The sequence below is a fragment of the Halomonas sp. ABH4_019 genome (assembly GCF_056159885.1).
In genome coordinates this window covers 337498-392507 of the sequence record NZ_JBSWWC010000003.1, presented here as the reverse complement: position 1 = coordinate 392507, position 55010 = coordinate 337498, and the positions used below count along the sequence as shown (strand labels likewise).

At 69.7% G+C, this 55010-nt stretch carries 52 protein-coding genes and 1 other RNA gene (2 of these 53 only partly in view); 10 read left to right on the top strand and 43 right to left on the bottom strand.

Features of this window, described 5'->3' with window-relative positions:
* Together ACXAFN_RS14160 and ACXAFN_RS14155 are read right to left on the bottom strand one after the other, a co-directional pair.
* Positions 1-324: the 5' end (the start) of an HAD family hydrolase gene (locus tag ACXAFN_RS14160; RefSeq protein WP_474989552.1), read on the bottom strand. 327 nt of this gene lie to the left of the window's left edge; 324 of the gene's 651 nt are visible here — the first part of the coding sequence; it begins with the start codon at positions 322-324; its stop codon lies off the left edge, out of view.
* Positions 325-336: 12 nt separating this feature from the next.
* Positions 337-1284, bottom strand: a complete 948-nt coding sequence (locus ACXAFN_RS14155) for an RluA family pseudouridine synthase (RefSeq protein ID WP_474989550.1) — start codon at positions 1282-1284, stop codon at positions 337-339.
* Positions 1285-1847: 563 nt separating this feature from the next.
* On the opposite strand from ACXAFN_RS14155, the gene rne reads away from it, so the two are divergent.
* Positions 1848-5162, top strand: coding sequence for a ribonuclease E (gene rne / locus ACXAFN_RS14150; RefSeq protein WP_474989548.1), 3315 nt, complete (start codon positions 1848-1850; stop codon positions 5160-5162).
* An 83-nt stretch (positions 5163-5245) separates the two neighbouring features.
* On the opposite strand, the gene murB is transcribed toward rne, so the two are convergent.
* The 9 genes from murB to ACXAFN_RS14105 are packed head-to-tail and all read right to left on the bottom strand — an operon-like array spanning position 5246 to position 13970.
* Positions 5246-6256 (bottom strand): UDP-N-acetylmuramate dehydrogenase, encoded by a 1011-nt coding sequence (gene murB / locus ACXAFN_RS14145; RefSeq protein ID WP_474990162.1) that lies wholly within the window; start codon positions 6254-6256, stop codon positions 5246-5248.
* Between the two features lie 2 nt (positions 6257-6258).
* Complete coding sequence (locus ACXAFN_RS14140) at positions 6259-6735, bottom strand: low molecular weight protein-tyrosine-phosphatase (protein WP_474990160.1); 477 nt, start codon at positions 6733-6735, stop codon at positions 6259-6261.
* Entirely contained in the window at positions 6735-7508 is a 774-nt protein-coding gene (gene kdsB, locus ACXAFN_RS14135) for a 3-deoxy-manno-octulosonate cytidylyltransferase (RefSeq protein ID WP_474989546.1), read from the bottom strand. The genes ACXAFN_RS14140 and kdsB overlap by 1 nt, the downstream gene beginning before the upstream one ends.
* Before the next feature lie 9 nt (positions 7509-7517).
* A complete protein-coding gene (locus ACXAFN_RS14130) occupies positions 7518-7721 on the bottom strand; it encodes a Trm112 family protein (protein ID WP_474989544.1) in 204 nt (67 codons plus the stop codon).
* 57 nt (positions 7722-7778) lie between these two features.
* A complete protein-coding gene (lpxK, locus tag ACXAFN_RS14125; RefSeq protein WP_474989542.1) occupies positions 7779-8777 on the bottom strand; it encodes a tetraacyldisaccharide 4'-kinase in 999 nt (332 codons plus the stop codon).
* The gene (msbA, locus tag ACXAFN_RS14120) at positions 8774-10519 is read right to left on the bottom strand and encodes a lipid A export permease/ATP-binding protein MsbA (RefSeq protein ID WP_474989540.1); all 1746 of its coding nucleotides are present in this window, start codon (positions 10517-10519) and stop codon (positions 8774-8776) included. The genes lpxK and msbA overlap by 4 nt, the downstream gene beginning before the upstream one ends.
* On the bottom strand, positions 10516-10938 hold the full coding sequence (locus tag ACXAFN_RS14115) for an ExbD/TolR family protein (RefSeq protein WP_474989538.1): 423 nt from the start codon (positions 10936-10938) through the stop codon (positions 10516-10518). The genes msbA and ACXAFN_RS14115 overlap by 4 nt, the downstream gene beginning before the upstream one ends.
* Positions 10935-11636, bottom strand: a complete 702-nt coding sequence (locus ACXAFN_RS14110) for a MotA/TolQ/ExbB proton channel family protein (RefSeq protein ID WP_474989536.1) — start codon at positions 11634-11636, stop codon at positions 10935-10937. Before ACXAFN_RS14110 ends, ACXAFN_RS14115 begins: the two co-directional genes overlap by 4 nt.
* 21 nt (positions 11637-11657) lie before the next feature.
* A complete protein-coding gene (locus ACXAFN_RS14105) occupies positions 11658-13970 on the bottom strand; it encodes a DNA internalization-related competence protein ComEC/Rec2 (protein ID WP_474989534.1) in 2313 nt (770 codons plus the stop codon).
* A gap of 176 nt (positions 13971-14146) precedes the next feature.
* Here ACXAFN_RS14105 and ACXAFN_RS14100 point away from each other — a divergent pair, with 176 nt between their 5' ends.
* A complete protein-coding gene (locus tag ACXAFN_RS14100; protein WP_474989532.1) occupies positions 14147-14683 on the top strand; it encodes a DUF2062 domain-containing protein in 537 nt (178 codons plus the stop codon).
* Positions 14684-14702: 19 nt separating this feature from the next.
* Here ACXAFN_RS14100 and ACXAFN_RS14095 read toward each other — a convergent pair whose 3' ends face one another.
* The 3 genes from ACXAFN_RS14095 to ACXAFN_RS14085 all read right to left on the bottom strand — a co-directional run bounded on the left by ACXAFN_RS14095 (position 14703) and on the right by ACXAFN_RS14085 (position 17024).
* Positions 14703-15443: an ABC transporter ATP-binding protein gene (locus tag ACXAFN_RS14095; protein ID WP_474989530.1), complete on the bottom strand. Its 741-nt coding sequence runs from the start codon at positions 15441-15443 to the stop codon at positions 14703-14705.
* Complete coding sequence (locus ACXAFN_RS14090; RefSeq protein ID WP_474989528.1) at positions 15436-16677, bottom strand: lipoprotein-releasing ABC transporter permease subunit; 1242 nt, start codon at positions 16675-16677, stop codon at positions 15436-15438. Before ACXAFN_RS14090 ends, ACXAFN_RS14095 begins: the two co-directional genes overlap by 8 nt.
* Positions 16678-16781: 104 nt before the next feature.
* Positions 16782-17024: a hypothetical protein gene (locus tag ACXAFN_RS14085; protein WP_474989526.1), complete on the bottom strand. Its 243-nt coding sequence runs from the start codon at positions 17022-17024 to the stop codon at positions 16782-16784.
* 180 nt (positions 17025-17204) lie between these two features.
* Between ACXAFN_RS14085 and ACXAFN_RS14080 the strand changes: the two genes are divergently transcribed.
* Complete coding sequence (locus tag ACXAFN_RS14080) at positions 17205-18269, top strand: agmatine deiminase family protein (RefSeq protein ID WP_474989524.1); 1065 nt, start codon at positions 17205-17207, stop codon at positions 18267-18269.
* Positions 18266-19168 carry a carbon-nitrogen hydrolase gene (locus tag ACXAFN_RS14075; RefSeq protein ID WP_474989522.1) on the top strand — a complete coding sequence of 301 codons (903 nt, stop codon included), beginning with the start codon at positions 18266-18268 and terminating at the stop codon, positions 19166-19168. The genes ACXAFN_RS14080 and ACXAFN_RS14075 overlap by 4 nt, the downstream gene beginning before the upstream one ends.
* A gap of 189 nt (positions 19169-19357) precedes the next feature.
* Here the strand turns inward: ACXAFN_RS14075 and ACXAFN_RS14070 are convergent, their stop codons facing one another.
* The 4 genes from ACXAFN_RS14070 to ACXAFN_RS14055 all read right to left on the bottom strand — a co-directional run bounded on the left by ACXAFN_RS14070 (position 19358) and on the right by ACXAFN_RS14055 (position 24960).
* Entirely contained in the window at positions 19358-20305 is a 948-nt protein-coding gene (locus ACXAFN_RS14070) for a Nudix family hydrolase (protein ID WP_474990158.1), read from the bottom strand.
* Positions 20306-20391: 86 nt separating this feature from the next.
* Positions 20392-21621, bottom strand: a complete 1230-nt coding sequence (gene argJ, locus ACXAFN_RS14065) for a bifunctional glutamate N-acetyltransferase/amino-acid acetyltransferase ArgJ (protein ID WP_474989520.1) — start codon at positions 21619-21621, stop codon at positions 20392-20394.
* A 144-nt stretch (positions 21622-21765) separates the two neighbouring features.
* Entirely contained in the window at positions 21766-24495 is a 2730-nt protein-coding gene (gene secA, locus ACXAFN_RS14060; RefSeq protein WP_474989518.1) for a preprotein translocase subunit SecA, read from the bottom strand.
* A gap of 54 nt (positions 24496-24549) precedes the next feature.
* The gene (locus tag ACXAFN_RS14055) at positions 24550-24960 is read right to left on the bottom strand and encodes a hypothetical protein (protein ID WP_474989516.1); all 411 of its coding nucleotides are present in this window, start codon (positions 24958-24960) and stop codon (positions 24550-24552) included.
* Between the two features lie 140 nt (positions 24961-25100).
* On the opposite strand from ACXAFN_RS14055, the gene ACXAFN_RS14050 reads away from it, so the two are divergent.
* Positions 25101-25526: a DUF721 domain-containing protein gene (locus ACXAFN_RS14050; RefSeq protein WP_474989514.1), complete on the top strand. Its 426-nt coding sequence runs from the start codon at positions 25101-25103 to the stop codon at positions 25524-25526.
* 168 nt (positions 25527-25694) lie between these two features.
* Here the strand turns inward: ACXAFN_RS14050 and lpxC are convergent, their stop codons facing one another.
* The 17 genes from lpxC to rsmI all read right to left on the bottom strand — a co-directional run bounded on the left by lpxC (position 25695) and on the right by rsmI (position 44565).
* The gene (lpxC, locus tag ACXAFN_RS14045) at positions 25695-26606 is read right to left on the bottom strand and encodes a UDP-3-O-acyl-N-acetylglucosamine deacetylase (RefSeq protein WP_474989512.1); all 912 of its coding nucleotides are present in this window, start codon (positions 26604-26606) and stop codon (positions 25695-25697) included.
* A 112-nt stretch (positions 26607-26718) separates the two neighbouring features.
* Positions 26719-27921 carry a cell division protein FtsZ gene (gene ftsZ, locus ACXAFN_RS14040; protein WP_474989510.1) on the bottom strand — a complete coding sequence of 401 codons (1203 nt, stop codon included), beginning with the start codon at positions 27919-27921 and terminating at the stop codon, positions 26719-26721.
* A 34-nt stretch (positions 27922-27955) separates the two neighbouring features.
* Positions 27956-29248, bottom strand: a complete 1293-nt coding sequence (gene ftsA / locus ACXAFN_RS14035; protein ID WP_474989508.1) for a cell division protein FtsA — start codon at positions 29246-29248, stop codon at positions 27956-27958.
* Between the two features lie 198 nt (positions 29249-29446).
* On the bottom strand, positions 29447-30172 hold the full coding sequence (locus ACXAFN_RS14030) for a cell division protein FtsQ/DivIB (protein WP_474989506.1): 726 nt from the start codon (positions 30170-30172) through the stop codon (positions 29447-29449).
* Positions 30173-30176: 4 nt separating this feature from the next.
* The gene (locus ACXAFN_RS14025; RefSeq protein ID WP_474989504.1) at positions 30177-31103 is read right to left on the bottom strand and encodes a D-alanine--D-alanine ligase; all 927 of its coding nucleotides are present in this window, start codon (positions 31101-31103) and stop codon (positions 30177-30179) included.
* Positions 31100-32512, bottom strand: a complete 1413-nt coding sequence (gene murC / locus ACXAFN_RS14020; protein WP_474990156.1) for a UDP-N-acetylmuramate--L-alanine ligase — start codon at positions 32510-32512, stop codon at positions 31100-31102. The genes ACXAFN_RS14025 and murC overlap by 4 nt, the downstream gene beginning before the upstream one ends.
* A gap of 61 nt (positions 32513-32573) precedes the next feature.
* Positions 32574-33659 (bottom strand): undecaprenyldiphospho-muramoylpentapeptide beta-N-acetylglucosaminyltransferase, encoded by a 1086-nt coding sequence (gene murG, locus ACXAFN_RS14015; protein ID WP_474989502.1) that lies wholly within the window; start codon positions 33657-33659, stop codon positions 32574-32576.
* A complete protein-coding gene (gene ftsW / locus ACXAFN_RS14010; protein ID WP_474989500.1) occupies positions 33656-34864 on the bottom strand; it encodes a putative lipid II flippase FtsW in 1209 nt (402 codons plus the stop codon). Before ftsW ends, murG begins: the two co-directional genes overlap by 4 nt.
* Positions 34861-36255, bottom strand: coding sequence for a UDP-N-acetylmuramoyl-L-alanine--D-glutamate ligase (gene murD, locus ACXAFN_RS14005; protein WP_474989498.1), 1395 nt, complete (start codon positions 36253-36255; stop codon positions 34861-34863). The genes ftsW and murD overlap by 4 nt, the downstream gene beginning before the upstream one ends.
* A 10-nt stretch (positions 36256-36265) precedes the next feature.
* The gene (gene mraY / locus ACXAFN_RS14000) at positions 36266-37348 is read right to left on the bottom strand and encodes a phospho-N-acetylmuramoyl-pentapeptide-transferase (RefSeq protein WP_474989496.1); all 1083 of its coding nucleotides are present in this window, start codon (positions 37346-37348) and stop codon (positions 36266-36268) included.
* Positions 37349-37356: 8 nt separating this feature from the next.
* Positions 37357-38724, bottom strand: a complete 1368-nt coding sequence (locus ACXAFN_RS13995; protein ID WP_474989494.1) for a UDP-N-acetylmuramoyl-tripeptide--D-alanyl-D-alanine ligase — start codon at positions 38722-38724, stop codon at positions 37357-37359.
* Complete coding sequence (locus tag ACXAFN_RS13990; RefSeq protein ID WP_474989492.1) at positions 38721-40229, bottom strand: UDP-N-acetylmuramoyl-L-alanyl-D-glutamate--2,6-diaminopimelate ligase; 1509 nt, start codon at positions 40227-40229, stop codon at positions 38721-38723. The genes ACXAFN_RS13995 and ACXAFN_RS13990 overlap by 4 nt, the downstream gene beginning before the upstream one ends.
* Positions 40230-40259: 30 nt before the next feature.
* Positions 40260-41981, bottom strand: coding sequence for a peptidoglycan D,D-transpeptidase FtsI family protein (locus ACXAFN_RS13985; protein ID WP_474989490.1), 1722 nt, complete (start codon positions 41979-41981; stop codon positions 40260-40262).
* On the bottom strand, positions 41978-42304 hold the full coding sequence (gene ftsL, locus ACXAFN_RS13980) for a cell division protein FtsL (protein WP_474989488.1): 327 nt from the start codon (positions 42302-42304) through the stop codon (positions 41978-41980). The genes ACXAFN_RS13985 and ftsL overlap by 4 nt, the downstream gene beginning before the upstream one ends.
* 7 nt (positions 42305-42311) lie before the next feature.
* Positions 42312-43268 carry a 16S rRNA (cytosine(1402)-N(4))-methyltransferase RsmH gene (gene rsmH / locus ACXAFN_RS13975; protein ID WP_474989486.1) on the bottom strand — a complete coding sequence of 319 codons (957 nt, stop codon included), beginning with the start codon at positions 43266-43268 and terminating at the stop codon, positions 42312-42314.
* 51 nt (positions 43269-43319) lie between these two features.
* An RNA gene (gene rnpB, locus ACXAFN_RS13970) (RNase P RNA component class A) lies at positions 43320-43672 on the bottom strand.
* 32 nt (positions 43673-43704) lie between these two features.
* Positions 43705-44565, bottom strand: coding sequence for a 16S rRNA (cytidine(1402)-2'-O)-methyltransferase (rsmI, locus tag ACXAFN_RS13965; protein ID WP_474989484.1), 861 nt, complete (start codon positions 44563-44565; stop codon positions 43705-43707).
* A 46-nt stretch (positions 44566-44611) separates the two neighbouring features.
* Between rsmI and ACXAFN_RS13960 the strand changes: the two genes are divergently transcribed.
* Genes ACXAFN_RS13960 through ACXAFN_RS13945 form a run of 4 tightly spaced genes read left to right on the top strand, consistent with a single transcriptional unit; the run spans position 44612 to position 47929 of the window.
* Entirely contained in the window at positions 44612-46375 is a 1764-nt protein-coding gene (locus ACXAFN_RS13960) for a penicillin-binding protein activator (protein ID WP_474989482.1), read from the top strand.
* Positions 46359-46727, top strand: coding sequence for a YraN family protein (locus tag ACXAFN_RS13955; RefSeq protein WP_474989480.1), 369 nt, complete (start codon positions 46359-46361; stop codon positions 46725-46727). The genes ACXAFN_RS13960 and ACXAFN_RS13955 overlap by 17 nt, the downstream gene beginning before the upstream one ends.
* A gap of 24 nt (positions 46728-46751) precedes the next feature.
* Positions 46752-47345, top strand: a complete 594-nt coding sequence (locus ACXAFN_RS13950; RefSeq protein ID WP_097788660.1) for a phosphoheptose isomerase — start codon at positions 46752-46754, stop codon at positions 47343-47345.
* A 5-nt stretch (positions 47346-47350) separates the two neighbouring features.
* Positions 47351-47929 carry a BON domain-containing protein gene (locus ACXAFN_RS13945; RefSeq protein ID WP_474989478.1) on the top strand — a complete coding sequence of 193 codons (579 nt, stop codon included), beginning with the start codon at positions 47351-47353 and terminating at the stop codon, positions 47927-47929.
* 95 nt (positions 47930-48024) lie between these two features.
* On the opposite strand, the gene ACXAFN_RS13940 is transcribed toward ACXAFN_RS13945, so the two are convergent.
* The 8 genes from ACXAFN_RS13940 to zapE all read right to left on the bottom strand — a co-directional run bounded on the left by ACXAFN_RS13940 (position 48025) and on the right by zapE (position 54442).
* Positions 48025-48504, bottom strand: coding sequence for a ClpXP protease specificity-enhancing factor (locus tag ACXAFN_RS13940; protein WP_474989476.1), 480 nt, complete (start codon positions 48502-48504; stop codon positions 48025-48027).
* 55 nt (positions 48505-48559) lie between these two features.
* Complete coding sequence (sspA, locus tag ACXAFN_RS13935) at positions 48560-49186, bottom strand: stringent starvation protein SspA (protein ID WP_474989474.1); 627 nt, start codon at positions 49184-49186, stop codon at positions 48560-48562.
* 148 nt (positions 49187-49334) lie between these two features.
* The gene (locus tag ACXAFN_RS13930) at positions 49335-50105 is read right to left on the bottom strand and encodes a cytochrome c1 (RefSeq protein ID WP_474989472.1); all 771 of its coding nucleotides are present in this window, start codon (positions 50103-50105) and stop codon (positions 49335-49337) included.
* The gene (locus tag ACXAFN_RS13925) at positions 50105-51364 is read right to left on the bottom strand and encodes a cytochrome b (protein ID WP_474989470.1); all 1260 of its coding nucleotides are present in this window, start codon (positions 51362-51364) and stop codon (positions 50105-50107) included. Before ACXAFN_RS13925 ends, ACXAFN_RS13930 begins: the two co-directional genes overlap by 1 nt.
* Positions 51364-51963: a ubiquinol-cytochrome c reductase iron-sulfur subunit gene (gene petA, locus ACXAFN_RS13920; protein ID WP_474989468.1), complete on the bottom strand. Its 600-nt coding sequence runs from the start codon at positions 51961-51963 to the stop codon at positions 51364-51366. The genes ACXAFN_RS13925 and petA overlap by 1 nt, the downstream gene beginning before the upstream one ends.
* Before the next feature lie 217 nt (positions 51964-52180).
* Positions 52181-52570 (bottom strand): 30S ribosomal protein S9, encoded by a 390-nt coding sequence (gene rpsI, locus ACXAFN_RS13915; protein ID WP_474989466.1) that lies wholly within the window; start codon positions 52568-52570, stop codon positions 52181-52183.
* Positions 52571-52583: 13 nt separating this feature from the next.
* Positions 52584-53012: a 50S ribosomal protein L13 gene (rplM, locus tag ACXAFN_RS13910; protein ID WP_474989464.1), complete on the bottom strand. Its 429-nt coding sequence runs from the start codon at positions 53010-53012 to the stop codon at positions 52584-52586.
* Between the two features lie 263 nt (positions 53013-53275).
* Positions 53276-54442, bottom strand: coding sequence for a cell division protein ZapE (zapE, locus tag ACXAFN_RS13905; RefSeq protein WP_474989462.1), 1167 nt, complete (start codon positions 54440-54442; stop codon positions 53276-53278).
* 205 nt (positions 54443-54647) lie between these two features.
* On the opposite strand from zapE, the gene ACXAFN_RS13900 reads away from it, so the two are divergent.
* Positions 54648-55010 carry the 5' portion of a Z-ring associated ZapG family protein gene (locus tag ACXAFN_RS13900; RefSeq protein ID WP_474989460.1) on the top strand. 57 nt of this gene lie beyond the right edge of the window, so 363 of the gene's 420 nt are visible here — the first part of the coding sequence; it begins with the start codon at positions 54648-54650; its stop codon lies off the right edge, out of view.

Genomic DNA, 55010 nt, shown 5'->3' with positions numbered 1-55010 from the left:
CACCGCCAGGCGGCTGCCGTCATCGGCGCGCAGCCGCGCCAGCCCCTCGACCACGCCGGGATAGAAAGGCATCGGCGTGACGTCGCCTTCCACGAAGTGATAGGCGTAGCGTTGACGCAGGGTCTCGGCGCGCTCGGGGTCGATGCCCGGGCATAGCCTGGCGATGGCCTCGGGCAACCCCAGGCCGATGATGTCGCGCACGCGCTCGTCGGGCAGCTCGCCCCAGCCGATGTCACGCCCGGCGGCCTGCATGCAGGCGACGATGCGCGCCACCGAATCCATCAGGGTGCCATCCCAGTCGAAGATCATCAGACGATAACGCATGAAAGCTCCGTGTCAGCGGGCATCGCGGGCGCGGGCCAGCACGCCGTCCAGGGTCTCGCCCAGCGGCGCGCGGATCTTGACCGGCTTGCCGCTGGTGGGCTCGGGGAAGGTCAGCGCGGCCGCATGCAGGAACAGACGCGACAGCCCCAGCTGCGCGGCGATGCGCCCGCCCTCGCGCGTGCCGTACTTGTCATCGCCGAGCAGCGGATGCCCGGCATGGGCGGCGTGCACGCGGATCTGGTGAGTCCGGCCGGTGACCGGCTCGGCCTCGACCAGGGTGGCGCGGGCGAAGGCCTCGCGCACCGCGAAACGGGTGCGCGCCACCTTGCCGGCGCTGTCGACCCGCACCCGGCGCTCGCCGTTGCCGGCATCGAAGCGATCCAGCCGGGCGCTGACGAAATCGCGCCGGGTCGGCCAGCGCCCGGCCACCAGGGCCAGGTACTGCTTGGTCATCTGGTGGCGCTTGAGGGCGTCGTTGAGGGTCAGCAGCGCCGGCCGCGACTTGGCCAGCAGCAGGCACCCCGAGGTGTCGCGGTCCAGGCGATGCACCAGCTCGAGGAAGTCCAGGTCCTCGCGCACCTGGCGCAGGGCCTCGATCAGGCCGATCTTGACGCCGCTGCCGCCGTGCACGGCAAGCCCCGACGGCTTGTTGAGCACCAGCCAGTCGCGCCCTTCCAGCAGCACGCTGCCGGCCAGCAGGTTGCGCAGGCCATCGCTGACCTCGCGCACCGCCTCGCGGGGGGCCAGCTTGAGCGGCGGAATCCGCACCACGTCGCCCGGCGCCAGGCGGGTATCGGCCTTGACGCGTTTCTTGTTCACTCGCACCTCGCCCTTGCGCACGATGCGATAGATCAACGCCCGGGGCGCTCCCTTGATGCGCGTCATCAGGAAGTTGTCGACCCGCTGGCCCGCCTGACCCTCGGTCACTTCCACCCATTGCACCTCGCGGCCCTCGGCCATGCGACACTCCACTTGCTACTGGCGTAAAAGGCGCATTCTACCGCAGTGCGGGCCATCCTGCCGCCAATTGCTGGGCTCCCCCTTTACTGTTATATTGCGTATTCGTTCCAGTGGACAGAACCGTCCATTCGAGCGCCTGCACGGCAGACACGCAGGCCGGAGCGACGAAATCAGGCCGCGACGACCCTCCCACACGAGGTCCCGCCGCCGACAAGCAAGCGATACAACGCCACGCCCGACCCGCCTCGCTCTCGAAGAGCGAGCGGCCATCACGGGATACGTACAACATCGTGCCGGAGGCCGGCGTTGGCGAATCGATGAATGCCAGGTGTTGGCGGTGACCGCAGGGCCGGATGGGCGCAGACCCACCGAGACACGTCCTGCCTCCGCCCCGTACTCAACATGATCATGCCGTGCCGGCCCGCCGCCGTTATCAGGCCCCGACACGGACGGGCGCAGTTCCGCTTCCGCGACATGCGCTGAGCACAAGCACGCAGCACCCAGCGGTTCGCCTTCGTCGTTGCCCATGGGCGCCCACCGGCGCGTCCATTTTGCGAGACGACATGAAACGGATGCTCATCAACGCGACCCAGCCCGAAGAGCTGCGCGTCGCCCTGGTCGATGGACAACGCCTCTACGACCTGGACATCGAGTCCGGTGCCCGGGAACAGAAGAAAGCCAACATCTATCGCGGCAAGATCACCCGCGTGGAACCCTCCCTCGAAGCCGCCTTCGTCGATTTCGGCGCCGAACGCCACGGCTTCCTGCCGCTCAAGGAAGTCTCCCGCGAGTACTTCGTCAAGGAGCCCTCGGGCCGCCCCAGCATCAAGGAAGTGCTCAAGGAAGGCCAGGAAGTCATCGTCCAGGTCGACAAGGAGGAGCGCGGCAACAAGGGCGCGGCGCTGACCACCTTCATCAGCCTGGCCGGCCGCTTCCTGGTACTGATGCCCAACAACCCCCGCGCCGGCGGCATCTCGCGACGCATCGAGGGGGAGGAGCGCGCCCAGCTCAAGGAGGCCATGGGCCAGCTGACGGTGCCCGACAAGATGGGCCTGATCGTGCGCACCGCCGGCATCGGCCGCTCGCCCGAGGAGCTCCAGTGGGACCTCGACTACCTCGTCCAGGTCTGGGAGTCGATCACCGAGGAGGCCGGCAAGCGCTCCGCGCCCTTCCTGATCTACCGTGAGTCCAACGTCATCATCCGCGCCATGCGCGACTACCTGCGCCAGGACATCGGCGAGGTGCTGATCGACAGCGAGCAGGTCCACCAGGAGGCGTTGGGCTTCATCCGCCAGGTGATGCCCTCCTACCAGCAGAAGATCAAGCGCTACGCCGACGAGGTGCCGCTGTTCTCGCGCTTCCAGATCGAGTCCCAGATCGAGACCGCCTACGAACGTGAGGTCAAGCTGCCCTCCGGCGGCTCGATCGTCATCGACCACACCGAGGCCCTGGTGTCCATCGACATCAACTCGGCGCGCGCCACCCGCGGCAGCGACATCGAGGAGACGGCGCTGCAGACCAACCTGGAGGCCGCCGACGAGATCGCCCGCCAGCTGCGCCTGCGCGACATCGGCGGCCTGGTGGTCATCGACTTCATCGACATGTCGCCGGCACGCAACCAGCGCGAGGTCGAGAACCGGGTGCGCGATGCCTTGAAGCTCGACCGTGCCCGGGTGCAGATCGGCCGCATCTCCCGCTTCGGCCTGATGGAGATGTCACGCCAGCGCCTGCGCCCGTCGCTGGGCGAGACCAGCGGCGTGGTCTGCCCGCGCTGCGACGGCCAGGGCACCATCCGCGACGTGCGCTCCATCTCGCTGTCGATCATGCGCCTGATCGAGGAAGAGGCGATGAAGGAGCGCAGCGCCCAGATCCGCGCCATCCTGCCGGTGCCAGTGGCCACCTACCTGCTCAACGAAAAGCGCGCCGTGCTGGCCGACATCGAGCGTCGCCAGGACGTGCGGGTGGTACTGCTGCCGAATCCCGACATGGACACGCCCCACTACGACGTGCAGCGCCTGCGTGACGATCACGTCGACGAGGAAGGCTCGTCGCAGAAGTCCAGCTACGAGCTGCCCATGGAGACCGAGGTCGGCAAGGAGCCCGAGGCCGCCTTCGGCAAGCCGGTCAAGCGCGACGAGGCCGCGGTGAAGACCGTGGTGCATCACGAGCCGGCCCCCGCCTCGCTGCGCGAGGAAGCACCGGCCAAGCCTGCCGAACAGCCGGCTACGGCGGCCAAGCCCGCCGCCGCCAAGCCCGCCGCGGCGACGCCTCCGACCGCCAGAGAGGGCGTGCTGGGCCGCCTGGTCAAGGGCTTTTCTCGCCTGCTGAGCGGTGAAGAGACGTCCGGACAGGCGCCTGCCGAATCCCCCGACAGCGGCGAGCAGGCCAAGCGCCAGCCATCCGCCTCTCGCTCGACCGGCGGCCGCGACACCCAACGCGGCGAGACCAAGTCCGGCGGCGGCAACCAGCGCCAGCGCAACCGTCGCGGCGGCCAGCGTCAGGATCAGCGCCAGGAGCGTAACGAGGGACGCGACGACACCCGCGCCGCCAAGCCGCAACGTCAGGGCGAGGAAAAGTCCCGCGCCGACAGGAGCGGCGGCCAGAGCCGAGGCGGCCGTGGCCGCGGCCAGCGCCAGGACGACGCTCGTCCGCAGGAGGGCCGCAAGCCTCAGGACAGTAAGGGCTCGGACGGCAAGGCCCAGGGAGGGCGCAAGCCCCAGGAGGCCAAGCCGCAGGGTGGCAAGGCTCAGGACGCCAAGGACGCACCGGCCAAGTCCGAGCGCCCCAAGAGCGAGAGCCCGGCCGCGCCTGCAGAAGCGGACGCCAAGCCCAAGCGAACCCGCAACAACCCTCGCCAGCGGCGCCGCCAGCATGCCCTGAACCCGGAGTCGGTGACCGAACAGCAGCGCCTGCAGGCCGAGGCCGCCAAGGCCGAGGCACAGCCGGAACCGGCCGAAGCCGAGGAGCCGAAGGCTGCCCTCGAGGCCGAGGCGAAAGCCAAGCCCGAGGCCCAGAGCAAGCCGTCCAAGGTGGAGGACACCTCCGGACCGAAGCGCGAAACCAAGGCTGACGCGCCCAAGGCGGAGGCCGCGGCCGAGCCGAAGAGCGAGACCAAGGCCGAAGCGCCCAAGGCCGAGGCGACCCCGGCCCCGAAGACCGAGGCCCCCAAGGCGGACGCCACGGCCGAGCCGAAGAGCGAGGCCAAGGCCGAAGCGTCCAAGGCCGAGGCGACCCCGGCCCCGCAGCCCGAGGCCCCCAAGGCAGACGCCACGGCCGAGCCGAACACCGAGGCCAAGGCCGAAGCGCCCAAGGCCCAGGCGACCCCGGCGCCGAAGACCGAGGCCCCCAAGGCGGACGCCACGGCCGAGCCAAAGAGCGAGGCCAAGGCCGAAACGCCCAAGGCCGAGGCGACCCCGGCCCCGAAGCCCGAAGCCCCCAAGGCGGACGCCACGGCCGAGCCGAAGACCGAGGCCAAGGCCGAAGCGTCCAAGGCCGAGGCGACCCCGGCCCCGAAGCCCGAGGCCCCCAAGGCGGACGCCACGGCCGAGCCGAAGAGCGAAGCCAAGGCCGAAACGCCCAAGGCCGAGGCAACGCCGACCCAGAAGACCGAGGCTCCCAAGGCAGACGCCACGGCCGAGCCGCAGACCGAAGCCAAGGCCGAAGCGCCGACGACTGAGGCAAAGCCGGCCCCGAAGACCGAGGCTCCCAAGGCGGACGCCACGGCCGAGCCGCAGAGCGAAGCCAAGGTCGAAGCGCCGAAGGCCGAGGAAGCCAAGGCAGAGGCACCGCGTCGTCGCCGCCGTCGGGCCCATAACGACCCGCGGGAGATTCGCCGCCGGGAGCAGGAAGCCAAGCGTCAGGAAGGCCAGAAAGGCTGATCCCATCGACGCACTAACGACAACGCCCGTGGCCTAGGCCACGGGCGTTGTCGTTTCAGGGAATGATCAGAGCGGCGGCGCGCTTATTCGGTCGCGAGCCTCGGCTCGCGTTCCAGCACGACCCCGAAGCGCCGTTCCACCGTCTCCGCGATCCTCGCGGCGAAGGCCAGCAGTCCCGCGGCGCTGCCGCCCCCGTGGTGCACCAGCACCAGGGCCTGGCGATCGTGCACGCCGAACGCCCCATCGCGCCAGCCCCTGAGGCCGCAGCGATCGATCAGCCAGCCGGCGGCCAGCTTGGTCCGGCCGTCGGCCAGCGGAAAGCTCGGCATGTCGGGGTAGGCCTCGCGCAGCGTCGCCGCACGCGCCGCGGACACCACCGGATTCTTGAAGAAACTGCCGGCGTTGCCGAGCTCGGCCGGATCCGGCAGCTTCTCGCGGCGCACCGCGCAGACGGCCTCGGCGACCTCCAGCGGCGTGGGCGCCTCCCCGACGCGGCTCGCCAGGTCGCCATAGCCGAGCCGTGGCTCGGCGCGGCGCGCGACACGCAGCACGAGGCGAGTGATCGCCACCCGCCCCGCCAGGGCATGCTTGAAGACGCTGTCACGATAGCCGAAGGCGCATTCGTGCGGGCCCAGCACGGCCTCTCGGCCGTCGTCGAGGTGCACGAGATGCACCGCCTCGAGATGTTCGGCGAGTTCGACCCCGTAGGCACCGATGTTCTGGATCGGCGCCGCGCCGCAGCGGCCAGGAATCAACGCCAGGTTCTCGAGCCCCCAGAGCCCCCGCTCGGCCAGCGCCATCACCAGCTCGTGCCAGACCACACCCGCCTCGGCATGCACGCGCACGACGTCGCCCTCGCCTTCCTCCAGCCACCAGGCCGCCATGGCCGGCTGCACCACCAGCCCCGCCAGGCGCTCGGGCAGGATCAGGTTGCTGCCACCGCCCAGCACCAGGGTCGGCCAACCCACCTCGCGGGCCCGCGACAGCGCCTCGATGAGCGCGGCGGGCGTTGCCGGAGCGACGAAACGCTCGGCGCGACAGGAAAGCCCGAGGGTATTGGCCGCGGTCAGATCGTGATCGAGATGCACGGGCAGGCTCAAGCGCCCTCCTCCAGCCGCCGACGGATCGCCTCGACCAGCCCCCGAGACGCCGCCTCGACCAGGTCCAGCACCTCCTCGAAGCCGTCGTCGCCGCCGAAGTAGGGATCGGGCACCGCGCGATCGGGCAGCCCGGCGAAGGCCAGGAACAGCCCCACATGGGCCTCGCTGTCGGCCGGGCATCGCGCTTCCAGGGCCGCCAGGTTGTCGTGATCCATGGCCAGCAGGTAATCGAAGCGCGCGAAATCGGCATCGTCCAGCTGGCGGGCCCGCTGAGCGGAGAGATCGAGCCCGCGCGAGGCGGCGGCGGCCTGGGCGCGGGCATCCGGCGACTTGCCCACGTGCCAGGGGCCGATGCCGCAGGAGTCGACCTCGACGCGACCGGCGAGCCCCGCCGCGTCCAGGTGGTGGCGGAACATGCCCTCGGCGGTGGGCGAGCGGCAGATGTTGCCCAGGCAGACGAACAGCACGCGCATCATGCCTCTCCCCCGGCACGGCCCAGGATCTCGCGCACCCGGGCCAGGTCCTCGGCGGTGTCCACGCCCGCGGGATGCGGCTCCCGGGACAGGGCCACCTGGATGGCATGGCCGTGGTGTAGCGCGCGCAGCTGCTCGAGCTGTTCCAGCCGCTCCAGCGGCGACGGCGCCCAGTGGCGATACTCGTCGAGGAAGCTCGCCCGGTAGGCGTAGAGGCCGATATGGCGCAGCCAGGCATCGGTCTCGAGCAGCTCGGGACGGGCGGCGAAGGCCTCGCGGTCCCAGGGGATAGGCGCCCGGGAGAAATAGAGCGCGCGTCCGGAGAGCGCGCGCACCACCTTGACCACGTTGGGATTGAACAGCGTCTCGACGTCGCCGATCGGCTCGGCCAGGGTGGCGATGGAGGCGCCGGGATCGTCCATCAGCCGCGCCGCCACCTGGTCGATCAAGGTCGCCGGCAGCAGCGGCTCGTCGCCCTGGACGTTGACCAGCACCGCATCGTCGGCAAGCCCCAGCGTATCGGCCACCTCGGCCAGGCGGTCGGTGCCGGAGGGATGGTCGTCGCGGGTCATCACCACCTCGGCGCCCAGCGGCGTCATGGCGTCACGGATGCGCGCATCGTCGGTGGCCACCACCACCCGGCTGGCGGCGCTGGCCGCGGCGCGGCGCCAGACGTGGGCCACCATCGGCTCACCGGCAATCTCGAGCAGTGGCTTGCCCGGCAGGCGGGTCGACGCGAAGCGCGCCGGAATCACGGCGATGAAATCCTGCATCTTGCCTCCTCAGCCCTCGGCGCCGGTCGACGGCGGCAGCTTCTCGTCCACGTCGATGGCGCGTGCCTCGTCGGGCAGCATCACCGGGATGCCGTCGCGTACGGGGTAGGCCAGGCCATCGTAGCGGCAGATCAGTTCGCCCGCCTCGCGGTCGTAGGCCAGCTTGCCCTTGCACAGCGGGCAGACCAGCATCGCCAGCAGTTGCTTGTCCATCTCTCACGCCTCCAGGGTCAGCATCGGCGGCCACTCGCAGGGTGGTCGCCAGGGAATTCACAGGGTCGCCAGGCGCGCGTCCAGCCAGGCGACGAAATCGGGGTCGGGCACCGCCTCCACCTCCAGCACCCAGGCGTCGCCCTCCGCCAGGTCGCGGCATTTGACCGCATCCTTGGCGGTCATTACCAGGGGACGATCATCGCCGAAGGCCAGGTCGGCGCCGCTGTAGCGATGATGATCGGCGAAGGGATGCGCCCAGTGGGCGATGCCCTGGTCCTCGAGGGTAGCGAAGAAGCGCGCCGGCCGGCCGATCCCGGCCAGGGCATGCACCGGCGCCACGAAGGGTGGCGGCGACAGCGACCGCCGCTCGCCGCCCGCCAGCGGGCGCCAGCCGGCGGGCGCCAGGGCCATGCGGTAGTGGGTCTCGAGCGTGGCGTCGCGCGGCTCGCCGTTGACCAGCACGGCATCCACGGTGTCGAGCCGCTCCACGGGCTCGCGCAGCGGCCCGGCCGGCAGGCAGTGCCGGTTGCCGAGCCCTCGGTGACCATCCACCACCGCCAGTTCCAGGTCCCGCCCCAGCGCCAGGTGCTGCAGGCCGTCGTCGGCGAGCAGGATGTCGCAGCCGGCCTCCAGCAGCCGCCGGGCGCCGCGCGGGCGGTCCGGGTCCACCACCACCGGCACGCCGGTCTGGTCGGCCAGCATGCGCGGCTCGTCGCCGCAGGCCGAGGCCGGGGTATCGGCCTCGACCCGCAGCGGATAGCGCTCAGAACGACCGCCGTAGCCGCGGGACAGGATACCGGGCCGCCAGCCGGCCTCGCCGAGGTGGCGCGCCAGCCAGGCCACCAGCGGCGACTTGCCGGTGCCACCGAGCGTGATGTTGCCCACCACCACCACCGGCACCGGCGCTTGCCAGACCTCGCGACGGCCCTCGGCGTAGGAGCGCGCGCGCCGCGCGATCACGCGTCGATAGAACGCCTCGAGCGGACGCAGCGGCCACAGCCAGGGCGAGCCGGCATAGGCCGCCTCCAGCCAGCGCTCGGCGAGCCCGCCGCTCATGCGGTCTCGGCGTCCTGGAACTGCAGGCGATGCAGGGCGGCGTAGGCGCCGTCGCGCTCCAGCAGCTCGGCATGGCTGCCCTGCTCGACGATCTCGCCGCCTTCCATGACCAGGATGCGGTCGGCCCGCTCGATGGTGGACAGCCGGTGGGCGATGACGAAGGTGGTGCGATCGCGACACACCTCTTCGAGCGCCGCCTGGATGTAGCGTTCAGACTCGGTGTCCAGCGCCGAGGTGGCCTCGTCGAGGACCAGCAGCGGCGCGTCCTTGTAGATCGCCCGGGCGATGGCCAGGCGCTGTCGCTGGCCGCCGGACAGCATCACGCCGTTCTCGCCCACCAGGGTGGCGTAGCCCTGGGGCAGGCGCTCGATGAACTCGTGGGCATAGGCGGCACGGGCCGCGGCCTCGACCGCCCGTGGGTCGGGATCGTCGATGCCGTAGGCGATGTTGTCGCCGATGGTGGCGTTGAACAGCGTGACCTGCTGGGAGACCAGGGCGATGCTGCGGCGCAGCGGCAGCAGCCTGAAGTCTTCAAGCGGCACGCCATCGAGACAGATCCGCCCCGCGGTGGGCCGGTAGAAACGTGGCAGCAGCCCCATCAGCGTCGACTTGCCGCTGCCCGAGCGGCCGACGATGGCCACCATCTCGCCGGGGGCGACCTCCAGGTCGATGCCCTTGAGCACTTCAGGCTGGTCGGGACCATAGGCGAAACGCACGCCGTCGAGGGTCACGCGGCCCGCCAGCCGTCCCGGCTCCCGCGTCCCGCTGTCTTCCTCGGGCGGCACGTCGAGCAGCCCGAACAGCTCGCCGGCCGCGGCGATGCCCTTCTGCACGGTGGCGTTGATCTCGGTGAGCTGACGCACCGGCTTGGCCATCAGCGAGGCCGCGGTGATGAAGGCCACGAACTCGCCGGGCGTCATGTCGGCCAGCATCGCCGGCGACATGGCAAGCCACACCAGCACCGCCAGGGCCAGGGCCACCAACAGCTGGATCACCGGGGTGCTGGTGGCCTTGGTCAGCGCTTCCTTCATGCTCTGGCGGCGATTGACCTCGCTCGCCTCGGCGAAGCGGGCCTTCTCGTACGCCTCGGCGCCGTGGGTTCGCACCACCCGATAGCCGGACAGCGCCTCGGAGGCCACATGGGTCACATCGCCCATGGAGCGCTGGATGCGGCGCGAGATGCGCCGAAAGCGCTTGCTGGCATAGCCGACCACGCCGCCGATCAGCGGCGTCACCGCCAGGAACAGCAGCGTCAGCATCCAGTTGGTCCACAGCAGGTAGACCACCAGGCCGATCACGAACAGCCCCTCGCGCAGCAGGATGGTGATGGCCTTGGTGCCGGCGCCGGTGACCTGCTCCACGTGATAGGTCACCCGCGAGATCAGGTGCCCCGAGGAGTGCTCGTCGAAGAAGCGGCCCGGCAGGTGCAGCATGTGATTGAAGACGTCGCAGCGCAGGGCGTGCACCAGGTTGCGCGCCACGTTGCTCATGAAATAGGTGCCGAGAAAGGTCCCCAGGCCACGGGCGGCGAACATGCCGACCACGAACAGCGGCAGCATCATGCGAAAGGCGGCATCCGGGTTCTGGATGCCGTCGATCAGCCGCTTCATCATCTCCGCCAGCGCCGTGCTGGAGGCGGCATAGATGGCATAGCCGAGAATGGCCAGGGCAAAGGCCTTCCAGTGCGGCTTCACATAGCCCAGCAGACGCTTGTAGAGGGTCCAGCCCGAGTGTTCGCTCACGGTGTCTCCGCTTCAGTGTGTGTCGCCTCGGCGGTGGCGATACGCACCCGCCGAATGTTCAGGGCGCCGGCCCGGTCCAGCACCCTCACCACGGCGGCGTGAGCCGCCCGGCCATCGGCCTCGACCACCAGGCCGTGCTCGCGGGCCCGGGGCGCCTCATCGGTCAGGCGCGCCGCCAGCTGGTCGGCCGTCAGGGCACGCCCGCCGAGTCGGTAGCCGCCCTCGGCGGTGACCACCACGGTCACCGGCGAAGGCTCGGCGGCGGCGCCGGTCTCGCTCTCGGGCAGCACCAGCTCGAGGGCCTGGCGGGTCTCGAAGGTCGTGGACACCATGAAGAAGATCAGCAGCAGGAAGACCACGTCGATCAGCGGGGTCAGGTTGACCTCCACCGTCTCGCGCCGCCTGCGCGGTATCCTCATGGGCGCCCGCCACCCGGCATCGGACGCCCGCCTGCCGGGGTATGGCCTCCCTCCGGCGCCCCCGGCCCGTGACGTTCGGCCAGGGTCAGCTCGCCGGAGTGATGGGCCAGGAACTCCACCACCAGCCCGGCCTGCTCCTCGATGCGCACCGTGATGTCCTCGACGCGACGCTGGAAGTAGCGGTGGAACATCAGCGCGGGAATCGCCACGGTCAGACCCGCCGCGGTGGTCACCAGGGCCCGGGAGATGCCGCCCGCCAGGTCGGCGGTGCGCTCGCCGCCGTCGCTGGCGACGATCACCGCGAACACCTCGATCATGCCCACCACGGTCCCCAGCAGGCCGATCAGCGGAGTGATCGAGGCAATGGTGCCGAGCGGACTCAGGAAGCGCTCCATGTCGTGAACCACGGCGATGGCCGATTCCTGGAACCGCGCCCTGACCTGCTCATGGCCCAGCCGAACATTGCGCAGTCCGGCCGCCAGCACCCCGCCCAGCGGCGAATGGCGCTCCAGCCAGTGGAGGTTGACCTGACCGCGGCCGACCAGGCGGCAGACCTCCTGACCGAGCCCAGCGGGGGCGATGCGGGCGGCGCGAAGCGTCCAGAGGCGTTCGATGACGATCACCACCGCCACCAGCGAGCAGCCGAGCAACGGCAGCATCAGCCAGCCACCGGCGATCAGAGCCTCCATCAGGGTCATGGGGTCACCTCCCTCGAACCCTCACCGGCGAATATCCGGCATCGATGGAGGCGATTCTAACGCAAGGCACTCGCCTCCGACACCGCCGCGCCGCCAGGCCGGCCGGCGCTGGGTCTCGACGCGCCCGGCCGTGACACCGCCCAGCCACAGGGTCACCGCGCCGTCGTCGGCGGTGCTCCACAGGCAGCTGCCGAGGTGCCGGAAGCGACGCACCACCGCCGGCGCCGGATGGCCGAAGCGGCTGTCCCGGGCCGCGCTGAAGATCACCTGACGAGGACGGGCCACCGACAGGAAACCGGGGTCGGAGCTCGTCTTGCTACCGTGGTGCCCCGCCACCAGCGCATCGACCGGCCCGTTCAGCCGCGAGGCCAGTCGGCGTTCCACCCGCGCACCGGCATCGCCGGTGATCAGCAGCCGATGATGACCCGCGGTGATCAGCAGCACGCAGGAGCCGTCGTTGTCGGACAGGCCGGTCGCCGCGGCAGGCGGCCACAGCACCCGAAACGCCACCCCGTCGCGACGCCAGTGCCGCCCGGCCACGCAAGGCTCGGCCTCCACCGGCAGCTCGCTGCCCGGCGGCGCCAGATAGCGAGCGACACGATGCTCCCCCGCGAGCCCGTCCAGGCCGCCGGCATGGTCACGGTCGTCATGGCTGACGACGACGTCGTCGAAGCGCCGGCCGTCCGGCCACAGCGTGGTCAACGGCATGAAGCCGGAGGCGAAGCGCGGCCCGGTATCGATCAGTGCGCGATAGTGGGCAGTGCGCAGCGCCACCAGCTGGCCCTGCCCCACATCATGGATGCGTACCCGCAGCGAGCCCGGTGCCGGCAGTGGCGGCGCCAGCCACAGCGGCAGGCAGGCCAGCAGCGTCGTGCCGACCAGGCGCAGGGTCGTGGCCAGGCCCGGCAAGGCCCACAGCAGGCCGACCAGGATCGCGCCGACGCCCAAGGGCCCGGCCACCGCCGGGTCCGGCTGCCACAGCGGCGCCATGCCGACCATCGCCGCGAGCCCCGCCTCGAGCCCGGCGGCCAGCCCGCCGAAGGCGGCCCAGGCCAGTCCGGCCAGCGGTGGCGCCCAGGCGAGCGCCCAGCCCGCCAGCCCCAGCGGCACCATCAGGCTACCCACCAGCGGCACGGCCACCAGATTGACCAGCGGGGCGGCCGGCGCCAGGCGATCGAAGGCCATCAGCACCGCGCCGGCCATCACCGGCGCCAGCAACAGCTGGGTTCGCCCCAGGGCCCACAGCCAGCCAAGCCACCCCCTGGGCCGGGGACGGCCCTGCCAGATCAGGATCAGCAGCGCCACCGCCCCGAAGGACAGCCAGCTGCCGGGCCGCCAGGCGGCGAGCGGGTCCCAGGCCACGACCAGCGCCAGAGCCAGCCACCAGGCCTGCCAGGGGCCCGGGGCGTGGCGGCCACTGGCCACCCAGAGCCCCACCAGCACCATGATCATGGCGCGCATGGCCGGCGGCTCGAGCCCTGCCAGGCCGGCATAACCCACCGCGGCCGCGGCGGCGAACCACCAGGGCCAGACCGCCATGCGCCAGCCGCTTGGGGCCAGGCACCAGGCCAGGCCCCGGGCCAGCCACAGCGCGAAGCCCGCCACCAGGCCCACATGGAGCCCGGAGATCACCATCAGATGGGTGGTGCCGCTGGCGTTGAGCAGTTCCCAGTCGGCATCCGTCAACCGCTCGCCCGCGCCCAGCGTCAGCGCCGCCAGCCAGCGTGCGGTACGCGGCGGGAGATCCTGACCGTCGAGGTACGCCAACGCCCAGCGGCGCGGCGAGAAACCGGCCGCCTCCAGACGTCGCGGCGCGGGGTCGCGGCGCACATAGCCAGTGGCCTGTATGCCCTCCCGCCACAGCCAGGCGCGATAGTCGAAGGCCCCGGGGTTGGCGAAACCCGCGGGCGGCCGCAGCCTGGCGGCCAGTCGCCAGTGCTCCCCCGCCGCCATCGGCGGGGCATGATAGGCGTTCAGCCGCACCCGTGACAGGTTCTCGCAGTCGGGCAGTGCCACGGCCATGGGCCGGCAGCGCTCCACCGCCAGGGCCAGGCGCATGCGGCCGGCCTCTCGGGAGATCGCCGTCAACCGCCCCTCCAGCACCAGGTCCTGGCGGCTGAGCCCGCGGGGCAGTTCGCCGTCGCGCACCAGCCACAGCTGCCCGGCGACGAGGGCGATCATCGCCAGCAGCAGCACCGGGCGCCAGCGACGCCACGCCAGGGCCGCGAGCAGCACAAGCCCCAGCGCCTGGGGCCAGGCGTCGGCCGGGTAGTGACCGATGAGGGCGCCGCAGAGCGCCGCCAGCGCGAGCGGCACGGCCAGTCCTGTCGACATGATCGCATCCTTGATCCCGCCGTCGGCCCGAGTGACCCCTGTCCGGCGCTCCCCGGCCGATGGCGGCGTCGTGATCTCCGGCCCCGGCGACCCGAGGTGCGTTGATCATCGACATGGCGAGGCACCGGGCTTGTATGGATAATAGCTCGGGTACCGAAGTCAGCGAGCCCGTCGTCATGCCGCGCCGTCTCCTGCAGCGCTACCTGCCCCATCCCGAGACCCTCAGGCGCCAGCGCTCCCTGCGCTTCTTGAGCCACCTGATCGCCACCCCGTCGCTGTGGATGCTGTCGCGCCGCAGCGTGGCCAATGCGTTCTTCGTCGGCCTGTTCTGCGCGCTGCTGCCGATTCCCGGCCAGATGGCGCTGGCCGCCCTGGGCGCCTGGGCGCTGCGGGCCAACCTGCCGCTGTCGGTGGGACTGGTCTGGATCACCAACCCGCTGACCATGCCGCTGATCTTCTATGGCAACTATCGTCTCGGCGCCTGGCTGCTCGACTCCCCGGCCCGCGCCGCGCCCGAGCGACTCACCACCGACTGGGTCACCGGGCAACTGCTCGACGCCCTGCCGGCGCTGGCGGTAGGGTCACTGGCGGCGGCCATCCTGGCCGGCCTTGCGGGCAGCCTGATGATCCGCCTGGCGTGGCGCTGGCAGGTATCGCGCAGCTGGAAGCGACGGGCGCGGCGCCGCCGTTACCGGCTCGGCGACCACGCCTGAGGGAAGGCGACGACGGGCGTCAGTCGCGGGAGGGGGTATCCGGGGCCAGGCGGCCGCCATCGAGGCGCAGCACCCGGTCCTGGTGGGCGGCGAGCCCCGTGTCGTGAGTGACGATCACGAAGGCGCAGGCCGCGCTGGCGGACAGCTCGTCCATCAGCGCCAGGATGTTCGCCGCGGTGGCCTGATCGAGGTTGCCGGTGGGCTCGTCCATCAGCACCAGGCTGGGGTCGGTGACCAGTGCCCGGGCGATCGCCACGCGCTGCCGCTCGCCGCCGGAGAGCTCGCCGGGCTTGTGGGCGGCGCGCTCGGCCACCCCGACCCGCGCCAACAGCTCGAGGGCCCTGGCCTCGGCGTCCTTCTTGCGCTGCCCACGAACGATCAGCGGTAGCGCCGCATTCTCCAGCGCGGTGAACTCGGCCAGCAGGTGGTGAAACTGGTAGACGAAGCCGATGTGGCGGTTGCGAAAGCGCCCCAGGGCAGCATCGCCCAGTTCATGGAGCGCCTGGCCGGCGATACGCACCTCGCCGTGACTGGGGTGGTCCAGCCCCCCCAGCAGGTTCAGCAGGGTGGTCTTGCCGGAGCCTGAGCTGCCGACCACCGCCACCCGCTCGCCGGCCCGCACCTCGAGGGCCAGCTCGTCGAGCACGGTGAGATCGCGAGGCCCCTCGCGGTAGATGCGGGTCAGGCCGTCGCAGGCCAGCATCACCTGGCCCCAGCCGGTATCGCGGTCGAGCGCCTGGCTCATGACGGGATCATTCATAGCGAAGCACCTCGGCGGGCTGAACCCGGGCCGCGCGCCAGGCCGGGTAGAGGGTCGACAGGAAGGTCAGCACGAAGGCCGCGGCGACGATCTGGCCCACATCGGACCACAGCAGCTGCGAGGGCAGATCGCTGATGAAGTAGACGCCGGCATCGAGGAAGTGAATCCCCAGGGTCGACTCGACGAAGGCGATGAGGTCCGACACGGTCAGCGCCAGCAACACGCCGAGCCCCACCCCGATCAGGATACCGATCACCCCGATGGCCAGGCCCTGGACCATGAAGATGCCCATGATCGAGCGCGGCGTGGCACCGATGGTGCGCAGGATGGCGATGTCGGCATGCTTGTCGGTGACCACCATCACCAGGGTGGAGACGATGTTGAAGGCCGCCACGGCGATGATCACGGTCAGCAACAGCGCGATCATGCGTTTCTCCATCTGGATGGCCTGGAAGAGGTTGCCGCGGGTATAGGTCCAGTCGAGGCCCCGATAGCCCGCCCCCAGGTCGTCGATGATGGCCCGGGTCACGCTGCCGGCCTGGAACAGGTCGTCGAGCTCCAGGCGCAGACCGCCCACGGCGTCGCCCATGCGCGCCAGGGTCTGCATGTCCGAGAGATTGGCGTAGGCCAGGCTGGCATCGAGGTCCGCCCCCACGCTGAAGATACCGCTGACGGTGAAGCGCTTGAGCCGGGGGAAGACGCCGGCCGGGGTGATCGAGGCCTCGGGCACCAGCAGGGTCACGCGATCGCCGACCGCCACCCCCAGCTGACGCGCCAGCGCCGAGCCGAGCACGACGTTCCACTCGCCGGGCCGCAGGTCATCGAGGCTGCCGCGGTCCATGTGCTCGTCGACGATGGAAACCTTGCGCTCCCAGTCAGGCTCGATGCCGGTGACCATGGCGCCCTGGTTGCGGCCGCCCACCGAGAACATGCCCTGCTGCTGGATGTAGGGCGCCGCCCCGATCACATGCTCGCGCTGCTGGAGGCGCTCGGCCAGCGGCTGCCAGTCGGTGAGCCCGGCGGGCACCTCGATGCGGGAGTGGGGCACCATGCCCAGCACCCGCTCGCGCAGCTCGCGGTCGAAGCCGTTCATCACGGACAGCACCAGGATCAGCACCGCCACGCCCAGGGTCAGGCCCAGCATGGAGGTCAGGGAGATAAAGGAGATGAAGTGGTTGCGTCGCTTGGCCCGCACGTAGCGCAACCCGATCAGGAGAGGCAGACGATCCAGCATATGAGCGTTCCTTGTCGGCGGGCGCTCATGGTACGTGTTTTTGCCAATGCCTGCACCGGGGGTGGCGGGCCTTGCACGATGGCTGCACCTTGCCGCCGGGCCGCTCAGCGGCGGTTCGCGACCGACATCAAGCGCGCCACCAGGGCCGGGGGCAGCCGCGAGCGTCGCCTGGGCCGCACCGCGGGTTCGATATCCTCGGGGGGCTCGCGCAGCGCCTGCGCCCCCAGCCGTTCGGGTTCCGGAGCCGATGCCCGCGCATCGCGCAGCCGCATCAGCACCCCCAGGCTGGCGAGGGCCGAGAGTAGCGAGAGGATAGCCAGGCCGACGGCCAGGGTCATCGGATCCATGACGTCGCTCCTCGATCACCGGGACATGGCGACAGCATCGCCCGGATCGACGCCACCCGCCATCAGCCATCGACCACGACGACTGTCGGCCATGGCGGCATGCCGGCGACGCTGCGGCGCTTGCATCACGCCTCGCCGCCGCCTACATTGCGCCGAATTCCCCCATCGAGGAGGCCCGTGATGGCCCTGCGCCTGCTGCCCGAATGGTATCCCCAGGATGCCGTGCAACTGACCTGGCCCAGGCCCGACGGCGACTGGGCGCCGCTGCTGGACCGCATCGAGGCGACCCTCGAAACCATGGTGGCGGCCATCACCCGCTACCAGGCGGTGCTGGTGGCCGTGCCGGACGCGGCCACCCGTGACCGGCTCCGCGCGACCTTCCGCCGACGCGGGCTGCCCGACGAACGCCTGCTCCTGAGGGTCGCCGAGGCCGACGATACCTGGGCCCGCGACCATGGGCCGCTCGCCGTCGAACGCGACGGGCGCCTCGAACTGCTCGACTATGTCTTCACCGGCTGGGGCGGCAAGTTCCCGGCGACCCGGGATGACAGCCTGACCCGCCGGCTCGCCGCGGACGGGGCCTTCGCCGTGCCCCTGACCTCGCACGACCTGGTGCTCGAGGGCGGCGCGCTCGACAGCGATGGCCAGGGGTCCCTGCTGACCACCGAGGCCTGCCTGCTCAACGCAAACCGCAACCCGTCCCTGACGCGGACCGCCATCGAGGCCCGTCTCGCCGAGGAGCTGGGCATCGAGCGGGTGCTGTGGCTGGCCCACGGCCACCTGGAGGGCGACGACACCGACAGCCACGTGGACACCCTGGCGCGCTTCTGCGACCCGGCCACCATCGCCTACGTGCGCTGCGACGACGAGCGCGATCCCCACTATTCGGCCCTGGCCGCCATGGAAGCCGAGCTCCAGGGGCTACGGCAGGCCGACGGCGAGCCCTACCGGCTGATCCCGCTGCCCTGGCCGACCCCCTGCCTGGACCCCGAGGACGGCCACCGCCTGCCGGCCACCTACGCCAACTTCCTGATCATCAACGGGGCCGTGCTGGTGCCCACTTACGGCGATGCCGCCGATTTCCGCGCCCTCCAGGCCCTGGCAGGCGCCTTTCCGGAGCGCGACATCGTGCCCATCGACTGCAGCACCGTGATCCGCCAGCATGGCAGCCTGCACTGCCTGACCATGCAACTGCCGCGTGGCACTCTGGCCGGCATTCGTCATCGCGAAGGAGAGACGTCATGACCCGCACCCTCAAGGCCGGACTGGTCCAGCAGCCGGCCTGGCCCGACAAGGCCCACAGCCTGGCCGAGAGCGAGGCCGGCATCCGCGAGCTGGCCGGCGCCGGCGCCCAACTGGTGATGCTGCAGGAGCTGCATGCCACCCACTACTTCTGCCAGTACGAGGACCCCGAGCTGTTCGACCTCGCCGAGCCGCTGGACGGCCCCAGCGGCCAGCGCCTGGCCGCCCTCGCCGCGGAGCTCGATATCGTGCTGGTGGGCTCGCTATTCGAGCGCCGGGCGCCCGGCCTCTACCACAACACCGCCGTGGTCTACGACGGGGCGCGAGGCCGGGTGGGCCACTACCGCAAGATGCACATCCCCGACGATCCGGGCTTCTATGAAAAGTTCTACTTCACGCCCGGCGACCAGGATCCGACGCGCGGCCAGGGCTTCCAGCCCATCGACACCTCGGTGGGCCGGCTCGGCGTGCTGGTGTGCTGGGACCAGTGGTATCCCGAGGCGGCACGGCTGATGGCCATGGCCGGCGCCGAACTGCTGCTCTACCCCACTGCCATCGGCTGGCACCCGCCGGATGACGACGAGGAGAAAGCCCGCCAGAAGGACGCCTGGACGCTGATCCAGCGCAGCCACGCGGTGGCCAACGGCCTGCCGGTGATGGTCGCCAACCGGGTCGGCCACGAGACCGATCACTCCGGGGTCAGTCCCGGCATCGACTTCTGGGGCGGCAGCTTCCTGTGCGGCCCCCAGGGGGAGCTGCTCGCCCATGCCGGCCAACAGGCCGAACGCCTGCTGGTCACCCTGGACATGGCGCGCGGTGAGGAGGTGCGACGCATCTGGCCCTACCTGCGCGATCGACGCATCGATGCCTATGGGGACCTGACCCGCCGCTATCGGGATTGATTGCCTGGGGCGAGGTAAAAGGAGCGAGGAGTCAGGAGAACCTCGAACCTCGAACCTCGAACCTCGAACCTCGAACCTCGAACCTCGAACCTCGAAGGCAGCATAAAACAAACCGCCCCAGGCTTCTGCCCGGGGCCGTGTCGTCATCCCGCTTCAAGCCGCGAAGCGGCGCGCTTCAAGCTTTCCGCTTCACTTCCAGAAATCGCGGATCGAAGCAATGCCCTGGGCGCCCACGGCGCGGGCGTGGTTGGCATCGAAACGGGTCATGCCGCCCAGCGCGAAGACCGGCATGCCGGCGTGCTCCACCAGCTGCTGGAAGTCGTGCCAGCCGATCGGCGCCACTTCCGGGTGCGAGGGCGTGGTGCGCAGCGGCGACAGGGTGACGAAGTCGCAGCCGATGCGGTGGGCCTGGACCAGTTGCTCGCGGTCATGGGTCGAGGCCGACAGCCACTTGTTCTCGGTCAGCGGCCGCCGCTCGAGGCTCATCAGGCGCTCGCTGGTCAGGTGGATACCATCGGCGTCCACGCCCTCGAGCAGGTCGGGCTCGCCGTTGAGCACCAGGCGAGCCCCGTGGCGACGGCACAGCGCCAGGGCCTGCTCGGCCCGGCTCAGGTAGTCGGCGCGGTCCAGGGTCTTGGCGCGCAGCTGCACCAGGCGCACGCCGTCCTCGGTAAGTGCCCGTTCCAGGCGAGTCTGGAAGATCGCCTCATCCGCTTCCTCGTCGGTGATCAGATACTCGGTGGGGAGCATCACCGCCCGCAGGATCGGCACGTTGGCCGCGGGGAAGGGATAGTTGAACAGCTCGGCCATGGGCACCCAGCGCACTGCCTGCCCCTCGCGGCCGAAGGGCTCGCCGGCGAAGTCATGCACCTGCCAGACGTCGAGCAGGATATGCTTGTCCGGGTACTCATGGTGGATGCGGATCAGCGGCTGGGCGCGGCGAATCTCCACGCCCAGCTCCTCGTGCAGCTCGCGCTTGAGGGCCTCGAGCCCCGTCTCGTAGGGCGCCAGCTTGCCGCCGGGGAATTCCCAGAGGCCGCCGTGATCGACGTTGGACGGGCGCCGGGCGAGCAGCACCTCACGACCGTCGGCGCTGATGATGGCGGCGGCCGCCACGTGCACCCTTCTCTTCACCATTGCGTTCATTCACCTTAATCCCACTTGTCCCCGCGAACGCCGCCGCGGGGGATTGCTCTCTTGACTCGGACGCGGAGCGCCGCCGATCAGCTGCGGTAATCGGCGTTGATGGCGACATATTCCCGGGTCAGGTCCGTGGTCCAGACGGTGGCGCTGCGCTCGCCACGGCCCAGGTCGATGCGGATCGGGATCTCCTCCCGGGCCATCACCTCGCTGCCGGCCTCCTCGGTATAGGCGGCGGCCCGGCCGCCCTTCTCCACCAGGCGCACGTCGCCGAGGTCGATGGCCACCCTGGAGACATCGAAGTCCTCGACCGGCGCCCGGCCCACCGCGGCGAGGATGCGCCCCCAATTGGCGTCGCTGGCGGCAAGCGCCGTCTTGACCAGCGGCGAGTGGGCGACGGTGAAGGCCACGTCCAGGGCCTCCTGGCGGGAGACGGCACCATCGACCTGCAGGCTGACGAACTTGGTGGCGCCCTCGCCGTCGCGCACGATGGCCTGGGCCAGCTCGATCATCAGTCGCTGCAGGGCCTCGCGGAACACCGCCAATCGGTGTTGGTCGTGGATGACGGCGCCCCGGCCGGTGGCGATCAGCATGCAGGCATCGTTGGTGGACGTGTCGCCATCCACCGTGATGCAGTTGAAGGAACGTTCCACGGTCTCGTGCAGCAAGGCGTCCAGCTGCGCCGGGGCGATGGCCGCATCGGTGGCCACGAAGGCCAGCATGGTGGCCATGTTGGGCTTGATCATGCCCGAGCCCTTGCTGATGCCGTTGAGGGTCACCGCCTCATCGCCCAACTGGACCGTCACACTGGCGCCCTTGGGCCGGGTATCGGTGGTGAGGATGCCCTCACCGGCCGCGGTCCATCCCTCGGCCCCCTCGTCCAGCGCGCGCAGGGCCTCCGGCAGGCCGCCCAGCAGGCGCTCCATGGGCAGCGTCTCGCCGATCACGCCGGTGGAAAACGGCAGCACATCGGTGGCCTCCACGCCCGCCAGCCTGGCCAGCTCGGCACAGGTGGCGCCGGCGTCGCGCAGGCCCGTTTCGCCGGTGCCGGCATTGGCGTTCCCGGTATTGATCACCAGATAGCGCGGCGCCTCGCCCTTCAGGGCACAGGCCGCCAGGTGCTCGCGGGCCACGGTCACCGGGGCCGCGCAGAAGGCATTGCGGGTGAAGCTTCCCGCCACGGCCGCCCCCTGCGGCACCTCGATCACCACCAGATCACGCCGGTCGGCGGTCTTGATGCCGGCCCGGGCCGTGCCCAGGCGCAGCCCTTCGATCACCGGCATGGCCGGAAAGCTTGCGGGCCCCACTGCCATCGCTTGTCTCCTGTATCAATTCGCTTGAAGGTTCGGGTCATCATGGGTGAGGTGCGAGGCGCAAGGGGCGGGTCGCCAGCGCCAGGCGGCGCACACCACGCCCCGGGTCTTGCCCCTCACACCTCACGCCTTGCCTCCTGACCCTTAACTCAGCTTCCCGCAGCACTGCTTGAACTTCTTGCCCGAACCGCAGGGGCAGGGATCGTTGCGGCCCACCTTGGGGCCTTCGCGGCGCAACGGCCGCCCGTCGCTTCCCGGCGCCGCGGCCGCCTGGGCGTCCGGCTCCTCGGCGCTCTCCGGGGCATCGTGGCGACTGTCGGCCGTCGCCTTCTCGCGCTCCAGGGACTCACGGCGCTGCTGCTCCAGGGCCTCGACCTCCTCGGGCCGACGCACCTTGACGTGGCTGAGGATCCGCGTGACGTCGGCCTTGATGTTGGTGAGCAGCATCTGGAACAGCTCGAAGGACTCGCGCTTGTACTCCTGCTTGGGATTCTTCTGGGCATAGCCGCGCAGGTGGATGCCCCGGCGCAGGTGGTCCATCGACTGCAGGTGCTCCTTCCAGCGGGTATCCAGCACCTGGAGCATCACCTGCTTCTCGAAGCGCCGCATCAGCTCGGCCCCGGCGATCTCGGTCTTCTCCTCGTAGGCCTGGCGATGCATCTCGTGGAGCCGCTCGCGGAGCTGCTCCTCGTGGAAGCGCTGGTCGTCCTCGGCCCACTGCGTCACGGGGGCCTCGAGGTTGAACTCGGTCTTGAGGTGATCCTCGAGTCCGGTCAGGTCCCATTGCTCGGGCAGGCTCTGGGGCGGCACGAACTCGCTGATGCCCTCGTCGAGCACCTCGGCCCGGATGCCGATCACGTTCTCGGAGACATCGTCGGCGGCGAGGATCTCGTTGCGCTGCTCATAGATGACCCGACGCTGGTCGTTGGCCACATCGTCGTATTCGAGCAGCTGCTTGCGGATGTCGAAGTTGCGCCCCTCGACCTTCTTCTGGGCTCGCTCCACGGCGTTGGAGACCATCTTGTGCTCGATCGCCTCACCGCGCTCCAGGCCCAGCGCCTGCATCAGGCGCTGCACCCGGTCGGAGCCGAACAGCCGCATCAGGCTGTCCTCCAGGGACAGGAAGAAGCGCGTCGAGCCGGGGTCGCCCTGGCGACCGGCCCGGCCACGCAGCTGGTTGTCGATGCGGCGTGATTCATGGCGCTCGGTGCCGACCACGTGCAGGCCGCCGGCGGCGAGCACCGCCTCGTGGCGTTCCTTCCAGTCGGCCTTGAGGCGCTCGATCTGCGCCTCGTCGGGCGCGTCGAGCTGCGCCGCCTCGGCCTCCCAGTTGCCGCCCAGCACGATATCGGTACCGCGGCCGGCCATGTTGGTGGCGATGGTGATGGCGCCGGGGCGACCGGCCTGGGCGATGATCTGCGCCTCGCTCTGGTGCTGCTTGGCATTGAGCACGTTGAAGGTCATCCCGGCGCGTTTCATCATCTCGGCCAGGTACTCGGAGGTCTCGATGGAGGCGGTACCCACCAGCACCGGGCGGCCGGCCTCCGTCTGGGTCCTGACGTCCTCGATGATGGCCTCGAACTTCTCCTCGGCGCTGAGATAGACCAGATCGTTCTGGTCGTCACGGACCAGCGGCTTGTTGGTGGGAATCACCACCACATCCAGGCCATAGATCTGGCGGAACTCGAAGGCCTCGGTGTCGGCGGTGCCGGTCATGCCGGACAGCTTGTCGTAGAGACGGAAGTAGTTCTGGAAGGTGGTGGAGGCCAGCGTCTGACTCTCGCGCTGGACCGTCACCCCCTCCTTGGCCTCCACCGCCTGGTGCAGCCCCTCGGACCAGCGACGCCCCGGCATGGTACGGCCGGTATGCTCGTCGACGATCACCACCTGGCCGTCGCTGACGATGTAGTCGATGTCATGATGGTAGAGGTGACGAGCGCGCAGCGCCGAATGCATGTGCTGCAGCAGGTTGAGGTTCTGGGCGGCGTAGAGGGAATCCTCCTCGCCCAGCAGCCCCTCGCCGCGCATCAGTTCCTCGACCCTGTGGTGGCCGCCCTCGGTCAGCTCCACCTGCTTCTGCTTCTCGTCCAGGGTGAAATCGCCGCTTTCCGGGTCTTCCTCGTCGGTGCAGACCGTCAGGTTGACCGCCAGGCGATCGATGACCTTATACAGCTCGGTGTTCTCGTCCACCGCCCCGGAGATGATCAGCGGGGTCCTCGCCTCATCGATCAGGATGGAGTCGACCTCGTCGACGATGGCATAGCTCAGTGCACGCTGGACCTTGTCCTCCAGGGAGAAGGCCATGTTGTCGCGCAGGTAGTCGAACCCGAACTCGTTGTTGGTGCCGTAGGTGATGTCACAGGCGTAGGCCGCGCGCTTCTCCTCCGGGGTCTGGCCGGCATAGATGGTGCCCACGGACAGCCCCAGGAACTCGTACAACGGACGCATCCAGTCGGCGTCGCGTCGCGCCAGGTAGTCGTTCACCGTGACCACGTGCACGCCCTCGGCCGGCAGGGCGTTGAGGTAGACGGCCAGGGTCGCCACCAGGGTCTTGCCCTCGCCGGTCTTCATCTCGGCGATGCGCCCGCCGTTCAGGGTGATGCCACCGATCATCTGGACATCGAAATGACGCATGCCCATGACACGCTTGCCGGCCTCGCGCACCGTGGCGAAGGCCTCGGGCAGCAGGTCGTCGAGGGCCTCGCCGGCGGCCAGGCGCTCGCGAAAGTCGCCGGTGCGGGCCTGGAGCGCCGCGTCGTCGAGGGTCTCGAGGTCCGTCTCGAGGGCGTTGATGCGGGCCACGATCCGGCCCATGCGCTTCACTTCACGGTCGTTCTTGGAGCCGACGACCTTGCGTAACAGGTTGTTGATCATGAAGGGTCCAATCGCTGCGGGTGCTTCAGGCCGGGCACTCCTCCCGGCCGCTCGTCATGCGGGCATGCGGAAGAGACGAGCCCGCGGCGGACCACGACGGGTCAGGACGTCATGGGCGGCCACGGCACGCGCTGCCGGGGGCGCCTCGGGGCGCCGACGGCCGCAGCGAGTCGAGGCCAGGCAGCGGCGGCTGGCGGGCCAGCGGCGCCGGGCGCGCCGCCGCGCCTGGAGGCGGGAACTGGCGCGGATCAGGGCCGGCGCCAGGATGCAGATCTGGATGACGCGCTCGACGGGGCGCGCCGCCTCGAGCGACGTCAGCCCCGCCGGCAACAGGCAACTCACCAGCAGGCCCGCCAGCCACCAGCGGGTCGCCCGGCGCTCCGGCGGCCGGCGCTCCGGCACCCGACGCGACGCCGCTCCGGCGAGGGCTGACGAAGCTGTCTCCGCGGTAAGGCTGCTGGCCATGCTGTCGTGGGACTCCCATGCCTGTGCTAGGCTGATGCGTTCTAGGGCCGTCGAGGCGATGGCCGACGGCGACTCCCCAGGGCCGAACCCCGAGAATCAAGCTGATGAGTATAAAGGTTAAGCGGTTCCGAGCACAGCCCATGTCACGGCTGCTGGACGGTCGCGGCGAGCTCGGCGACCTGATGCGCCGGGCCCGGCTGATCGAACGGGCCCAACGTCATCTCCGCGACCACCTGCCAACCGAACTCGGCGACCACCTCTTCGTCGGCGGCTTTCACCAGGGGCGACTGACGGTGATCACCGACCGCGCGGTGTGGCTGACCCGGCTGCGCTACGAACAGGCTCGTCTGCTGGCCCTGCTGCACGAACTGCCCGGCTTCGCCGCGGTCACCGGCTTCGATTTCAAGGTCCGCCCGGTGCGCCCGCCCAAGGCGCCGGTCCGCCAGACCCGCCGCCTGCCCGCCCGCGCCGCCGATGAACTCTCCAGCTGCGCCGCCGACGTGGACGACCCGCGCCTCAAGCGAGCCCTGGAGCGCCTGGCCTCCCATGCCGAACGCGAGCCGTAAGCCGTAAGCCGTAAGCCGTAAGCCGTAAGCCGTAAGCCGTAAGCCAATAATAATTCCTGCATGTAATATTTCCCTGCATACAGAAAACCCCGCCGGTAGCCTACCAGGCGGGGTTGTAGTTTCTTACAGCTTAAGTCTTACAGCTTATAGCTCCCGGCGAAGCCGGAGTCAGGCCATGGCCGGGGCGGCGTAGGAAATCGGCGCCTTGGCGCTCTCTTCCTCGAAGGTCACGAGCTCCCAGGCATCCTGATGTTCCATCAGCGCCCGGCACAGCTGGTTGTTGAGGGCATGCCCGGACTTCACGCCGCGGAACTCGCCGATCAGGCTGTGGCCCAGCTGGTAGAGGTCGCCGATGGCATCCAGCACCTTGTGCTTGACGAACTCGTCGTCGTAGCGCAGTCCACCCTCGTTCACGATCCGGTAATCGTCGACCACGATGGCGTTATCGAGGCTGCCACCCAGCGCCAGGTTATTGGAGCGCAGGTGCTCGAGGTCGCGCATGAAGCCGAAGGTGCGGGCCCGCGAGACTTCCTTGACGAAGGAGGTGGTGGAGAAGTCGACCACGGCATTCTGCTTCTGGGCCTCGAACACCGGATGATCGAAATCGATAGCGAAGGACACCTTGAAGCCCTGATGGGGCAGGAACAGGGCCTCCTTGTCGCCGTCACGCACCACCACTTCACGCTTGATGCGGATGAACTTCTTGGCGGCGTTCTGCTCGGCGATGCCGGCGGACTGAATCAGGAACACGAAGGGCCCGGCGCTGCCGTCCATGATCGGCACCTCGGGGGCACTGACGTCCACGTAGGCGTTGTCGATGCCGAGGCCGGCCAGGGCCGACATCAGGTGTTCGACGGTCGCCACCTTGACGCCATCCTTGGACAGGGCGGTGCACAGGGTGGTGTCGGTGACGCTCTCGGCATTCGCCGGGATCTGCACCTCCGGCTCCAGGTCGGTGCGCACGAAGATGATGCCGGTGTCGACCGGCGCCGGCCGCAGGGTCAGATAGACCTTCTTGCCGGAATGCAGGCCGACGCCGGTGGCGCGAATGACGTTCTTGAGAGTGCGTTGTCTGATCATGGGCAGTCGCCAGGCAGTCGGTGATTATCAAACACCGTTCACTATAACACCGAACGCACGTTTCAACAAAAACAACTTCCCCTAACCCGTCCTATGAGAACGATAGCGACTCTCAATCGGCCTGGCGCCGCAGGAAGGCCGGGATGTCCAGGTAATCGTCGAGATCCTGGGACTTGCGCTGCTCCGGCTGGGAACGAGACGCCTCCTGAGGCTCGGCCTTGGGCGCGGTCGCCGCGCCACGATTAACCGTCGCCTGCTGCGCGCGACCCGCCGCGGCGGCCTGACGCTGCCGATAGTCGCCGCCGGATGCCGACTCGCGCCGTGAGCTCTCGCGACTGGCCGAGGCCTGCTGGCGCTGGCCGTCGAGGCCGGCGGCCACCACGGTGACCCGCAGCTCGTCGGTCATTTCCATGTCGATGGACGTGCCCACCACGATGGTGGCGTCCTGGGAGGCAAACTCCTGGACGGTGGCACCCACATCGTTGAACTCGCCGATCGACAGGTCCGGCCCGGCGGTGATGTTGACCAGGATGCCGCGCGCGCCGTGCAGGTCGATGTCCTCGAGCAGCGGGCTGCGGATCGCCTTCTCGGCGGCCTCACGGGCGCGATTCTCGCCGGTGGCCCCACCGGTGCCCATCATCGCCATGCCCATCTCGGACATCACGGTGCGCACGTCGGCGAAGTCGACGTTGATGATGCCGGGGCTGGTGATCAGCTCGGCGATGCCCTGAACGGCCCCCAGCAGCACGTCGTTGGCGGCGCTGAAGGCGGTCAGCAGGCTGGCGCTCTTGCCGAGCACCGAGAGCAGCTTCTCGTTGGGGATGGTGATCAGCGAGTCGACGTGCTCGGACAGTTCCTTCATGCCCTCCTCGGCGGCCCGCATGCGCTTGGGCCCCTCGAACGGGAAGGGACGCGTGACCACGGCCACGGTCAGGATGCCCAGCTCCTTGGCCACCTGGGCGACCACCGGCGCGCCGCCGGTGCCGGTGCCACCGCCCATGCCGGCGGTGATGAAGACCATGTCGGCGCCATTGAGGAGCTCGGCGATGCGCTCACGATCCTCCATGGCCGCCTGACGACCCACGTCGGGATTGGCGCCGGCGCCGAGGCCCTTGGTGATCTCGCTGCCGAGCTGGAGAACGGTCTTGGCCGCCACCCGCTTCAGCGCCTGGGCATCGGTGTTGGCGCAGATGAATTCGACGCCTTCGATGCTGCTCTCGACCATGTGATTGACGGCATTGCCGCCGCCGCCGCCGACACCGATGACCTTGATGACCGCACTGCTTGAGGGTGCGCTGTCTACCAGTTCGAACATTAGCCCCGTCTCCTGGACCGCGTCCGCGGCCCTGTCAGAAATTTCCTTTGAACCAGCCCTTGAGCTTTACCAGCGCCGGAATCCCTTCCCCTGCTCCGCGCCGGGAGACGTCACCACGCCTCGGTTGCGCCGACATGCCGCTGCCCGACGGCTCTTGTTGGCCGTGCCCCTGACGGGCCTCGTTTAGAGCGTAATGTAGCAAACCGACCCCCGTCGAATAAATCGGATTGCGTACCACATCGGCGAGCCCACGCACGTTCTGGGGGCAGGCGATCCGCACCGGCATGTGGAAGATCTCCTCCGCCAGTTCGACCACCCCCTCCATGCGCGAGGTCCCGCCGGTCAACACCACCCCGGCCGCGACCAGGTCCTCGAAGCCGCTGCGCCGCAGCTCGTCGCGCACCAGGGTGAAGAGTTCCTCGTAGCGAGGCTCCACCACCTCGGCCAGCGACTGGCGGGACAGGTCCCGGGCCGGGCGGTCGCCGACGCTCGGCACCTTGATCATCTCGTCGCTGGCGGCGAGCTGGGTCAGGGCACAGGCGTACTTGACCTTGATCTCCTCGGCATGCTGGGTCGGGGTGCGCAGCGCCATGGCGATGTCGTTGGTGACCTGGTCGCCGGCGATCGGGATCACCGCCGTGTGGCGGATGGCCCCCTCGGTGAATACCGCGATGTCGGTGGTACCGCCGCCGATATCGACCATGCAGACGCCCAGCTCGCGTTCGTCCTCGGTGAGCACGGCGTGGCTGGAGGCCAGCTGCTCGAGGATGATGGCATCCACGTCGAGCCCGCAGCGCCGCACGCACTTCTCGATGTTCTGCACCGCGTTGAGCGCCGCGGTGACCAGGTGCACCCTGGCCTCGAGACGCACCCCGGACATGCCCAGCGGCTCGCGGATGCCGCCCTGGGTGTCGATGGCGAATTCCTGCGGCAGCACGTGCAGCACGCGCTGCCCCTCGGAAATCGCGCGGGCCCGGGCAGAATCGATCACCCGCTCGATATCACTGGGGGCGACCTCGCGTTCCTTGATCGCCACCACGCCGTCGGAATTCATCGAGCTGATATGGCTACCGGCGATGCCCACATAGACGGAGTGGATGTCACAGCCGGCCATCAGCTCGGCCTCTTCCACGGCGCGCTGGATGGACTGCACCGTGGACTCGATGTTGATGACCACGCCCTTCTTCATCCCGCGAGAGGGATGGGAGCCGATACCGGCGATCTCGATCCCGCCATCGTCGGTGGGTTGGCCCACGATCGCCACGACCTTGGATGTTCCGATATCCAGCCCGACTACCATATTGGACGCATTGGATGGACCTGACATGAGCCGGGAAATCTCCTCGAGCCGAACCCGCGTGGGGAATGACATGTTTGCAACGAAAAAACCTGGGCCAATTATAGGAACAACTTCCCGTGCTCCACCAGCCCATGGCGAAAAACATCCGTCACGATACGGCGATTTTCCCCTAAAAGGAATACCCGTCAATGCCCCGGGACGTATCGCGCATCCCTCGGCGCACGCTCAGCTTCCCTGGGGAGCATCGACGGCCGATGGATCGGTTTCACCATGCCAGGCAACGGCCACGCCGTTGGGATAGCGCAGGTCGATGTAGCGAATATGCGACGCCAAGTCGGCAAACTCGCGATCCCAGGCCGCCAGGAAACGCGCCAGCCTGGCCTCGCGATTATTGCGGCCCAGCATTACCCAGATACCGCCCTCGACCTGCAGGCGCCAGGCACCGCGTTCCTCGAGCCGCAGCTGGCGCAAGGCCAGCCCGTGTTCGGCGAGGCGCTCGGCCAAGGCGTCCTGGTAGGCCAGTACTTCCGAGCCACTCCCCGCCGGCCCGGCCAGGTGCCCCAGCCCTTCGGGCGCCGACAGCGGCGCGAAGGCGAAGGGCTCGCCGGCCGGGTTGAGCAACTGATCGTCGTTCCAGCGGGCCACCGGGATCTGCTCGACGAGCTCGAAGACCAGCGCATTGGGCCATTCCCGCTGGATGCGCACCTCGTTCAGCCAGCCGATCTCCCGGGCCCGATCGCGCAGCTCGCCGAGATCCGCCGACAGCCAGGTCTGGCCCCGCACCAGCGGCGCCAGCTGGCGACGCAGGTAGTCGGCGCTGACCCGCTCCAGGTCGCCGCGGATGGAGACCCGCTCGATGGGGCGGTCCAGCCACAGCCACAGGGCACGGCCGCCGGCGCCGAGCACCAGCGCCAGCAGCAGGACCCCGATCAGGCTTCCGCGACGGGCCATGGCGTCACGCCCGCCCGGCGGTGTCGAGAATCCGCCGCACCAGGGCATCGAAGTCGATGCCGGCATGGGCGGCGGCCTGGGGCACCAGGCTGTGGTCGGTCATGCCGGGCACGGTGTTGACCTCGAGCAGCCAGAAGCCGCCCTCGGCGTCGCGCATCACGTCGACCCGCCCCCAGCCTGCGCCGCCGACCGCGGCGAAGGCCGTCCGGCACAGCTCGGCGAGACGCGTCTCGTCGCCCGCCGCCAGGCCGCACGGCAGGTGATAGAGGGTCTCGTCGGAGAGGTACTTGGCCTCATAGTCGTAGAATCCACTCGGCACCTCGACGCGAATGGCGGGCAGCGGCTCGTCGCCGAGCAGCGACACCGTATACTCCTCGCCGCGCACGAAGCGCTCGGCCATCACCCGCGCATCGAAGCGCGCCGCGTCGCGATAGGCCGCTTCCAGCGCCTCGGGCGTCTCGACGATGGTGATGCCCAGCGTCGATCCCTCGTGGACCGGCTTGACGATCAATGGCAGGCCGAGCCGCTCGGCCACCCCGGGCCAGTCCGCCTCGGGCCCCAGCATCACGCTCTCGGGGGTCGGCAAGCCCAGCGACTGCCAGACCTGTTTGGTGCGCTGCTTGTCCATGCCCAGCGCCGAGGCCAGCACCCCGCTGCCGGTGTAGGGAATGCCCAGCAGCTCCAGGGCGCCCTGCCAGGTGCCGTCCTCGCCGCCGCGACCGTGCAGGGCGATGAAGACCCGCTCCGGCTGCAGGGCGTGAAGCCCGGCCAGCCCGCCCTCCTCGGCGGGATCGAAGCCGATGGCATCGACCCCGCCGCGGGTGAGCGCCGCCAGCACCGCAGCCCCGCTCTTCAGCGACACCTCGCGCTCGGCGGAATCGCCGCCATAGAGCACCACCACCCGGCCCTGGCCGGTCGCCTGCGTCGTCATAGCGTCACCTCGTCGAGCGCCAGTCGGGCGTCGGCGAGACGCAGGGCGATGCCGCCCACGTCGCCGGCGCCCTGGGTGATCAGGATGTCATCGGGCCTTAGCACCTTGGCCAGCAGGCCCGGCAGTTCGGCCTTGTCCTGAACGAAGATCGGGTCCACCTCGCCGCGCTGGCGAATCGAGCCGGCCAGACTGCGACCGTCGGCCCCCGGCAGCGGCGCCTCGCCGGCCGCATAGACGTCGAGCAGCAGCAGGGTGTCGACCCCCGCCAGCACCCGCACGAAATCCTCGTACAGGTCCCGGGTCCGCGAATAGCGGTGCGGCTGGTAGACCATCACCAGGCGCCGCTGGGGCCAGCCGTCACGCACCGCCTGGATGACCATCTCCACTTCCCGGGGATGGTGGCCATAGTCGTCGACCAGCATCACCTCGCCGTCGCGCGCCGGCGACGGGAAGTGACCGTGCACCTGGAAACGGCGGCCGACCCCGGCGAACCCGGCCAGGCCGCGCAGGATGGCGTCGTCGTCGACGCCGGCGTCACTGGCCACGGCGATCGCGGCCAGGGCGTTCAGCGCGTTGTGACGCCCGGGCATGGCCAAACGCACCGGCAGCGGCGCCAGGCCGTCGGGGCGCCGCGCGGTGAAGCGCACCTCCCCTTCCGCCTGCTCGAAGTCCTCGATGCCATAGTCGGCGTCGGCGCTGAAGCCGTAGGTCACGAACTGGCGGTTGACCCGCTCGATCAGCCCGCGCACGTTGGCGTCGTCGATGCACAGCACCGCCAGGCCGTAGAACGGCAGGTTGTGCAGGAACTCGACGAAGGTGCCCTTGAGGCGTTCGAAGTCGCCGCCGTAGGTCGCCATGTGGTCGGCATCGATGTTGGTGACGATGGCCACCATGGGCTGCAGATGCAGGAAGGAAGCATCGGACTCGTCGGCCTCGGCCACCAGGTAGTCGCCCTCCCCCAGACGCGCATTGGTGCCGGCGCTGGTCAGCTTGCCGCCGATCACGAAGGTCGGGTCCAGCCCGCCCTCGCCCAGCAGGGTGGCGGTGAGGCTGGTGGTGGTGGTCTTGCCGTGGGTACCGGCCACGGCGATGCCATGGCGGAAGCGCATCAGCTCGGCGAGCATCTCGGCGCGGCGCACCACCGGCACGCGATGCTCCTGGGCCCAGCGGATCTCGGGATTGGTCGGGTCCACCGCGGTGGAAACCACCACCACGTCGGCGTCGTGGGCGTTGTCCTCGGCATGGCCGATGGCCACCCGGATGCCGCAACCCTGCAGTCGGCTGACCACCGGCGAGGCCTTGAGGTCGCTGCCACTGACCGCATAGCCCTGGTTGGCCAGCACCTCGGCGATACCGCACATGCCGGCGCCGCCGATGCCGACGAAGTGAATGCGCCGGATGCGACGCATGCCCAGCCCGCGCCCGGGGCGCGGGGGCGTGGCTTGGCCGGGAACCGGCCCTAGGGTGTGGTCACTCAAAAGCTGTCTCCATGCAACCGGCCACCAGCCGTTCGACGGCATCGAGATGGGCACAGCGTCGCGCCTGTGCGGCCATGGTGGCAAGGGTATCGGGATCGAGCAGCGTCGCCAGCCGTTCGGCCAGCGCCGCCGCGGTCATCTCGGTCTGCGGCATCAGGGCGGCGGCGCCCTCCGCCACCAGGGCCGCGGCGTTGGCGGTCTGGTGATCGTCCACCGCATGGGGAAAGGGCACGAACAGCGCCGGCTTGGCCGCCGCGGCCAGCTCGGCGACGGTCAGGGCCCCGGCCCGACAGACCACCAGGTCGGCCCAGTCGTAGGCCTCGGCCATGTCGTCGATGAAGGGCGAGACCTCGGCCGCTACGCCATGGCCCTCGTAGGCCTCCCGGGTCGCCGCGTCCTTGTCGCGGCCGGCCTGGTGGCGCACCTCGGGGCGCTCGGCCTCGGGCAAGCGGGCCAGCGCCTCCGGCAGGCCCCGGTTCAGCGCCAGGGCACCCAGCGAGCCGCCCACCACCAGCAGGCGCAGCGGGCGCCCGGCCATGGTGGCGGACGCCCGGGGCGTCTCGCCCAGGGCGGCGATCGCCTCGCGCACCGGGTTGCCGACCACCTCGGCGCGCCCCGGGAAGGCCTGTGGAAAGGCCGCATAGACCCGCCGCGCCAGCCGCGCGAGCACGCGATTGGTCAGCCCGGCCACGGCGTTCTGCTCGTGGATCACCAGCGGCCGGCGGGCCAACCAGGCGGCGAGCCCCCCGGGGCCGCTGGCGAAGCCACCGAGGCCGACCACCAGTTGGGGATCGAAGGTGCGGATCACCCTTCCGGCCTGGCGCACCGCGAGGATCAGCCGCCAGGGGGCCAGCAGCCAGCCGGCCAGGCCGTTGCCGCGCAGCCCGCTCACCGCGATGCGGTGCAGCGGCAGGCCGGCCTCGGGGACCAGGCGATTCTCGATGCCGCGCGGGCTGCCCAACCACTCGACCTCGACCCCGCGGGCCGCCAGCGCACGCGCCAGCGACAGCGCCGGAACGACGTGTCCGCCGGTGCCTCCGGCCATGATCAGGGCGCGTCGGCCCTCGCCTCGACTCATGCTTGCCTTCCTTTGCTCGTCTCGGGGGCGCCGCCTCGGGCGGCGGTCGGCCGGGCACGGCGCACCGCCTGGCGGGTCTCGATATCGGCCCGCAGCAGCAGGGCCACCATCACGCAGCTCACCACCAGGCTCGAGCCACCGTAACTGAGCAGCGGCAGGGTCAGGCCCTTGGTGGGCAGCATGCCGGTGCTCACGGCGATGTTGATGAAGGCCTGGGCGCCGATCACCAAGGCGATGCCGTAGCTGGCGTAGGCGGCGAAGGCCAGGCCGGCCAGCTCGGCGCGGCGCCCAACCGCCATGGCGCGCCATACCAGCAGCGCGAACAGGCCCACCACGGCGATGGCCCCCACCAGGCCCAGCTCCTCGGCCAGCACCGCGAACACGAAGTCGGTATGCGCCTCGGGCAGGTAGAACAGCTTCTGCACGCTGTTGCCGAGCCCGGTGCCCAGCCAGTGGCCGCGGCCGAAGGCGATCAGTGCCTGGGTCAGCTGATAGCCGCTGGCGAACTGGTCGGCCCAGGGATCGACGAAACTGGTCAGGCGCGCCATGCGATAGGGTTCGGCGATCGCCACCAGGGCGCCCAGGGCGGCCACCAGCAGCATCAGCAGCAGGAAGCGCCCCCAGGGCGCGCCCGCCATCAGCAGCATGCCCATCACACAGCCGGTCATCACCACCACGGCGCCGTAGTCCGGCTCCAGGATCAACAGGCCGCCGATCAGCGCCATCACCAGCAGCGGGCGCAGGAAGGCCCCCCACTCCCGTCGCACCTGGGGGAGGAAGCGTTCCAGATAGCCGGCCAGGTAGGCGATCAGGCACAGCTTGGCGACCTCCGAGGCCTGGAGGTTGAAGGGCACCCCGGGCAGCGACAGCCAGCGCTTGCTGCCGTTGACCTCGCGGCCGACCAGCAGCACCAGGGCCAGCAGGGCGAGACCCACCAGCAGCAGCAAGGGGCCGTTGGCCTTCCACCAGGCCAGCGGCACGCGCAGCGCCAGGACCCCCACCGTCATCGACACCAGCAGGAAGGCGCCATGGCGCAGGCTGAAGTACCAGGCGTTGCCGGTCAGGCTCGAGGCCACCTCGGTGGAGGCCGAGGTGACCATCACCCAGCCGATCAACAGCAGCGACAGGGTGGCGATCACCAGCCAGCCGTCGACGGGCTGGTCGGCGGTGGAGAGCCGCGTGCGCAACCGGGACAGGCGACTCATGGCGCGCCCTCCCCGGCCAGGCGCTTCACGGCCATGCGGAAGGCCTCGCCGCGGGCCCGGTAGTCAGGAAACTGGTCGAGGCTGGCGCAGGCCGGCGACAGCAGTACGCAGTCGCCGGGGGCGGCGATCTCGGCGGCCCGGGCCATGGCGGCCTCGAGATCCGCGACCCGAGTCAGCGCCACGCCGCCATCCAGCGCCGCCGCCAGGCGCTGGGCATCGCGGCCGAACAGGATGGCCTCGCGGCCGTACCGCGCCAGGGGGGCGGCCAGCGGCGCGAAGTCGGCGCCCTTGCCCTCCCCGCCGGCGAGCAGGATCAGCCGGCCGTCGAGGGTCGGCCCAAGCCCGGCGATGGCCGCCAGGGTCGCGCCCACGTTGGTGCCCTTGGAATCGTTGATCCAGCGCACGCCATCCACCTCGGCGACCAGCTCGCCACGGTGCGGCAGGCCGGGGAAGCGCTCGAGCACCCGGCGCATGGCGGCAAGCCCCAGGCCCAGGCGATGGCCCATGGCCAGCGCCGCCAGGGCGTTGGCCTGGTTGTGACGCCCCGGCAGGCGCACCGCCGCGGCGGGCAGCAGCGGCGTCTCGCCGTGCACCAGCCAGTCGCGGCGACCGGCGTCGTCATCGTGGGCGGCGATGCCCCACTCCTGCGTACCGGGTGCCGGCGCAGCGGTGGTAAAGCGCTCGACTGACGGTGGCGACGCGTCAGGCCAGGTGGCCGGGTCCTCGGCATTGACCACGGCATGGCGGGCGCCGCGGAAGATCGCCTGCTTGGCGGCCCGGTAGCCGGCGAGATCGCCGTGGCGGTCCAGGTGATCCTCGGACAGGTTCAGGAAGGCGACGGTCTCGGCACCGAGCCGCGGCGTGGTCTCGAGCTGGAAGCTCGACAGCTCGAGCACGTAGAGCTCGGCGTCGGGGCGCTCGGCGAGCAGGTCCAGCGCGGGCGTGCCGAGATTGCCGCCCACCGCCACGCGCCGGCCGGCCTCGGCGGCCATCTCGCCCAGCAGCGTGGTCACGGTGGACTTGGCGTTGGCGCCGGTGATGGCAGCGACGGGGGCGCGGGCCGCGCGGACGAACAGCGCGATCTCGCCGACCAGCAGCGGCTCGCCCGTCTCTCCGAGGCGCCCCGCCAGGGCCGCGAGGCCGGGGCTTCGCGGATCGACGCCGGGGCTGACCACGACCTCCCGGGCCGCATCCATGTCCAGCTCGGTCAGCGAACCGCAGTGGACCGCGACGCCGGGATGGACGGCGCGGAAGTCGTCCAGTCCCGGCGGCGCGGCGCGGGTGTCGGCGACCATGAAGGGACGCTCGAGACGTTGCAGGTGGCGGCAGATGGCGCGCCCGGAGATCCCGAGCCCGACCACCAGGGTGACGCCCTTGGGCACCTTGACCATCGGCGACTCCTCAGCGGATCTTCAGGGTGGCCAGCCCCAGCAGCACCAGCACCACGGTGATGATCCAGAAGCGCACGATGACCCGCGGCTCCGGCCAGCCCTTGAGCTCGTAGTGGTGATGCAGCGGCGCCATGCGGAAGATGCGACGACCGGTGAGCTTGTAGGAGCCCACCTGCAGGATCACCGAGACGGTCTCCATGACGAAGATGCCGCCCATGATGAACAGCACGATCTCCTGACGCACGATCACCGCCACCACGCCGAGGGCCGCGCCCAGGGCCAGCGCCCCCACGTCACCCATGAACACCTGGGCCGGATAGGTGTTGAACCACAAAAAGCCGAGCCCGGCGCCGGCGATGGTGGCGCAGAACACCGCCAGCTCGCCGGCCCCGGGAATCATCGGGATCTGCAGGTATTCGGCGAACACCACGTTGCCGCTGGCGTAGGCGAACACCGCCAGCCCCATGGCCACCAGCACGGTGGGCATGATCGCCAGGCCGTCGAGGCCGTCGGTGAGGTTCACGGCGTTGGAACTGCCGACGATCACCAGGTAGGTGAGCACCACGTAGAACACCCCGAGCGGCAGCACGAACTCCTTGAACAGCGGCAGGATCAGGCTGGTCTCCACCGGCGAGGCGGCGGTGACGTAGAGGATGACCGCGGCGCCCAGGCCGATCACCGACTGCCAGAAGTATTTCCAGCGCGCCGGCAGGCCGCGGGGGTTCTTCTCCACCACCTTGCGGTAGTCGTCGACCCAGCCGATGGCGCCGAAGCCCAGGGTCACGGCCAGCACCACCCAGACATAATGGTTGCGCAGATCGCCCCACAGCAGGGTGCTGACGGCGATCGCCATCAGGATCATGGCGCCGCCCATGGTCGGGGTGCCGGCCTTGGACAAGTGCGACTGAGGGCCGTCGTCGCGCACCGCCTGGCCGATCTGGCGTTCCACCAGGCGGCGGATCACCACCGGGCCGAGCCACAGGCACAGCACCAGGGCGGTCAGGGTGCCCAGGATCATGCGCAGGGTCAGATAGTTGAAGACGTTGAAGGCGCTCTGGAATTGCGCCAGCAGTTCAGCCAGAAAGAGCAGCATGTAATGCCTTACCTTGATGCATCCGGACACAGCGCCGCTACCACGGCTTCCATGCCGGCACTGCGCGACCCCTTGACCAGCACGCTGGCCCCTGGCGGCAGATGATGGAGGACGTGGCGCGTCAGCGCCTCCCGATCGTCGAAATGGCAACCCGCCTCGCCGAAGGCCCGGCTGGCCGGTCGCGCCGCCTCGCCGAGGGTGCCGAGAAAGTCGATGCCGAGCGCGCGCGCGTAGCGGCCGACCTCGGCGTGCAGCCGTTCCGAGGCCTCGCCCAGTTCGCCCATGGCGCCCAGCAGGCACCAGCGCGGCCCCGGCAGGCCGGCCAGCAGGTCGAGGGCGGCCTTCACCGCACCGGGGTTGGCGTTGTAGCTATCATCCAGCAGCCGCGACGACTTGACCCCGGCCATCACGCTGAGGCGTCCCGGCATCGGCGCCACCGCCTCGAGGCCGGCCACCACGTCGTCCGGCGCCAGCCCCATGGCCAGCGCCGCGCCTGCGGCGGCCAGGGCGTTGGCCACGTTGTGGCGCCCCAGCAGGGCCAGCTGCACGCGCCCCAGTTCGCGATCGTCGCAAAACAGCGTGAAAGCATAGCGCCCGAGCGCATCGCAAACCAGTGTCTCGGCACGCAGACGCGCCGGCCCCTCCACGGCGAAGTCCAGCACCTCCCGGGGGGCGGCGAGACTCGCCCAGCTGGCGAAATAGCGGTCGTCGCGGTTGAGCACCGCCACCCCGTCGCCGGGCAGCGACACCAGGATCTCGGCCTTGGCCTGGGCGATGCGCCCGGGACCGCCGAACTCGCCCACGTGGGCGCCGGTGACGTTGGTGATCACTGCCACCCGCGGCTCGGCCAGGCTCGCCGTCCAGGCGATCTCGCCCAGATGATTGGCACCGAGCTCGACCACCGCCTGGCGATGCTCGGACGAGAGTTCCAGCAGCGTCAGCGGCGCCCCGATGTCGTTGTTGAGATTGCCACGGGTGGCCAGGGTCGCGCCGCGGCGGGCGAGCAGCGTGGCCAGCATCTGCTTGACCGTGGTCTTGCCGCTGTTGCCGGTCACCGCCACCAACGGACCGCCCCAGACGCGACGCCGGGCGCGCCCCAGCAGGCCCAGCGCCAGCCGAGTGTCGGCGACCTCCAGCTGCGGCAGCGGGTCGTCGACGCGACGCTCGACCACCGCGGCCACCGCCCCGGCCTCCCGGGCCCGAGCGATGAAGTCATGGCCGTCGAAGCGCTCGCCGAACAGCGCCACGAACAGCGAGCCCGCCGTCAGGCGACGGGTGTCGGTGACGATCTCGCCCACCGACAGGTCCGCTTCGGGGGCGCAGACCCCCAGCGCCCGGGCGATCTCGGAAAGCGTGTCGAGCCCCACGCCGCTCATGCCTCGCCCTCCCGGCGCGCGGCCAGCGCCGCCTCGACCTCGGCCAGGTCCGAGAAGGCGTGGCGCACGCCGGCGATTTCCTGGTAGGCCTCGTGGCCCTTGCCGGCGATCAGGATCACGTCTTCGGAGGCCGCCTCAAGGATGGCGTCGCGGATCGCCCGGGCGCGACCGTCGACCGAGCGGGCCGACTGGCGGCCGGCCTCGCTGAGGCCGTCGAGCATCGCCTCACGGATCGCCGCCGGCGACTCGGAACGGGGGTTGTCGTCGGTGATCACCAGCCGGTCTGCGTGGCGCTCGGCGGCGGCGGTCATCAGCGGGCGCTTGCCGGCATCCCGGTCGCCGCCGCAGCCGAACAGGCACCACAGCCGGCCGCGCCCGGGCAGGTGGGCGCGCAGCGCCTCGAGGGCGTTCTCCAGGGCATCCGGGGTGTGGGCGTAGTCGATCACCACCGTGGGCATGCCCTCGCCGACCAGCGCCTGCATGCGCCCCGGCACCGGCGTGAGATCGCCGGCGGCCTCGAACAGCGCGTCGAGATCCTCGCCCAGCCCATGCAAGGCGGCGATGGCGAGCAGCACATTGGTCAGATTGAAGCGCCCCATCAGCGGCAGCGTCAGCACGCGTTCGCCGTCGGGGGTGGCGACCAGCGCCCGCTGACCCTCGCCGTGGGGCACCCAGTCCACCACGCGCAGGGTCACGGCCTCGTCCTCGCCCACGGCCAGCACCCTCACGCCATCGCCCAGGCCGGCCAGCATCAGCCGGGCCAGCGGATCGTCGGCGTTGACCACCGCCAGCTCGAGCTCGCCGCGCCGGAACAGCCGCGCCTTGGCCGCGGCGTAGGCGGCCATGCTGCCGTGATAATCGAGATGGTCGCGGCTCAGGTTGGTGAACACCCCCGCCCGGAGACGGCAGGCGTCGAGCCGGCCCTGCTCCAGGGCATGGGAGGAGGCCTCCATGGCCACCCGCGCGAGGCCGTCGGCGGCCAGCTCGCCGAGCATGGCCTGCAGCGCCAGCGGGCCTGGGGTCGTCAGCCGCCCCTCGACGAGCGCGCCGGGGCGACCGTGGCCCAGGGTACCCACCATGCCGGCCGGTCGGCCGAGGCGCTCGCTCAAGGCGGCGATGTAATGGGTGACCGAGCTCTTGCCGTTGGTCCCGGTGACCCCGATCAGCTCCAGGTCCTCGGGCACCGCGAAGAGATCGCGACCGAGCTCGCCGAGCCGCTGGCGCAGGTGCGGCAACGCCACCACCCGGGCATCGTCGACCGGCGCTGCCACGTCGTCGTGATGGGCCAGCACCAGGGCGGCACCGGCCTCCAGGGCCGCCGCGAGGTAATCGCGGCCGTCCCCCGCCACGCCCGGCACGGCGATGAAGACGTCGCCGGCGGCGACCTCGCGGCTGTCCAGGCACAGCCGCAACCGCTCGGGCAGGCCAAGCGTCGTCAGGGTCTCGCGCTGTCGCGGCCAGAGCGCGGCCAGGGCGGCGATCAAACGGGCGGCGGTCACGTCCATGGCGTCCCCTCCTTCGGGTGTTCGGGCGGCTCAATCCTCATCGTCGGCCTCTATCTGGTCCGGCGGCACGTCCAGCAGGCGCAAGGCGTTGCCGGCCACGCGGGAGAACACCGGCGCCGCCACGGCCCCGCCATAGTAGGAGTCGCCGCGGGGATGGTCGATCATCACCACGGTGATCAGGCGCGGGTCGGAGACCGGCGTGATACCCACGAACAGCGAGCGATAGGCGTTTTCCTCGTAACCCGCGCCGCCGGTCTTGCGTACCGTGCCGGTCTTGCCGGCCACGCTGTAGCCCGGCACCAGGCCGCGCCGGGCGCCGGTTCCCGGCGCTACCACCTGGTCCATCATGCCCAGCACCCGGTCGGCGACCGCCGGCTCCACCACCGGCTGTCCAACCGGCGGCTCATCGAGGCGCAGCAGGGATGGCGGCAGGCGCTCGCCGTGGTTGGCGATGGCGGTGTAGGCGCCGGCCAACTGCAACGGCGATACCGACAGGCCATAGCCGTAGGACAGCGCCGCCCACTGGCTGCTGGACCATACCCGCGGCGACGGCACGCTGCCGCCGGCCTCGCCGGGAAAGCCGGTGCCCGGCGAGCCATCCAGCCCCAGGGCCCGATAGCGCTGCGGCACCACGGGATCGTCGAGCTGCAGGGTCAGCTTGGACATGCCGATGTTCGAGGACTTCTCCAGGATGCCGGACAGGCTCAACTCGCCGTAGTTGGCGACATCCTTGATGGTGTAGCCGTCGATCACCATCCAGCCCGGCGAGGTGTCGACCACGGTGTCGGGCGGGAAATTGCCGGTCTCGAGCAGCGCCGTCATGGCCAGCGGCTTGATCACCGAGCCGGGCTCGTAGGCATCGACGATGGCACGATTGCGCAGCCCGTCGGGGTCGAGCCCGGCGCGGTTGTTGGGGTTATAGGACGGCTGGTTGGCCATGGCCAGCACCTCGCCGCTGCGGGCGTCGAGCATCACCAGGATGCCGCCGTCGGCGTCGTTCTCGTCCACCGCCGCCTTGAGCTCGCGATAGGCCATGTACTGCAGGCGCTGGTCGATGGACAGCGTCAGGTCGCCGCCGGGCTCGGCCTCGCGCAATACTTCCAGGTCGCGCACCAGCCGGCCGCGACGATCCTTGAGCACCCGTCGACGCCCCGGCTCGCCGGAGAGATACGGCTGATAGGCCAGCTCCAGCCCCTCCTGGCCCTGGTCGTCGATGTTGGTCACGCCGATCAGCTGGGCGATCACTTCGCCGGCCGGGTAGTAACGCTTGTACTCGGCGCGCTTGTGCACCCCGGGGACGCGCAGGTCAAGCACCCGCTGGGCGGCCTCCGGCGTCATGCGGCGACGCAGGTACATGAACTCGCGGTCGGCGTAGCGCTCGATGCGCGCGTTCAGGGCATCCAGGTCCTGGCCCAGGGCCTGGGCCAGCCGCAACCGCTGGATGCCGTCGTCGGGCAGGTCTTGGGGATTGGCCCACAGCGTCACCACCGGCGTGGAAATCGCCAGCGGCTCGCCGTGGCGATCGGTGATCATGCCGCGGTGGGCGGGCAACGGATCGACGCGCAGGGTACGGGCGTCGCCCTGCCCCTGCAGGAAGGTACGGTCGAAGACGTGCAGGTCGACGATACGCCCGGCCAGCAGCGCCAGGCCGATCAGCACCAGCCCCAGCATCACCCGATAGCGTGCCTGCCCCATGGGGGCCTGGCTCGAGGCCCGGCGACGCGCGGCGTCACGGCGAGGGGTCGCGGTCATGGGCGGATGACCTCCACCTCATCGATGTCCGGCAGGCGCATCTCTAGGCGCTCGCTGGCCAGCCGCTCGATGCGCGACGGCGACGACCAGGCGCTCTCCTCGAGCAGCAGCTGACCCCATTCGGTCTGCAGCTGCTGCTGCTCGCGTTCGAGCTGCTGCAGGCGCGCGTACTGCTCACGGGTATGGTGGCTGGTGGCGATGACCGCCAGGGCGGCGACCAGGCAGGCCAGCAGCAGCACGCCGCAGGCTGCCAGCGCCAGGGTCGGGCGCAGGCGCAGCGGCCAGGCGAAGGCGGAGGTGGTGGCGTCGCGTCCCTGAGCCATGCGGACCTCAGTATCGCTTGCGCGCCGCGCGCATCACCGCGCTGCGGGCGCGAGGGTTGGCGTCGACCTCCTCCGGCCCGGGACGGCGCGCCTTGCCGAGCGCCTCGAGGCGGCGCTGGATCTGGTCGTCGCGCAGCGGCACACCCTTGGGCAGGTGGGTATCGCCGCGCACGTGGTCGCGGATGAAGCGCTTGACCCGTCGGTCCTCCAGGGAGTGGAAGCTGATCACCACCAGGTGGCCGCCGGGGGCCAGCGCCTCGAGGGCGGCCTCGAGGGCGGCGTCGAGCTGGTCGAGCTCGCCGTTGACCTGGATGCGCAGGGCCTGGAAGGCCCGGGTGGCGGGATGCTTGCCCTTCTCCCAGGCGGGGTGCGCCGTCTTGATCACCTCGGCGAGGTCGGCGGTGCGAGTGAAGGCTCGCTCGCCGCGACGGGCGACGATGGCACGGGCCAACCGGCGGGCGAAGCGCTCCTCGCCGTAGGTCTTGAAGACCCGGGCGATCTCGCCTTCATCGGCCCGGGCCAGCCAGTCCGCGGCGCTCTCGCCCCGGCTCGGGTCCATGCGCATGTCCAGCGGCCCGTCGCGCAGGAAGCTGAAGCCGCGCTCGGGGTCGTCGAGCTGGGGCGAGGAGACGCCGACATCGAGCAGCACGCCGGCGAGCCGGCCGTGCAGGCCGCGGGCCTCGGCGAACTCGCCCAGGCGAGAGAACTCACCGCGCTCGATGGCGAAGCGGGCGTCCTCGATGGACGCCGCCTCGGCGATGGCCTGGGGATCGCGATCGATGGCCAGCAGCCGCCCCTCGGGGGCGAGCCGCTCGAGGATCGCCCGCGAATGGCCGCCGCGGCCGAAGGTGCCGTCGAGGTAGTGGCCCGCCGGTTCATGCACCAGGGCGTCGACCGCCCCGTCGAGCAGCACGCTGGCATGGCGAAAGCCGCGGGAGGCGTGTTCGGGGGCGGGTGAGGTCATGCGATTCTCGTTGGCGGCTGGCGGGGCGCCGCGGGGCGGCGCTGAAAATTCGTGGGGAGTCGGCCGATAAGCCGGGTTCTGTCGGGGACAGCCATTCCTCTAGGGGCGACGTCACCGTCGCCCTCGAGCAACCTACCCGAACCCAGCGCGGGCCACGCCATCGGGTTCCTATTTGGTCTTGCTCCGAGTGGGGTTTACCGTGCCACGCACTGTTACCAGGCGCGCGGTGCGCTCTTACCGCACCCTTTCACCCTTACCGGCCTCCCGAGGGAGACGTAGGCGGTCTGCTCTCTGCTGCACTTTCCGTCGGCTCGCGCCGCCCAGGCGTTACCTGGCACTCTGCCCTGTGGAGCCCGGACTTTCCTCCCCCGGATTGCTCCGGCGGCGACTGTCTGGCCAACTCCCGCGGCAAGCATACCAGCGCCCCGGCACCCCCTCAACAATCCCCGTCCTTGAGGGCCTGAGCACGGGCATACCAGGCCTTCTTGGCGCCCCCCAGGGTACGCGCCGCCACCGCCGCGGCCTGCTTGACCCCGACGCCCTCGGCGAGCAGGGCCGAGAGCAGGGCATCGGCGTCGAGGTGGGCGGCCTCCTCGGCCGACGTCGGCTCGGCACCGGCCACCATCACCACGAACTCGCCGCGGGCCTGGTCCGGGTCCTCGGCGAGTCGCGCAAGCAGCGCCCGGGCACTACCCTCGAGGAAGGTCTCGAAGGTCTTGGTCAGCTCCCGGGCCAGCACCACCCGGCGCGCGCCCAGGATGGCCTCCAGGTCGGCCAGGGTGTCGCGGATGCGATGCGGCGACTCGTAGAACACCAGGGTCTCCTCGCGCCCGGCCAGCGCCTCGAGCCGCCCGCGCCGGTGCCCGCCCTTGGCCGGCAGGAAACCCTGGAACAGGAAGCGGTCGGTGGGCAGGCCGGCGCCCGAGAGCGCGGTCACCAGGGCGCAGGCCCCGGGCACGGGCACCACCCGCCGACCGCGAGCGCGCAGCTCGCGCACCAGCACGAAGCCGGGATCGCTGATCAGCGGCGTGCCGGCGTCGCTGACCAGGGCGATGGCCGCGCCCGCGGCCAGGCGGGCGTCGATCTGCGCGACCCGGGCGGCCTCGTTGTGATCGTGCAGCGACAGCATCGGCGGCGCGACGCCCAGGTGGCGCAGCAGCCGTGACGTATGGCGGGTGTCCTCGGCGGCCACCAGGTCGACCTCGCCCAGCAGCCGGGCGGCCCGGGGACTCAGGTCGTCCAGATTCCCAATCGGCGTGGCGACCACGTACAATACCCCTTCGATGGCGTCTGACATTTCGGCTCCCGGGATGCATTCCGCACGTGAGGACAAGGAAGGATTCATGAAGATTTCGTCTCGCGGCCCGCTGGCCGCCGCCCTCGTGGCACTCTGGCTGGCCGGCTGCGCCTTCCAGCCCGCCGTGACCGAGCGACAACCCACCGGCGACCCGGACCAGCTACTGGCCCAGGCCGAGCAGCAGGCCCCCGAACAGGCGGCCCTGTCCCGCCTCGAGGCGGCGGACATCCTAGCACGCCAGGACCGCCGCCCCCAGGCGCTGGCCGTCGCCAAGGACATCGACGACGGTCGCCTCTCCGCCGAGGCTCGCGGCCGCTGGGCGCTGCTGCTATCCGACCTCGGCGAGACCGAGGGCGATCCCCAGGCGGTGCTCCGAGCCGCGCAACTGCTGGAAGAGATCCGGCTCCCGCGGGACCAGGCCAACCTGCTCCGCGAGCGCCAGGGACGCGCCCTGGGCCAGATCGACGAACCACAGGCCGCGGCACGCGCGCTGCTGCGCCTGCAGGCCGACACGGACCGCGTCGACCTCAACGACCCGATCTGGGAGCAGCTCTCCCGCCTGGCGCCCGGCGCGCTCGACGAACTGCGCGACGGCGCCGCCGAGCCGACCCTGGCCTGGCTTGAGCTGGCCGACCTGGTGCGGGCCAGCGGCGGCGACATCCAGCGGCTGTTCACCCGCCTCGATGACTGGCGCAGCCGCAACTCCCGACACCCGGCGGCCCGTCAGCTGCCGGCCGACATCCTGGCGCTGCGTGAGCTGCGCGGCCAGGACGTCCGCCACATCGCCGTCTTCCTGCCCGAATCCGGCCCCCTGGCCGGGGTCGCCGACGCCATCGAGCAGGGTCTGCGGGCCCATCACATGAACGCCGTCAACGACGGCGCCAGCGGCACCCAGCTGACCTTCCTGGACTCATCCGGCGGCAACCTCGAGGCTCTCTACCAGGAGGCCCAGCAGCGCGGCGCCCAGGTGGTGGTGGGGCCGCTCGACAAGGACACGGTCAGCGCCCTGGAAGGCCGCGAGCGGGTGCCCATGCCGACGCTCGCCCTCAACTACGGCGAGGCCGAGCGCAACCGCGCCGAAGGGCTCTTCCAGTACGGCCTGTCCGCCGAGGACGAGGCCCGCCAGGTCGCCGACCGCGGGCGCCGCGACGGCCATCGTCGCGCCTCACTGCTGGTGCCCGACAACGCCTGGGGCCGCCGGGTCGGCGAGGCATTCGCCGCCGCCTGGCGCGAACGCGACGGTGAGATCGCCAACGCCGTGCGCTACAACCCGGGCCGCGCGGCCACCGAGAGCACCCGCCGCGCCCTGGGCTCGAGCCGCCCCGACATGCTGTTCCTGCTGGCCCTGCCCGACTATGCCCGCCAGGTGCCGCCGACCATCGACTACTACGCCTACAATCAGGGCCTGTCGGTCTACGCCACCTCCCACCTCTACGAGGGACAGCCGCAGCCGCGCCTGGACCAGGACCTCAACGGCGTGATGTTCGTCGACATCCCCTGGCAGATCCCGGACGCCGCCGTGGGCGGGGAAGACGCCCTGCCCTTCCTCGACAGCTACCGCCAGCTGCGCGAGGAATCCGACCCGACGATGTTCCGCCTGATGGCCATGGGGGTGGATGCCTACGAACTGGCCCGCCGCCTCCCGCAGTTCCAGGCCATCCCGGGCAGCGAGCTGTTCGGCGCCACCGGCTCGTTGAGCGCCGACAGGGACGGCCGCATCCGTCGCGACCTGCCCTGGGCCCGCTTCGCCGACGGCGTGCCTCAGCCGCTGATCGACATGCAGCGTCTCGGCGATGACGGGACCCGCTGACGCCCGCCTCCGCGGCGCGCGCATCGAGCGTCTCGCCGCGGACTGGCTGATCGCCCGTGGCCTGGCGCTGGTAGCCACCAACCAGCACGCCAGGGGCGGCGAGCTCGACCTGGTCATGCATGAGGGTGAGATCCTGGTGTTCGTCGAGGTTCGCCATCGCGCCACCGCCCGTCACGGCCACCCGCTCGAGACCGTCACCGCCGCCAAGCAGCGTCGGCTGGTCCAGGCGGCGCGTTTTTATCTGCAACGCAACCGGCTATCATGTGCCTGCCGCTTCGATGTGCTGGCCGTGACCGGCACCCCGCCCGATCTCGACTTCGAGTGGGTGCGCGGGGCCTTCGAAGCGTTCTGACCGCCCAAGGACCAGGAAGCCACGATGGATTTCCAGAACCGCATTCTCGGACACTTCAACGCCAGCATCGACACCAAGACCTATGCCAGCGAGGTGCTGCCGCCCTTCATCGAGGTCGCCAGCCAGATGATGGTGCAGGCCCTGGTCAACGAAGGAAAGATCCTGGCCTGCGGCAACGGCGGCAGCGCCGGCGACAGCCAACACTTCTCCTCCGAGCTGCTCAATCGCTTCGAACGCGAGCGCCCCAGCCTGCCGGCCCTGGCGCTGACCACCGACACCTCGACGCTGACCTCGATCGCCAACGACTACAGCTACAACGAGGTGTACTCCAAGCAGGTGCGCGCGCTCGGCCAGCCCGGCGACGTGCTGCTGGCGATCTCCACCAGCGGCAATTCCGGCAACGTCATCCAGGCCATCCAGGCCGCCCATGACCGCGAGATGACGGTGGTCGCCCTGACCGGTCGCGACGGCGGCAACATGGCCTCCCTGCTGGGCCAGGACGACTGCGAGATCCGCGTGCCGGCCACCTCGACCGCGCGCATCCAGGAGGTGCACCTGCTGGTGATCCACTGCCTGTGCGACCTCATCGACGAACAACTCTTCGGCGCAAGCGAGTGATGCCCATGCCCTGCAAGACCCGATTCCTCGGCCTGTCCCTGGCCCTGATGCTGGCCCTGTCCGGCTGCACCGCCGTCAGCTCGGTCACCCATCCGGGCACCATCAACGAGAACTATGGCGAACGCACCCTCGGCACCAAGGTCGAGGACGAGAGCATCGAGACCAAGGTGTCCCACAACCTCGGCACCACCGATGCCCGCCTGGGCGATGCCCGCATCAACGTCGACAGCTTCAACGGCGTGGTACTGCTCACCGGCCAGGTGCCGAGCCAGGAGCTGAAGTCCATGGCCGAGCGTGTCGCCGGCGATGTCCGCAACGTGCGCCGGGTGCACAACGAGCTCACCGTGGCCGCCAACCTGCCGGCCAGCCAGCGGCTCGCCGACACCTGGCTGAACACCCGGGTGCGCACCGCCCTGGTCGCCGACGAGTCCATCGACTCCGGGCGCCTGCGCATCGTCACCGAGAACGACAGCGTCTACCTGATGGGCATCGTGCGCCGTGCCGAGGCCGAACGCATCGTCACCGCGGCCCGCAACGTCGGCGGCATGCAGCGTATCGTCAAGGTCTTCGACTACCTCGACTGACCCCCGCACCCTGCATCGCGGGTGGCATACAACGAAGAACGGCAGGCCCGCGGGCCTGCCGTTTTTTCGTGCCTCGACGAAAAGCGTCGCGAACGCTACTTGATCACGCGCAGCGAGGGACGACCCTTCTTCGGGGCGTCCTCCGGCTCGCCGCCGGCACCGGCATCGCCGTCGTCACTCTCGACATTCTCGACGCTGGACAGCCCCGGCGCCTCGTCTTCCGAGGCCTCGCCTTCCACGTCATTGGCGTCGTCGGCCGGCATCACCGGCTCGTGACCGAACACCATGCCCACGCCGTTCTCGCGGGCATAGATCGCGATCAGCGCCTCGGTGGGCACCATGATCTGGGTCGGCTGACCGCCGAAGCGCGCCGAGAAGGCGATCGCCTCGTTGGTCATCGACAGGTCGCGAATCGCGCTGACGCCGAGGTTGAGCACGATCTGGCCGTTCTGCACGAACTGGCGCGGCACCTCGACCCCCGCCTGCTCGGCGTCGACCACAATGTAGGGCGTCAGCTCGTTGTCCAGCAGCCACTCGTACAGGGCCCGTGCGATATAGGGACGGCTCGATTGCATCGGTTGGCCCTCCTGGGTTCGGTGCCCCGGCGCCGGGCCGGGGCGTGAAAGGGACTCAGGGGCGCATCTCGCGCTCGCCCTCGCTCAGCGCGGCCTTGAAGCCCTCGCGGTCGAAGACGCGCTCCATGTACCCCATCAGCGGCTTGACCTGCTTCTCCGGCAGCTCGATGCCGAGCACCGGCAGGCGCCACAGGATCGGCGCCAGGCAGCAGTCCACCAGGGTGAACTCCTCGCTCATGAAGAACGGCATGTCCTCGAAGATCGGGGAGATGCCGACCAGGCTCTCGCGGAGCTCCTTGCGCGCCTTCTCGGCCTCCTTCTTCGAGCCGCTGCGGATCTGTTCGACCAGCGGGCACCACTCGCGCTCGATGCGATGCATCCACAGCCGGCTCTGGGCCCGGGCCACCGGATACACCGGCAACAGCGGCGGATGCGGAAAACGCTCGTCCAGGTACTCCATCATCACCTTGGACTCGTAGAGCACCAGGTCGCGGTCAAGCAGCGTGGGCACGCTGTTGTAGGGGTTCAGGTCGGCGAGCTCCTCGGGGTGGCTATCCTCGGTGACCTCGACGATATCCACCGCCACGCCCTTCTCGGCGAGCACGATACGCACTCGATGACTGTAATGATCATCGCCCCCGGAGTAGAAGATCATCGACGACCGCTTGGCCACTACACCCATGAAACAATCCTCGCATCAGTTCGTGCCGAGATGATAACACGACGCACCCATTCCCGGGGCGTCGTCTGCCTGCCCGTCGACGGGCATCACAACAGGCGGGGGCGCCTGGCCGCCGCCACGCACCCCCGCGCCTCGCCCCAGGGACGGATCAGTGAATATCGCGCCAGTACTCGCGCTTGAGCAAGTAGGCGATGACCCCGAAGACAAAGAGGAAGATCAGCACCTTGGGCCCCAGCGCCTGGGCCTGGAGCTTCGACGGCTCGCCGACGTAGGCCAGGAAATTGGTCAGATCGAAGACCGCCTCCTCGAACTCGTCGGGTTCCATGGCACCGGGCCGGGTCACCTGCAACACCTCGCAGGACTGGTACTTGCCGGTCAGCGGATCGAGCTCGGCGCCTTCGAGGGGGTGATCGGTGGCGGCGCAGACCTTCTCCTGCACGCCCTGCAGCGGCTCCAGCACGTTGGGCATGGCCACCAGCGGGAAGACCCGATTGTTGACCCCGGTGGGTCGCGACGGATCCCGGTAGAAGCCGAGCAGGTAGGAGTAGATCCAGTCGGTGCCGCGCAGCCGCGCGGTCAGGGTCAGGTCCGGTGGCGGCGCCCCGAACCAGTTCTCGCCGTCGGCGGCGTCCATGGCGCTGTGCATCTGATCGTTGAATCCCAGCGCCGAGGCGAAGATCAGGTTCTCCTCCACCAGGTCCTGGGGCATGTCGAGATCCTCGGCGGCCCGGGCGAAACGCTGGTGCTCCAGGGAATGGCAGCCCATGCAGTAATTCACGAACAGCTTCATGCCGTGCTGCAACGAAGCCCGATCCTGCAGGTCCGGGGTCATCTCCTGCAGGTGCACCCCGCCTCCTCCGGCGGCGAACCCGAGGGCCGGAACCAGCGCGAAGAGCAGTGCAAGCAGTCGCATTTTCATTAGCCAGTCACCCTTTCCGGTACGGGTTTGGTCTTCTCCCAACGGGTATAGAACGGCATCAGCAGGAAGAAGGCGAAATACACCACGGTGCACAGCTGGGCCAGGAGGGTGCGGGCCGCGGTCGGCGGCAGCACGCCCAGCACACCCAGCACGACGAAGCTCACCGCGAACAGCGCCAGCATCAGCTTCGAGACCCAGCCCTTGTAGCGAATCGATCGCACCGGACTGCGATCGAGCCAGGGCAGCACGAACAGCACCGCGATGGCCGTCCCCATGCACACCACGCCCAGGAACTTGGCATCGAGGCCGAACAGCGAGAAGGTAATGGCGCGCAGGATGGCGTAGAAGGGGGTGAAGTACCAGACCGGCGCGATATGGTCCGGGGTCTTCAAAGGATTGGCCGGCTCGAAGTTCGGCTTCTCGATGAAATAGCCGCCGCCCTCGGGGAAATAGAAGACCACCACGCTGAACACGAACAGGAAGACGGCGACCCCCACCAGGTCCTTGACCGTGTAGTAGGGATGAAAGGGAATACCGTCCAGCGGCTTGCCGGTTTCGTCTTTCCTGGCCTTGATGTCGATGCCGTCGGGGTTGTTGGACCCTACCTCGTGCAGGGCGATGATGTGCAGCACCACCAGCGCCAGGATCACGATCGGCAGCGCCACCACGTGCAGGGCGAAGAAGCGGTTCAGGGTAATCCCCGAGATCAGGAAGTCACCCCGGATCCACTGCGCCAGGTCGGGCCCGATGCCCGGGATGGCGGAAAACAGCGAGATGATCACCTGGGCGCCCCAGTAGGACATCTGCCCCCAGGGCAGCAGATAGCCCATGAAGGCCTCGGCCATCAGCGCCAGATAGATGGCCATGCCGAATATCCACACCAGCTCCCGCGGCGCCTTGTAGGAGCCGTAGAGCAGGCCGCGAAACATGTGCAGGTAGACCACCACGAAGAACGCCGAGGCCCCGGTGGTGTGCATGTAGCGGATCAGCCACCCCCACTCCACGTCGCGCATGATGTACTCCACGGAGGCGAAGGCGCCCTCCGCGGAGGGGTTGAAGCTCATGGTCAGCCAGACGCCGGTGAGGATCTGGTTGACCAGCACCAGCAGCGCCAGCGAGCCGAAGAAGTACCAGAAGTTGAAGTTTTTCGGCGCGTAGTAGCGGGACAGGTGCTCCTGCCACAGCTGGGTCGCCGGGAAACGGTCATCGACCCAGCGCATGAAACCGCGCTCCGCCTTGGCCTTGTTCGGATGTCCCATCAGGCAGTCTCCTTGTCTTCGCCGACGACGATGACGTCATCGCTCTCGAAGCGATAAGGGGGAACCTCGAGGTTGAGCGGCGCCGGCACGTTGGCGAAGACCCGGCCCGCCAGGTCGAAGCGTGAGCCGTGGCAGGGACAGAAGAAGCCCCCCGGCCAGTCCGCGACACCAACATCGTCGGCATCGGGCTCCGGCCTGAACACCGGCGAACAGCCAAGGTGGGTACAGATGCCGACCAGCACGCCGATCTCGGGGCGAATGGCGCGCATCGTCCCCTCCACGTAGGTCGGCTGTTGAGGCGCCTGAGAGTCGGGGTCGGCGAGGAGCTCGCTCCCCAGCGCCTCGGTGCGCTCGATCATCTCGGGCGTGCGATTGAGAATCCAGACCGGCCGGCCACGCCATTCGACGGTCATCCGCTGGCCGGGTTCGAGCTTGGAGATATCCGCCTTGACGGGCGCCCCCGCCGCTCTCGCCCTGGCACTGGGCTGCCAGGAGGCCACGAAGGGCACCGCTACCCCGACTGCGCCTGCCGCCCCGACGACGGAGGTGGCGCCCACGAGGAAGCGGCGTCGCCCCATATTCACGCCGCTGTCTGTCATTGTTGGTTTTCTCCCATCAGCTTGCCCGTCGCTCCGTCACGGGCATCCAAGCGAGGCACGGCCACGGTCTGCGACACGCGGTTCCATGGTAGAAAAACGGCTCGCCCCGTACAACAAACGCTCCCGGACGCCAGTCAAGTTAGCGACAAATTCTTGACCTCGCACAAAAAAAACGCCCGGGTCGAAGACCCGGGCGTTGTCTGGCGAGCGTCGCGTATCAGCGCTTGGAGAACTGCGGACGACGACGCGCCTTGCGCAGGCCGATCTTCTTACGCTCGACCTCGCGGGCATCACGAGTGACATAACCGGCCGCGCGCAGCGGCTTGCGGAAGTCCTCGTTGTACTCGATCAGGGCACGGGTGATGCCGTGACGGATGGCGCCGGCCTGGGCGCTGCCGCCGCCGCCCTTGACGGTGACGTAGACGTCGAACTGCGCCAGGGTCTCGGTCAGCTCGAGGGGCTGGCGGACCACCATGCGACCGGTGACACGACCGAAGTAGTCGTTCAGCTCGCGGCTGTTGACGGTGATCTTGCCGGTGCCCGGCTTCAGGAAGACGCGGGCGGTAGAGGTCTTGCGGCGACCGGTACCGTAATACTGCTGTGTCATGGCGAAGACTCCCTTAGAGGTTCAGTTCTTGCGGCTGCTGGGCGGCGTGCGGGTGCTCGGTGCCGGCGTAGACCTTGAGCTTGGAGTACATGGCACGACCCAGCGGGCCCTTCGGGAGCATGCCCTTGACCGCGGACTCGATGACACGCTCGGGGGCATGAGCGATCATCTTCTCGAAGTTCATGGAGCGCAGGCCACCCGGATAACCGGTGTGACGATAGTAATTCTTGGCGCTGGCCTTGTTGCCGGTGACCTGCACCTTCTCGGCGTTGATCACGACGATGTAGTCGCCGGTGTCAACGTGCGGGGTGTATTCCGGCTTGTGCTTGCCACGCAGGCGGCGAGCGATCTCGGTGGCCAGACGGCCCAGAGTCTTGTCCGCAGCGTCGACGACGTACCAGTCGCGCTGCACGGACTGCGGCTTGGCAGTGAACGTCTTCATGGGTGAATCACCAAATCGATGTATTGGGTCCTGCCCCGCCTCGGGCGGTTCGGACCATCCCTATTCTTCTTGGTTGCCATCCGGGGACGACAACGGTCGAGCGCGCGAATTCTACACGTCGCCCGCCGGCAAGGCAATGGCGGCGGCGCAAGCTGGAAGGCAGCATGCCCCCTGCTTCATGGGGTCAAGGGTTTTTCTTCAAGCTTACAGCTTAAGCCCGCGAAGCGGGCGTTCTTCCAGCTCCGGGCGAAGCCCGGGTCGGGTCAGGGCTTGTGCGGCAGCGCCAGGTACTCATGCGACTGCATCTCCTGCAGCCGCGACAGGGTACGCTGGAACTCGAACTCGAGCTTGCCGTCGCGATAGAGCCGCTCGGCCGGGGCCTCGGCGGACATCAGCAGCTTGACGCCACGGTCGTAGAACTCGTCGACCATATTGATGAAGCGCCTGGCCTGGTCGTCACTCTTGCCATCCATGCACGGCACGTTGGAGACCAGCACGCTATGGTACTCGCGGGCCAGCTCGATGTAGTCGTTCTGGCTGCGCGGCCCGTCGCACAGCTCGCGAAATTCGAACCACACCACGTCGTCATGCAGCCGGCGACTGTGCAGCACCCGGTGATTGATCTCGATGGGCGCCTCGGCCTCGCCCTCGTGCCCGGCGATCTCGCGAAAGCTGCGCGCCAGCTCGGCCTCCGCGGCCTCGTCCAGCGGCGCGTGAAAGATCTCGGCCCGCTCCAGGGCCCGCAGCCGGTAGTCGATGCCGGAATCGACGTTGACCACCTCGCAGTGACGCTCGAGCAGGTCGATGGCCGGCAGGAAGCGCGCCCGCTGCAGGCCGTCCCGGTAGAGATCGCCGGGCACGATGTTGGAGGTCGCCACCAGCACCACGTCCCGGGCGAACAAGGCCTCCAGCAGGTTGGCCAGGATCATCGCGTCGGTGATGTCCTTGACGAAGAACTCGTCGAAGCAGATCACCCGCGCCTCCGCGGCGAACTTGTCGGCGACCAGGGTCAGGGGGTTGCGCTCGCCCTTGTAGTGCTCGAGCTCGTTGTGCACCCGCTGCATGAAGCGATGGAAGTGGGTGCGCATCTTCTCGGGAAAGGGCAGGGTCTCGAAGAAGGTGTCCACCAGGTAGGTCTTGCCGCGTCCCACCCCGCCCCAGAAATAGAGTCCGGTCACCTCGGGAAGCGTCGGCTCGACCGCCTCGTCGCGCTTGCCGAACAACCCCGCCACCCGCGATTTCAGCCCCTTGCCTCGGGACGATGCCCGCGGGCTCGGTCGCGGCCGGGCCACCAGTTCGTCGAACAGGCGCTGGAGATGCGCCACGGCCTGTTCCTGGGCGGGGTCGTGCTGGAAGTCGTCGCGATCGAGGTCGGCACGATAACGCCCCATCGGCGTGGTCGGTGCGGCGCGTTCGGAGGCAGTCGGCATCCTGTGACTCTCGCTCATGGGCATGGGGGGACGATGGTCCTCGGCATCCGGTGAAAGAGGGGATTATACGCGCCGACACGGCACTTGGCATCGCCGGCCGGTCGTTGACCCCGCCAGCCGCCTCGCCCCTATAATGGGCCCGCCGGTCCGTCCGGCGATGGTACCGGCGTGGACGCCGGGCCGATCGACCGCTCAGGAGAACGACGTGGAACTAAGCAATATCAACTGGATGCTGGGCGTTGCCTGCCTGCTGGCCGGTATCGGCCTCGGTGTATTGGGCTATCACCTGATGAACGCCGGCGCACGCAACGCACAGAAACTGCGCCAACGCCTGGCCGAACGCGACCGCCAGCTGACGGAGCTGCGCGATGGAGTCGGCGAGCATTTCGAGCGCCTCGGCGAGCTGGCCGAGGGCCTGCAGCACGAAGTCGGCGAGGCCAGGTCACGCCTGGACGTCGGCACGCCGCGTCGTCCCGAACTCGCCCCCGGCCCGGCGACATCGCCGAGCGACAGCGACAATGACCTCGCGGCTCCCCGCGACTATGCCGACGGCAATCGCGGCACCCTC

What these genes read in the sequence shown, in the direction of transcription:
- ACXAFN_RS13995 (WP_474989494.1), bottom strand. Translation starts at nt 38,724, where the DNA reads ATGAGCGGCGTGGGGCTCGACACGCTTTCCGAGATCGCCCGGGCGCTG.
- ACXAFN_RS14130 (WP_474989544.1), bottom strand. Translation starts at nt 7,721, where the DNA reads ATGGACAAGCAACTGCTGGCGATGCTGGTCTGCCCGCTGTGCAAGGGC.
- ACXAFN_RS13960 (WP_474989482.1), top strand. Translation starts at nt 44,612, where the DNA reads ATGAAGATTTCGTCTCGCGGCCCGCTGGCCGCCGCCCTCGTGGCACTC.
- secA (WP_474989518.1), bottom strand. Translation starts at nt 24,495, where the DNA reads ATGATCAACAACCTGTTACGCAAGGTCGTCGGCTCCAAGAACGACCGT.
- ACXAFN_RS14025 (WP_474989504.1), bottom strand. Translation starts at nt 31,103, where the DNA reads ATGACGACGCAGGCGACCGGCCAGGGCCGGGTGGTGGTGCTCTATGGC.
- argJ (WP_474989520.1), bottom strand. Translation starts at nt 21,621, where the DNA reads ATGGCAGTGGGGCCCGCAAGCTTTCCGGCCATGCCGGTGATCGAAGGG.
- rsmH (WP_474989486.1), bottom strand. Translation starts at nt 43,268, where the DNA reads ATGACCTCACCCGCCCCCGAACACGCCTCCCGCGGCTTTCGCCATGCC.
- zapE (WP_474989462.1), bottom strand. Translation starts at nt 54,442, where the DNA reads ATGCCGACTGCCTCCGAACGCGCCGCACCGACCACGCCGATGGGGCGT.
- sspA (WP_474989474.1), bottom strand. Translation starts at nt 49,186, where the DNA reads ATGGGTGTAGTGGCCAAGCGGTCGTCGATGATCTTCTACTCCGGGGGC.
- ftsA (WP_474989508.1), bottom strand. Translation starts at nt 29,248, where the DNA reads ATGTCAGGTCCATCCAATGCGTCCAATATGGTAGTCGGGCTGGATATC.
- ACXAFN_RS13985 (WP_474989490.1), bottom strand. Translation starts at nt 41,981, where the DNA reads ATGACCGCGACCCCTCGCCGTGACGCCGCGCGTCGCCGGGCCTCGAGC.
- ACXAFN_RS13925 (WP_474989470.1), bottom strand. Translation starts at nt 51,364, where the DNA reads ATGGGACATCCGAACAAGGCCAAGGCGGAGCGCGGTTTCATGCGCTGG.
- murD (WP_474989498.1), bottom strand. Translation starts at nt 36,255, where the DNA reads ATGGTCAAGGTGCCCAAGGGCGTCACCCTGGTGGTCGGGCTCGGGATC.
- ACXAFN_RS13940 (WP_474989476.1), bottom strand. Translation starts at nt 48,504, where the DNA reads ATGCAATCGAGCCGTCCCTATATCGCACGGGCCCTGTACGAGTGGCTG.
- lpxC (WP_474989512.1), bottom strand. Translation starts at nt 26,606, where the DNA reads ATGATCAGACAACGCACTCTCAAGAACGTCATTCGCGCCACCGGCGTC.
- ACXAFN_RS13930 (WP_474989472.1), bottom strand. Translation starts at nt 50,105, where the DNA reads ATGAAAATGCGACTGCTTGCACTGCTCTTCGCGCTGGTTCCGGCCCTC.
- ftsW (WP_474989500.1), bottom strand. Translation starts at nt 34,864, where the DNA reads ATGAGTCGCCTGTCCCGGTTGCGCACGCGGCTCTCCACCGCCGACCAG.
- ACXAFN_RS14140 (WP_474990160.1), bottom strand. Translation starts at nt 6,735, where the DNA reads ATGCGCGTGCTGTTCGTCTGCCTGGGCAACATCTGCCGCTCGCCCACC.
- kdsB (WP_474989546.1), bottom strand. Translation starts at nt 7,508, where the DNA reads ATGCAGGATTTCATCGCCGTGATTCCGGCGCGCTTCGCGTCGACCCGC.
- ftsL (WP_474989488.1), bottom strand. Translation starts at nt 42,304, where the DNA reads ATGGCTCAGGGACGCGACGCCACCACCTCCGCCTTCGCCTGGCCGCTG.
- rne (WP_474989548.1), top strand. Translation starts at nt 1,848, where the DNA reads ATGAAACGGATGCTCATCAACGCGACCCAGCCCGAAGAGCTGCGCGTC.
- ACXAFN_RS14070 (WP_474990158.1), bottom strand. Translation starts at nt 20,305, where the DNA reads ATGGTGAAGAGAAGGGTGCACGTGGCGGCCGCCGCCATCATCAGCGCC.
- ACXAFN_RS13950 (WP_097788660.1), top strand. Translation starts at nt 46,752, where the DNA reads ATGGATTTCCAGAACCGCATTCTCGGACACTTCAACGCCAGCATCGAC.
- murC (WP_474990156.1), bottom strand. Translation starts at nt 32,512, where the DNA reads ATGCGTCGCATCCGGCGCATTCACTTCGTCGGCATCGGCGGCGCCGGC.
- ACXAFN_RS14115 (WP_474989538.1), bottom strand. Translation starts at nt 10,938, where the DNA reads ATGAGGATACCGCGCAGGCGGCGCGAGACGGTGGAGGTCAACCTGACC.
- lpxK (WP_474989542.1), bottom strand. Translation starts at nt 8,777, where the DNA reads ATGAGCGGCGGGCTCGCCGAGCGCTGGCTGGAGGCGGCCTATGCCGGC.
- ACXAFN_RS14155 (WP_474989550.1), bottom strand. Translation starts at nt 1,284, where the DNA reads ATGGCCGAGGGCCGCGAGGTGCAATGGGTGGAAGTGACCGAGGGTCAG.
- ACXAFN_RS14090 (WP_474989528.1), bottom strand. Translation starts at nt 16,677, where the DNA reads ATGCTGGATCGTCTGCCTCTCCTGATCGGGTTGCGCTACGTGCGGGCC.
- rplM (WP_474989464.1), bottom strand. Translation starts at nt 53,012, where the DNA reads ATGAAGACGTTCACTGCCAAGCCGCAGTCCGTGCAGCGCGACTGGTAC.
- ACXAFN_RS14110 (WP_474989536.1), bottom strand. Translation starts at nt 11,636, where the DNA reads ATGACCCTGATGGAGGCTCTGATCGCCGGTGGCTGGCTGATGCTGCCG.
- ACXAFN_RS14095 (WP_474989530.1), bottom strand. Translation starts at nt 15,443, where the DNA reads ATGAATGATCCCGTCATGAGCCAGGCGCTCGACCGCGATACCGGCTGG.
- rpsI (WP_474989466.1), bottom strand. Translation starts at nt 52,570, where the DNA reads ATGACACAGCAGTATTACGGTACCGGTCGCCGCAAGACCTCTACCGCC.
- petA (WP_474989468.1), bottom strand. Translation starts at nt 51,963, where the DNA reads ATGACAGACAGCGGCGTGAATATGGGGCGACGCCGCTTCCTCGTGGGC.
- ACXAFN_RS14055 (WP_474989516.1), bottom strand. Translation starts at nt 24,960, where the DNA reads ATGGCCAGCAGCCTTACCGCGGAGACAGCTTCGTCAGCCCTCGCCGGA.
- rsmI (WP_474989484.1), bottom strand. Translation starts at nt 44,565, where the DNA reads ATGTCAGACGCCATCGAAGGGGTATTGTACGTGGTCGCCACGCCGATT.
- ACXAFN_RS14100 (WP_474989532.1), top strand. Translation starts at nt 14,147, where the DNA reads ATGCCGCGCCGTCTCCTGCAGCGCTACCTGCCCCATCCCGAGACCCTC.
- ftsZ (WP_474989510.1), bottom strand. Translation starts at nt 27,921, where the DNA reads ATGTTCGAACTGGTAGACAGCGCACCCTCAAGCAGTGCGGTCATCAAG.
- ACXAFN_RS14105 (WP_474989534.1), bottom strand. Translation starts at nt 13,970, where the DNA reads ATGTCGACAGGACTGGCCGTGCCGCTCGCGCTGGCGGCGCTCTGCGGC.
- murG (WP_474989502.1), bottom strand. Translation starts at nt 33,659, where the DNA reads ATGAGTCGAGGCGAGGGCCGACGCGCCCTGATCATGGCCGGAGGCACC.
- ACXAFN_RS14030 (WP_474989506.1), bottom strand. Translation starts at nt 30,172, where the DNA reads ATGGCCCGTCGCGGAAGCCTGATCGGGGTCCTGCTGCTGGCGCTGGTG.
- ACXAFN_RS14050 (WP_474989514.1), top strand. Translation starts at nt 25,101, where the DNA reads ATGTCACGGCTGCTGGACGGTCGCGGCGAGCTCGGCGACCTGATGCGC.
- ACXAFN_RS13945 (WP_474989478.1), top strand. Translation starts at nt 47,351, where the DNA reads ATGCCCTGCAAGACCCGATTCCTCGGCCTGTCCCTGGCCCTGATGCTG.
- ACXAFN_RS13990 (WP_474989492.1), bottom strand. Translation starts at nt 40,229, where the DNA reads ATGGACGTGACCGCCGCCCGTTTGATCGCCGCCCTGGCCGCGCTCTGG.
- ACXAFN_RS14085 (WP_474989526.1), bottom strand. Translation starts at nt 17,024, where the DNA reads ATGGATCCGATGACCCTGGCCGTCGGCCTGGCTATCCTCTCGCTACTC.
- ACXAFN_RS14080 (WP_474989524.1), top strand. Translation starts at nt 17,205, where the DNA reads ATGGCCCTGCGCCTGCTGCCCGAATGGTATCCCCAGGATGCCGTGCAA.
- ACXAFN_RS14075 (WP_474989522.1), top strand. Translation starts at nt 18,266, where the DNA reads ATGACCCGCACCCTCAAGGCCGGACTGGTCCAGCAGCCGGCCTGGCCC.
- mraY (WP_474989496.1), bottom strand. Translation starts at nt 37,348, where the DNA reads ATGCTGCTCTTTCTGGCTGAACTGCTGGCGCAATTCCAGAGCGCCTTC.
- ACXAFN_RS13955 (WP_474989480.1), top strand. Translation starts at nt 46,359, where the DNA reads ATGACGGGACCCGCTGACGCCCGCCTCCGCGGCGCGCGCATCGAGCGT.